This window comes from Saccharothrix sp. S26 (assembly GCF_021390395.1).
GTDB lineage: Bacteria > Actinomycetota > Actinomycetes > Mycobacteriales > Pseudonocardiaceae > Actinosynnema.
On sequence record NZ_JAJUWT010000012.1, the window covers coordinates 229499 to 286228 of the forward strand.

The 56730-nt window shown below is 71.7% G+C and carries 53 protein-coding genes and 1 pseudogene (2 of these 54 only partly in view); 34 read left to right on the plus strand and 20 right to left on the minus strand.

Annotated elements, in window-relative coordinates; all coding sequences use genetic code 11:
- Positions 1-278 carry the 5' end (the start) of a WXG100 family type VII secretion target gene (locus tag LZG04_RS21180; RefSeq protein ID WP_233819504.1) on the minus strand. Its footprint begins 868 nt before the window's first position, so 278 of the gene's 1146 nt are visible here — the first part of the coding sequence; it begins with the start codon at positions 276-278; its stop codon lies off the left edge, out of view.
- Positions 279-1067: 789 nt separating this feature from the next.
- Between LZG04_RS21180 and LZG04_RS21185 the strand changes: the two genes are divergently transcribed.
- From LZG04_RS21185 to LZG04_RS21215, 7 genes are all read left to right on the plus strand, one after another.
- Positions 1068-1367, plus strand: coding sequence for a WhiB family transcriptional regulator (locus LZG04_RS21185; protein ID WP_233819593.1), 300 nt, complete (start codon positions 1068-1070; stop codon positions 1365-1367).
- On the plus strand, positions 1364-1636 hold the full coding sequence (locus LZG04_RS21190) for a hypothetical protein (RefSeq protein WP_233819505.1): 273 nt from the start codon (positions 1364-1366) through the stop codon (positions 1634-1636). Before LZG04_RS21185 ends, LZG04_RS21190 begins: the two co-directional genes overlap by 4 nt.
- Before the next feature lie 62 nt (positions 1637-1698).
- Entirely contained in the window at positions 1699-2469 is a 771-nt protein-coding gene (locus tag LZG04_RS21195; protein ID WP_233819506.1) for a hypothetical protein, read from the plus strand.
- Positions 2466-2831 carry a GntR family transcriptional regulator gene (locus LZG04_RS21200; RefSeq protein WP_233819507.1) on the plus strand — a complete coding sequence of 122 codons (366 nt, stop codon included), beginning with the start codon at positions 2466-2468 and terminating at the stop codon, positions 2829-2831. Before LZG04_RS21195 ends, LZG04_RS21200 begins: the two co-directional genes overlap by 4 nt.
- Before the next feature lie 50 nt (positions 2832-2881).
- Positions 2882-5071: a hypothetical protein gene (locus LZG04_RS21205; protein ID WP_233819508.1), complete on the plus strand. Its 2190-nt coding sequence runs from the start codon at positions 2882-2884 to the stop codon at positions 5069-5071.
- Positions 5072-5207: 136 nt separating this feature from the next.
- Positions 5208-5537, plus strand: coding sequence for a DUF6204 family protein (locus LZG04_RS21210; RefSeq protein ID WP_267937151.1), 330 nt, complete (start codon positions 5208-5210; stop codon positions 5535-5537).
- Between the two features lie 168 nt (positions 5538-5705).
- Entirely contained in the window at positions 5706-6731 is a 1026-nt protein-coding gene (locus tag LZG04_RS21215; RefSeq protein WP_233819512.1) for a TIR domain-containing protein, read from the plus strand.
- 53 nt (positions 6732-6784) lie between these two features.
- Here LZG04_RS21215 and LZG04_RS21220 read toward each other — a convergent pair whose 3' ends face one another.
- Together LZG04_RS21220 and LZG04_RS21225 are read right to left on the minus strand one after the other, a co-directional pair.
- Positions 6785-7576: an ABC transporter permease gene (locus LZG04_RS21220; RefSeq protein ID WP_233819513.1), complete on the minus strand. Its 792-nt coding sequence runs from the start codon at positions 7574-7576 to the stop codon at positions 6785-6787.
- Positions 7573-8535: an ATP-binding cassette domain-containing protein gene (locus LZG04_RS21225; protein WP_233819514.1), complete on the minus strand. Its 963-nt coding sequence runs from the start codon at positions 8533-8535 to the stop codon at positions 7573-7575. The genes LZG04_RS21220 and LZG04_RS21225 overlap by 4 nt, the downstream gene beginning before the upstream one ends.
- A gap of 202 nt (positions 8536-8737) precedes the next feature.
- On the opposite strand from LZG04_RS21225, the gene LZG04_RS21230 reads away from it, so the two are divergent.
- The 7 genes and pseudogenes from LZG04_RS21230 to LZG04_RS21260 all read left to right on the plus strand — a co-directional run bounded on the left by LZG04_RS21230 (position 8738) and on the right by LZG04_RS21260 (position 12552).
- Positions 8738-9526, plus strand: a complete 789-nt coding sequence (locus LZG04_RS21230) for a helix-turn-helix domain-containing protein (RefSeq protein ID WP_233819515.1) — start codon at positions 8738-8740, stop codon at positions 9524-9526.
- A 254-nt stretch (positions 9527-9780) separates the two neighbouring features.
- Positions 9781-10026 (plus strand): hypothetical protein, encoded by a 246-nt coding sequence (locus LZG04_RS42625; RefSeq protein ID WP_233819517.1) that lies wholly within the window; start codon positions 9781-9783, stop codon positions 10024-10026.
- Between the two features lie 131 nt (positions 10027-10157).
- On the plus strand, positions 10158-10709 hold the full coding sequence (locus LZG04_RS42630) for an HD domain-containing protein (protein WP_233819518.1): 552 nt from the start codon (positions 10158-10160) through the stop codon (positions 10707-10709).
- A gap of 58 nt (positions 10710-10767) precedes the next feature.
- Positions 10768-11322: pseudogene (locus tag LZG04_RS21245) on the plus strand (HAD-IC family P-type ATPase); the annotation flags it as partial.
- 222 nt (positions 11323-11544) lie between these two features.
- Entirely contained in the window at positions 11545-11871 is a 327-nt protein-coding gene (locus LZG04_RS21250) for a PadR family transcriptional regulator (RefSeq protein WP_233819519.1), read from the plus strand.
- Entirely contained in the window at positions 11868-12224 is a 357-nt protein-coding gene (locus LZG04_RS21255; protein ID WP_233819520.1) for a DUF1048 domain-containing protein, read from the plus strand. The genes LZG04_RS21250 and LZG04_RS21255 overlap by 4 nt, the downstream gene beginning before the upstream one ends.
- Position 12225: 1 nt before the next feature.
- Positions 12226-12552 carry a DUF1048 domain-containing protein gene (locus LZG04_RS21260; protein ID WP_233819521.1) on the plus strand — a complete coding sequence of 109 codons (327 nt, stop codon included), beginning with the start codon at positions 12226-12228 and terminating at the stop codon, positions 12550-12552.
- 94 nt (positions 12553-12646) lie between these two features.
- Here LZG04_RS21260 and LZG04_RS21265 read toward each other — a convergent pair whose 3' ends face one another.
- Positions 12647-13393, minus strand: coding sequence for a phosphotransferase family protein (locus LZG04_RS21265; RefSeq protein WP_233819522.1), 747 nt, complete (start codon positions 13391-13393; stop codon positions 12647-12649).
- A 65-nt stretch (positions 13394-13458) separates the two neighbouring features.
- Positions 13459-15801: a tetratricopeptide repeat protein gene (locus LZG04_RS21270; RefSeq protein ID WP_233819523.1), complete on the minus strand. Its 2343-nt coding sequence runs from the start codon at positions 15799-15801 to the stop codon at positions 13459-13461.
- Positions 15802-16009: 208 nt separating this feature from the next.
- Here LZG04_RS21270 and LZG04_RS21275 point away from each other — a divergent pair, with 208 nt between their 5' ends.
- The 6 genes from LZG04_RS21275 (at position 16010) to LZG04_RS21300 (ending at position 23496) form a co-directional block, all read left to right on the plus strand.
- Positions 16010-16354, plus strand: a complete 345-nt coding sequence (locus LZG04_RS21275) for an SH3 domain-containing protein (RefSeq protein WP_233819524.1) — start codon at positions 16010-16012, stop codon at positions 16352-16354.
- Positions 16355-16558: 204 nt separating this feature from the next.
- On the plus strand, positions 16559-17875 hold the full coding sequence (locus LZG04_RS21280; RefSeq protein ID WP_233819525.1) for a cytochrome P450: 1317 nt from the start codon (positions 16559-16561) through the stop codon (positions 17873-17875).
- Between the two features lie 160 nt (positions 17876-18035).
- Positions 18036-20780 (plus strand): SpoIIE family protein phosphatase, encoded by a 2745-nt coding sequence (locus tag LZG04_RS21285; protein ID WP_233819526.1) that lies wholly within the window; start codon positions 18036-18038, stop codon positions 20778-20780.
- Between the two features lie 146 nt (positions 20781-20926).
- Positions 20927-21658 (plus strand): GAF and ANTAR domain-containing protein, encoded by a 732-nt coding sequence (locus tag LZG04_RS21290; protein ID WP_233819527.1) that lies wholly within the window; start codon positions 20927-20929, stop codon positions 21656-21658.
- 190 nt (positions 21659-21848) lie between these two features.
- Entirely contained in the window at positions 21849-22739 is an 891-nt protein-coding gene (locus tag LZG04_RS21295; RefSeq protein WP_233819528.1) for a serine/threonine-protein kinase, read from the plus strand.
- Between the two features lie 223 nt (positions 22740-22962).
- Positions 22963-23496, plus strand: a complete 534-nt coding sequence (locus LZG04_RS21300; protein ID WP_233819529.1) for a hypothetical protein — start codon at positions 22963-22965, stop codon at positions 23494-23496.
- 9 nt (positions 23497-23505) lie between these two features.
- Here the strand turns inward: LZG04_RS21300 and LZG04_RS21305 are convergent, their stop codons facing one another.
- The 3 genes from LZG04_RS21305 to LZG04_RS21315 all read right to left on the minus strand — a co-directional run bounded on the left by LZG04_RS21305 (position 23506) and on the right by LZG04_RS21315 (position 27324).
- Complete coding sequence (locus LZG04_RS21305) at positions 23506-25311, minus strand: glycoside hydrolase family 15 protein (RefSeq protein WP_233819530.1); 1806 nt, start codon at positions 25309-25311, stop codon at positions 23506-23508.
- 3 nt (positions 25312-25314) lie between these two features.
- Positions 25315-26373: a glucose 1-dehydrogenase gene (locus tag LZG04_RS21310; RefSeq protein ID WP_233819531.1), complete on the minus strand. Its 1059-nt coding sequence runs from the start codon at positions 26371-26373 to the stop codon at positions 25315-25317.
- A gap of 132 nt (positions 26374-26505) precedes the next feature.
- On the minus strand, positions 26506-27324 hold the full coding sequence (locus LZG04_RS21315) for an SAM-dependent methyltransferase (protein WP_233819532.1): 819 nt from the start codon (positions 27322-27324) through the stop codon (positions 26506-26508).
- A 325-nt stretch (positions 27325-27649) separates the two neighbouring features.
- Here LZG04_RS21315 and LZG04_RS21320 point away from each other — a divergent pair, with 325 nt between their 5' ends.
- Positions 27650-28051, plus strand: a complete 402-nt coding sequence (locus LZG04_RS21320; protein ID WP_233819533.1) for an STAS domain-containing protein — start codon at positions 27650-27652, stop codon at positions 28049-28051.
- A 326-nt stretch (positions 28052-28377) separates the two neighbouring features.
- Here LZG04_RS21320 and LZG04_RS21325 read toward each other — a convergent pair whose 3' ends face one another.
- Positions 28378-28764 (minus strand): MarR family winged helix-turn-helix transcriptional regulator, encoded by a 387-nt coding sequence (locus LZG04_RS21325; RefSeq protein WP_233819535.1) that lies wholly within the window; start codon positions 28762-28764, stop codon positions 28378-28380.
- A 161-nt stretch (positions 28765-28925) separates the two neighbouring features.
- Between LZG04_RS21325 and LZG04_RS21330 the strand changes: the two genes are divergently transcribed.
- Positions 28926-29447 carry an RNA polymerase sigma factor gene (locus LZG04_RS21330; RefSeq protein ID WP_233819537.1) on the plus strand — a complete coding sequence of 174 codons (522 nt, stop codon included), beginning with the start codon at positions 28926-28928 and terminating at the stop codon, positions 29445-29447.
- Entirely contained in the window at positions 29440-30447 is a 1008-nt protein-coding gene (locus LZG04_RS21335; RefSeq protein ID WP_233819539.1) for a CU044_5270 family protein, read from the plus strand. Before LZG04_RS21330 ends, LZG04_RS21335 begins: the two co-directional genes overlap by 8 nt.
- A 72-nt stretch (positions 30448-30519) precedes the next feature.
- Here the strand turns inward: LZG04_RS21335 and LZG04_RS21340 are convergent, their stop codons facing one another.
- Both LZG04_RS21340 and LZG04_RS21345 read right to left on the minus strand, forming a co-directional pair.
- Positions 30520-32052, minus strand: coding sequence for a cellulase family glycosylhydrolase (locus tag LZG04_RS21340; protein WP_233819540.1), 1533 nt, complete (start codon positions 32050-32052; stop codon positions 30520-30522).
- Between the two features lie 276 nt (positions 32053-32328).
- Positions 32329-34776, minus strand: coding sequence for a glycoside hydrolase family 2 protein (locus LZG04_RS21345; protein ID WP_233819541.1), 2448 nt, complete (start codon positions 34774-34776; stop codon positions 32329-32331).
- A 222-nt stretch (positions 34777-34998) separates the two neighbouring features.
- Here LZG04_RS21345 and LZG04_RS21350 point away from each other — a divergent pair, with 222 nt between their 5' ends.
- Positions 34999-36693, plus strand: a complete 1695-nt coding sequence (locus tag LZG04_RS21350) for an ABC transporter substrate-binding protein (protein WP_233819542.1) — start codon at positions 34999-35001, stop codon at positions 36691-36693.
- 12 nt (positions 36694-36705) lie between these two features.
- Here the strand turns inward: LZG04_RS21350 and LZG04_RS21355 are convergent, their stop codons facing one another.
- A complete protein-coding gene (locus LZG04_RS21355; protein WP_233819543.1) occupies positions 36706-37968 on the minus strand; it encodes an ROK family transcriptional regulator in 1263 nt (420 codons plus the stop codon).
- Between the two features lie 489 nt (positions 37969-38457).
- Between LZG04_RS21355 and LZG04_RS21360 the strand changes: the two genes are divergently transcribed.
- Positions 38458-38883, plus strand: a complete 426-nt coding sequence (locus tag LZG04_RS21360) for a MarR family winged helix-turn-helix transcriptional regulator (protein ID WP_233819544.1) — start codon at positions 38458-38460, stop codon at positions 38881-38883.
- On the opposite strand, the gene LZG04_RS21365 is transcribed toward LZG04_RS21360, so the two are convergent.
- Entirely contained in the window at positions 38884-39147 is a 264-nt protein-coding gene (locus tag LZG04_RS21365; RefSeq protein ID WP_308199215.1) for a helix-turn-helix transcriptional regulator, read from the minus strand.
- A 470-nt stretch (positions 39148-39617) separates the two neighbouring features.
- Between LZG04_RS21365 and LZG04_RS21370 the strand changes: the two genes are divergently transcribed.
- Together LZG04_RS21370 and LZG04_RS21375 are read left to right on the plus strand one after the other, a co-directional pair.
- Entirely contained in the window at positions 39618-40640 is a 1023-nt protein-coding gene (locus tag LZG04_RS21370) for an LLM class flavin-dependent oxidoreductase (protein WP_233819545.1), read from the plus strand.
- A 173-nt stretch (positions 40641-40813) separates the two neighbouring features.
- Positions 40814-41863 carry a hypothetical protein gene (locus LZG04_RS21375; protein WP_233819546.1) on the plus strand — a complete coding sequence of 350 codons (1050 nt, stop codon included), beginning with the start codon at positions 40814-40816 and terminating at the stop codon, positions 41861-41863.
- 17 nt (positions 41864-41880) lie between these two features.
- Here the strand turns inward: LZG04_RS21375 and LZG04_RS21380 are convergent, their stop codons facing one another.
- Complete coding sequence (locus tag LZG04_RS21380; protein ID WP_233819548.1) at positions 41881-42825, minus strand: GlxA family transcriptional regulator; 945 nt, start codon at positions 42823-42825, stop codon at positions 41881-41883.
- Between the two features lie 71 nt (positions 42826-42896).
- On the opposite strand from LZG04_RS21380, the gene LZG04_RS21385 reads away from it, so the two are divergent.
- From LZG04_RS21385 to LZG04_RS21395, 3 genes are all read left to right on the plus strand, one after another.
- A complete protein-coding gene (locus LZG04_RS21385; RefSeq protein WP_233819550.1) occupies positions 42897-43958 on the plus strand; it encodes a trans-acting enoyl reductase family protein in 1062 nt (353 codons plus the stop codon).
- A gap of 953 nt (positions 43959-44911) precedes the next feature.
- Complete coding sequence (locus LZG04_RS21390; protein WP_233819551.1) at positions 44912-46129, plus strand: cytochrome P450; 1218 nt, start codon at positions 44912-44914, stop codon at positions 46127-46129.
- Positions 46130-46242: 113 nt separating this feature from the next.
- Positions 46243-49611 (plus strand): S8 family serine peptidase, encoded by a 3369-nt coding sequence (locus tag LZG04_RS21395; protein ID WP_233819552.1) that lies wholly within the window; start codon positions 46243-46245, stop codon positions 49609-49611.
- Between the two features lie 61 nt (positions 49612-49672).
- On the opposite strand, the gene LZG04_RS21400 is transcribed toward LZG04_RS21395, so the two are convergent.
- Positions 49673-50140, minus strand: a complete 468-nt coding sequence (locus LZG04_RS21400; protein WP_233819553.1) for a M15 family metallopeptidase — start codon at positions 50138-50140, stop codon at positions 49673-49675.
- A gap of 137 nt (positions 50141-50277) precedes the next feature.
- Here LZG04_RS21400 and LZG04_RS21405 point away from each other — a divergent pair, with 137 nt between their 5' ends.
- Both LZG04_RS21405 and LZG04_RS21410 read left to right on the plus strand, forming a co-directional pair.
- A complete protein-coding gene (locus LZG04_RS21405) occupies positions 50278-50973 on the plus strand; it encodes a response regulator transcription factor (protein ID WP_233819554.1) in 696 nt (231 codons plus the stop codon).
- Positions 50966-52081 (plus strand): HAMP domain-containing sensor histidine kinase, encoded by a 1116-nt coding sequence (locus LZG04_RS21410; protein WP_233819555.1) that lies wholly within the window; start codon positions 50966-50968, stop codon positions 52079-52081. The genes LZG04_RS21405 and LZG04_RS21410 overlap by 8 nt, the downstream gene beginning before the upstream one ends.
- Before the next feature lie 16 nt (positions 52082-52097).
- On the opposite strand, the gene vanX is transcribed toward LZG04_RS21410, so the two are convergent.
- The 4 genes from vanX to LZG04_RS21430 form a co-directional block, all read right to left on the minus strand.
- Entirely contained in the window at positions 52098-52721 is a 624-nt protein-coding gene (gene vanX / locus LZG04_RS21415; RefSeq protein WP_233819556.1) for a D-Ala-D-Ala dipeptidase VanX, read from the minus strand.
- Positions 52718-53746 carry a D-alanine--(R)-lactate ligase gene (gene vanA, locus LZG04_RS21420; RefSeq protein ID WP_233819557.1) on the minus strand — a complete coding sequence of 343 codons (1029 nt, stop codon included), beginning with the start codon at positions 53744-53746 and terminating at the stop codon, positions 52718-52720. The genes vanX and vanA overlap by 4 nt, the downstream gene beginning before the upstream one ends.
- Positions 53743-54780: a D-lactate dehydrogenase VanH gene (gene vanH / locus LZG04_RS21425; protein WP_374202844.1), complete on the minus strand. Its 1038-nt coding sequence runs from the start codon at positions 54778-54780 to the stop codon at positions 53743-53745. The genes vanA and vanH overlap by 4 nt, the downstream gene beginning before the upstream one ends.
- 82 nt (positions 54781-54862) lie before the next feature.
- Entirely contained in the window at positions 54863-55300 is a 438-nt protein-coding gene (locus LZG04_RS21430; protein ID WP_233819559.1) for a nuclear transport factor 2 family protein, read from the minus strand.
- 115 nt (positions 55301-55415) lie between these two features.
- Here LZG04_RS21430 and LZG04_RS21435 point away from each other — a divergent pair, with 115 nt between their 5' ends.
- A complete protein-coding gene (locus LZG04_RS21435; protein WP_233819561.1) occupies positions 55416-56231 on the plus strand; it encodes a bifunctional 2-polyprenyl-6-hydroxyphenol methylase/3-demethylubiquinol 3-O-methyltransferase UbiG in 816 nt (271 codons plus the stop codon).
- Between the two features lie 12 nt (positions 56232-56243).
- On the opposite strand, the gene LZG04_RS21440 is transcribed toward LZG04_RS21435, so the two are convergent.
- Entirely contained in the window at positions 56244-56477 is a 234-nt protein-coding gene (locus tag LZG04_RS21440) for a hypothetical protein (RefSeq protein WP_233819562.1), read from the minus strand.
- A 204-nt stretch (positions 56478-56681) separates the two neighbouring features.
- On the opposite strand from LZG04_RS21440, the gene LZG04_RS21445 reads away from it, so the two are divergent.
- Positions 56682-56730: the beginning of a family 43 glycosylhydrolase gene (locus LZG04_RS21445; protein ID WP_233819563.1), read on the plus strand. Its footprint extends 4451 nt past the window's final position; only the first 49 of its 4500 coding nucleotides appear in the window; the start codon lies at positions 56682-56684; the stop codon falls past the right edge of the window.

A 56730-nucleotide genomic window follows, 5' to 3' on the forward strand; every position in this document is an offset into this window, starting at 1 on the left:
ATCTCGCTGACGTCGCCGACGTCCGCCTGCTCCCGCAGCATCCGGTACAGCTCGTCGTGGCTGTAGGCCGCCCAGTTGGTCGGCCCGCGTGAGGCCACCTCGTCCCCGCCGGTCGGGTCGCCCGGGTTCCAGGCGCCTGCCAGCGCGGCGTTCAACGCGTCGACGACGGCCTGCCCGGCCACGTCGATCTCCGTGAGCACCGCCGTGATGGCGTCGGCCATCTCCGCCACCCCCGCGGAGACCGCGCCCGCCATCGCCGCGACCGGGTCGTCGATCATTCGCGCGCTCCCACCAGTTCGTCAGGGCTTGTGGCCACCGATGCTCGGCCCACCGGGGCGGCCATCACCAGGCCATGACGGGGCCATCGACCGGCCATCCATGTCCGGTGCCCGTGACCTGCGAAAACCTGCCGTGGACCGGCCACGGGACCGTCGAGGCCCGGCTGCGACGAACGAGTGAAGTCGCGGGATCGCCTGGACGAACCGGGCCGGTGCGACGGCATCGGGGGTGAACGGTGGACGACAGCCGGTCGGCGCGGTGGTGGGGTGAGGTGGTCGTGACCAGCATGAGCACGTGTCGGCGTGCGAGTTGCGCGTGCACGCGCGACGCTCGGGCCTGGTCGTCAGCGAGGCCTTCCTCGCCCTGTACCGGGCGCGAGCACCGCTGCGGGCCGCCCGGTCACCGCAGGCGTTCGCGTTCAAGGTCCTGAGGGACTCGCTCGTCGACTTCCGGCGCAAGCGCAGCAGGCAACCGGTGCCGGTGGCGGAGGACGTCGAGGGGTGGACCGCGCCGGACGACGTCGCCGGCCTCGTGGCGCGGCTGGACTTCAGCGGACCTGCACGCGCGCTACGCCGACTACGACCTGGACGCGGCGCAGGAGGACCTGGAGAACCGCCTCATCGCCGCCGAGCCGCGGCAACGGACGGTCCCGCGCGCGTCCGCGGTCCGAGGCGGGGATGGCGCGCGCGGACATCACCGACCTTCTGGTGGCCGTCGCCGTCGACCTCACGGAGAACCCGTCCGCCGAGGTCGAGGGTTGGGGCCGCCGCCTGCCCACCACGACCGTCGTGCGCCCGCCGGCCCGGACGGACGACTGGATCGAGCGCGCGTCCTGTCGCGATGACGAGGACCTCTTCGGCCGCGGCGACGAGCAGCGCAAGGCGAAGGTCGTCTGCCTGGGGTGCCCGGTGCGGACCCGGTGCCTGGCGGAGGCGCTGGACAACCGGATCGAGCACGGCGTGTGGGGCGGCCTGATGGAGCGGGAGCGGCGAGCGCTGCTGCGCCACAGGCCGGATGTCACGTCGTGGCGCGAACTGCTCGACCTCGCCCGACGCGCACACGGTTCCGACGACCTGGCCGCGGGGTGAGGGCGACGTCCACCACACCCGCCCGGCGCCCGGAACCTCCCGCGCACGGTCTGATCGGTTACGTCCTGGCCGACGACCAGCGCACCCGCAACGCGTTGTTGCTGCTGCGCCCGACGCTCGGCGGTGCGGTGCTCGCCGCCGCGGTCGCGATCCTCGCCGTCCACTCCCCCGGTGAGGCGTGGGTGTACGGCGGGGCGTCGGGGCTCGCGGCGAGCGGGGTGGCCTGGTACGGCGGACGCCGTCGGGCCCGACGGCGGACCCGGGGTTGACATTGTCGCATGTTATGACTCATCTTGTTGAGACAAAGATTGTGACATTCGGAGGTGGTGTCATGCGGGAGGCAGACCGCGCGGAGGTCGAGCGGTGGTTGGCCCGGCACGGGCTGGTCGACGCTCGGCCGACCCCGTTGCTCGCCGCACGGCTGGCGGCGCGGTGGCGGGCCAACGTGGTCGGCAGTGCCCTGATCGCCGCGTTCATCATCGGTGCGGCGCTCACGCACGTGTCGGCACTTCCCGGCCCCGGCACGTCCCGGTTACCGCTGCTGACGACATTGGTGGTCGGGTTGTTGGCGGGGCAGTGGCTGCTCGGCTCGTGGGTGCGGCGCGTCGACCGGCGGGCCGGCGCGCGACTGTCCCGGCGGGTGGCCCACCCGGTCGAGCTGGGGTGGCGGGCGGTGCTGGGCCGGCCGTACGCCGTCTTCACGGTTGCCGGCTTCGCCTGCGCGGCACTGCTCGCGGTGAGCGTGTTGCCGGTTGCGGACCCGCTCCTGCGGTCCGGTGCGGTCGTCGTGCTGATCGGCCTGGCCGGTGCCGCCGTCGGCATCGTCATGCAGCTGCGCCAGGTGCTGGCGAGCCCGGCCGTGGCGGAGGACGAGGTGTCGCTCACGGCCGATGTCGTCATGCGGGTCGAGGACGCTCGCGCCCTCGTCACCCCAGGTCTGGTGTGGGTGCTGCCGGCGATCTTCCTGAACGGGGACTCACTCGGCTGGTGGAACGTGGCCTCGCTGGCGTTCGTGGTGGTGGGCGCGATCGCCTTCAGCCTGCTCCGGATCCGGACCACGGGTGACGGGACGGCGGCACGGCGGGCCATGGCCACCGGATGATCGTCATCGACGCGGCCTCGCCGACCCCGCCGTACGAACAACTCCGGGCCCAACTGGCGAGGCAGATCCAGGACCGCTCGCTCGCCGTCGGCACGAGGCTGCCGACGATCCGCCGGCTCGCCGCCGACCTGGGCCTGGCCGTGAACACCGTCGGTCGGGCCTACCGGGAACTGGAGGAAGCGGGCCTGATCGAGACGCGGGGCCGGGCGGGCTCCTACGTCTCCGCCGCCGGCGACCGAACCCTCGAACAAGCCCGCCGCGCCGCCCTCGACTACGCCACCGTCATCGCCCGCATCGGCATGGACCCCACCGAGGCCGTCCGGATCGTCGAGGCAGCCCTGGCCCGCCCCTCCGTCCCTTAGACCGCTCCGGCGACCTGATGCCTTGTGGCACGCTGGAGATAATCGACAGCGTGACGGACGACCGCCTTGGAGACCTGACCGCAATCGAACAGGAGGCGGTCGCGGCCTCGCGGTCCGGCGAGTGGTTCGAAGCCGAGGGACTCGACCTGCTTCGCCTCACGCACACCCACGACCCGCGTTATCAGATCCGCGCCGAGGTCGTCCGCGACCTGCTGCTGGGCAGGCACGGTCCGCTCGACCCGCGCGGGGTCCGCTTGGCGGGGGTGCAGATCACGGGCCCCTTGGACTTGGAGGACGTGGACGCCGAGGTCGGCCTCAAGCTGGTCGACTGCGCGTTACCCGAGGTCATGAACTTGACGGGCGCTCATCTCCCCCGTTTGACGCTCGACGGCAGCCGGTTGGTCGGCATCGCGGCGCACGGTGTCGAGATCGACAAGGACTGCAGCCTGGACGGTGTCGTAGTCCGATGCTCCGCTCCCGAACCGGCGCTCACCATGGTGACCGCCCGCATCGGCGGCATGTTGTTGATCCGCGACGCGGTGATCGTCAACGCGTCGGGACCGGCTTTTACCGGTGAGGCGATGAGCGTGGGTGAGATCCTGTCGATGGCGGGCAGCACGTTGCGAGGCACCGGATCGACCGCCTCGATCTATCTGGTCAAAGCCCACATCGGCTACGCCAACTTCGACGAGCTGACGGTCGCCAACGACCGCGGACCGGCCTTGCAGTGCTCCAACCTGCGCTCCGACTCCCACGTCTGGCTGCGGAGAGCAAAGGTGCGAGGGACCGGATCCGTCGCATTGTCCCTGACCGATGCTCACATCGGTGGTTCGTTGTCGCTCGACCTGTCGCAGGTCCAGAACCACGACGGCGCTGCGGTGACGTTGAACGACACGACGGTGCAGAACCACGTGCTCGTCAGGGCAGCGCACCTGCGTGGTGGTGGCTCGCGGGTGGCTCTCGACCTGTCCGGTGCGCGCGTGGACGGGCTGGCAAACCTCGACCGCGTAGACGTCGCGAACTACCAGGGCGGCTCAGCCCTGGGGGCCGAAGGTGCCAGTGTGGGCAAGTACCTCTTCGTCCGTGACGCGAGGTTGCTGGGCACCAGTCCGGCCGGAGCTGTTCGATTCCCCCGTGCGCGCATCGGCAGTTCCGTGGAGTTCAACGGCACGACCATCACGAACGGCGTGGGCCCTGGCCTGCACGCGGAGTCTGCGGACATCGGTCACTCTCTCTTCTTCCGTGACGCGACCGTCCACGCCTCCCACTCCAGAGGGTCGGTCTGGGTCTTCGGCGTTCACATCGGGGGCACGGCGGACTTCAGTCGCACCACTGTCACGAACATGGCCGGGCCCGCACTGGAAGCGGAGAGGATGCGGACCGACGGGCATCTCGTGTTCAGCGGCACCGAATTCCGCGGCAGAGGGACACGGGCGACGGTCCAACTCCCTGGAGCACACGTGCGAGGCAACGTGCACTGCCCGACCATGCGGGTGGAAAGTGAGTCCGGTCAGATCTTGGACCTCGTGGACGCAGTCGTCGATGGAGCGATCACGATCCCTACCGAATTGATCTGCCCCGAACCACGCGGCACGTCCTGCGTGCGCGCCAAATCGGTGAACGTCGATGGCATGACCTGCGGGTCCCTCGGCTCGCCTTGGCGCGAGTGGCTCCACGTGATCCGGCGTCACGGGTTCGCTTACCGACCTCAGCCCTATCAACACCTCGCCGCCATCGAACGGGCGGCCGGGCACGACAACAACGCCCGCGAAGTGCTCATCGCGCAGCAACACCACTTGAGCAGGGACTCCGCCGGGGTCGGTGGTCTGCTGGCGCGCGCCATTCACCTGCTCTGGGGAGTGCTGGCGGGCTACGGGTTCCGAGCACGTCGCACCGCCATCGCCCTGTTCCTGGCGGTGGCCGTCGCCGGCTGCCTCGGCTGGCTGGCCGGCCAGGTGGAGACCCGTCCCGGCCACCACGCGGCCGAACGGGTCCGGCCTGCCACGGTCCAACCCGACGCACCTGGCACGCCTTGCTCAACCGTCGAACTGGTGGGGTTGGGACTGGACAGAGGACTGCCCTTGGGCGTGACCGGCCTCCGAGCTCGCTGCGACCTCGACACCGCGAGCACCCCCGGACAGCGCTTCACCATCGCCATCTGGATCGTCCAGTTCTGCATCTTCGGACTGGCGACCCTGGCGATCGCGGGCTACACCAACCTGATCCGCAAGACCCCGTGACCGGCCGTCGGGTTGTCATCTCGTGCGATCAGCCGAGAACGGACAGAGTGAAGCGCAGGCTCCACTATCTCGATTGCGGTTCGTCCGGCTGGTGGCCCACGATGCAGCCCACAGCCAAGCGAGCGAGGGACAGCACATGGTGGAGCACACCTTTCGGGTCATGGTGCGCGGCAGGTTCACCGATCTCGACGACGCCGGACGCGAACGACTGCTGGCCGAGGTCGACCGGCACGGTGTGCTCACCAACGGCTTCTCCGAGCAGGGAGCGCTGTCCTACGACAGGTCGCTGGACTTCTTCAGCTTCCGCGTGCAACTGCGCGCCGAAGTGGGACCGACCAACCGCGCCGTGTGCGACCGCGCCCTGGCGCTGGCCTCCCGCGCGATCGAGGAGTTCGGCGTCGACTTCCGCGACATGCGCGCCTCCGCCACGGACATGGACCTGGTCAAGATCCGCCGTCCCCGCTGAGCCGGCCTGGCGCCTCACGAGACGCCCACCTCGGAACCGGCACCGGACCGATGCGCAGATCACCCCGGTGACCGCAGTCCTGCGGAGAGGCACTGGCGAAGTCGATGACAAAGTAGCGGCACCCGCCCGTTCGGCGCGCGGCAGCACGGGAGATCGGACCGCTGGACGTTGACCCACGTTTTCATCAGTTACAGCCGCGCGCAGCAGGCCTACGCCCAGGAACTGGCCCGCTACCTGCGGGTGGAGCACGACATCCCGACCTGGATCGACGATGAGCTGATCACCGGGGACCGCTGGGAGCGCGTGATCCGGACGAAGATCGACGAGTGCGCCGCGCTGGTCGTGGTGATGACCCCCGACGCCGAAGCGTCCGACTGGGTCGACCTCGAGATCACCAGGGCGCGCGACCGGGGGAAGCCCATCGTCCCGGTCCTGCTCGACGGCACCGTCTTCTTCCGCCTGGGCAACCTCCAGTACGAGGACGTCCGCGACCGCTCGATGCCGGGCGACCGGTTCCTCAGAGCGCTCCGCAAAGCCACCACGACCGAGTCCTCCCCCGACGCCCACGCCGACTCAAGCGCACCCGCCCCGAAGGATCACGGTTCCCCCTCCACGCGCAAAGCCGTGCGGTGGGCCGGGGCCGTCGTCACGTTGGTGGGTGCCGTCATCGTGGTGCTCGCGAACCTGCCCGCCGGATCCGGCGACACCGGCCTCAAGCCGTCATCGAACACGTCGAGCCCGACTACGACCGCGGAGCGCGTCGGCGCCGTGACCACGCCTTCAGCGTCCTGTGCCATCGAAGACATCCAGGTGGTCCAGGACGCCTACGCGTACCCGAACATCGCCCTGCCCTCGAACTGCGCACCGCCCGCGAGCCTCGGCATCCGCGACTTGACGCCCGGCAACGGCCCGCAGGTCGCCACCGGTGCCACGGTCCTCGTCCACTACGCGCTGTTGACGTGGTCGGACCGGAAGGCGCGCGACAGCAGCTTCGCGATCAACCAACCCTTCGAAGTGCAGAACGTCGGCAACGCGCAAGTGATCGACGGCTGGAACGAAGGCTTGATCGGTGCCAAGGAGGGCGGCCGTCGGCTGCTGGTGGTGCCCCCGGACAAGGGCTATCCGAGCGGACAGGGGGACATCCCGCCGAACGAGACGCTCGTGTTCGTGATCGACGTCCTCGACGTCTCCTGACCACCGGCTGCCGCCACGCCTCCCCGTCGTCGTGCCGACCTCGCCCAGGACGCTCACTTGGCGGGTTCGCGGTTGTAGAGCTTCCTGGACCACAGGTAGCCGCCTCCGGCGATCACGGCGCACCAGCCGATCGCGAGGGTCCCGTTGGTGCCGATCGGGGTGCCCATCAGCAGCCCGCGCAGGGTCTCGATGAACGGGGTGAACGGCTGGTAGTCGGCGAACCACCTGAGCCCCGCGGGCATCGAGTCGGTCGGGACGAAGCCGCTGCCCATCATCGGCAGGACCATCAGCGGTGTCAGCATGTTGCTCGCGGCCGCGATGCTCCTGGCCAGGATCGCCAGCGCGACCGACAGCCAGGTGAGCGCGAAGATGACCAGCACGAGCAGGCCGATCACACCGAGCCACTCGACGAAGTCCGCGGTGGGTTCGAAGCCGACCAGCAGCGCCACGCCGGTGACGGCGGTCATGCTCAGCAGGGTCTGGGTGAGGCTGCCGAGCACGTGGCCGGTGAGCACCGAGACCCGGGCGATGGCCATGGTGCGGAACCGGGCGACGATGCCCTCGTTCAGGTCGATCGCCACCGAGATCGCCGTGCCCTGGGCCGCGGTGGCGGCGGTCATGAGGATGATGCCGGGTACGACGTAGTCCACATAGGTGTCACGGCCGCCCGACGGTCCGCCGATGCCGCTGCCGAGGATGCCCCCGAGGACGTAGACGAACAGCAGCAGGAAGATCACCGGGACGCCGGCGGCGGTGAGGACGAGGGTCGGGTAGCGCAGCATGTGCCGCCACTGGCGGCGCAGCATGGTCATCGAGTCGGTGAAGGCGTGGGTGGCGGTGCTCATCGGGTGGGCTCCTGTTCCGCGACCGGGTTGCCCGTCAGCGCGAAGAAGACGTCGTCGAGATCGGGTGTGTGGACCCGGAGTTCGTCCACGTCGAGCGAGGCGTGGTCGAGCCGGTCCAGCAGGGCGCGCAACGACCGCACGTCCCCCTGACCGGGGATCTGCACGGTGAGGGCGTCGTCGTCGCGGGCCATCACGTCCAGCGTCCTGGCCGCGCGGTCGTGGCCGCGGGGGTCGGTGAACCGCAGGGTGATGTGCCCGCCGCCCACCTGCCGCTTCAGCTGCTCCGGTGTGCCTTGGGCGACGAGCTTCCCCCGGTGCAGCACCGCGATCCGGTCGGCGAGCCGGTCGGCTTCCTCGAGGTACTGCGTGGTGAGGAAGATCGTGACACCTTCGTCGGCCACCAACCCGCGGATGACCTCCCACATGGTCCGCCTGCTGCGCGGGTCCAGTCCGGTGGTCGGCTCGTCGAGGAAGATCACCCGGGGCCGGCCGACCAGCGTCATCGCGAGGTCCAGGCGGCGGCGCATCCCGCCGGAGTACGTCGCCGCGGGCTTGTGCGCCGCGTCCACCAGGTCGAACCGTTCCAGCAGGTCGGCGGCGCACCGCTTGCGCTCCCGGCGGGGCAGGTGGTGCAGGTCGGCCATCAGCAGCAGGTTCTCCTCGCCGGTGAGGAAGCCGTCGACCGCGGAGAACTGGCCGGTGACGCCGATGGCGGCACGGACCGCGTCCGACTCCCGCACCACGTCGTGGCCGGCGACCCGCAGCACTCCCCCGTCGGCACGGATGAGCGTGGACAGGATCTGCACGACGGTGGTCTTGCCCGCGCCGTTCGGGCCGAGCAGTGCGAAGACGGATCCGGCGGGGATGTCGAGGTCGATGCCGTCGAGCACGACGTGCTCGCCGTATGCCTTGCGCATCGCGGTCGCCGTGACCGCGGGTCGAGCGTGATCGGTGGTCATGGGCTTCGCCCCCATCGTTCATGAGCCTTCACGATGCGGCGAAAGTTACGTTGCATACACGGAGCGGTCAATCACGCAGACGTGAAGCAACGACATAGCGCCTGGTAAATCAGCCAGAACTGTTGCATGGTGCGTGCCGGGTAATGCAACTGCAACCCCGTTGCACTAAGTTGGACGGCACGCCGACCGTGGAGGACACCCGATGCCCGGTGACAGACTCACCCTCCAGGACCGACAGCAGATAGCCGCCGGACTGCGCGAAGACCTGACCTACGCCTCCATCGGCCGTCGCATCGGACGTCCGACCTCCACCGTGACCCGCGAGGTGATGCGCCACGGCGGCCCACGCGGCTACCGCGCCGAGGCGGCCAACCGCGCCGCCGAACGGCACGCGCGCCAACGCCGGACCACCGCGACCAGGTCACCGGGAACGGCCTCCGGTGGACGTGACCTGCGGGTCGTGGACGAGGTGGACGCGCAGAGCGTGGAGCTGATGATCCAGGCCGGGCTCCCCCGGATGATGGCCCGGGTCTTCGCCGCGCTCTTCACCACCGACAGCGGCAGCCTCACCGCCGCGGAACTGGTGCGCCGCCTGCACGTCAGCCCCGCCTCCGTCTCGAAGGCCATCGGCTACCTGGAAGGCCAGGCGCTCGTCACCCGCGAGCGCGACCCCCGCAGCCGCGCCGAGCGCTACGCCGTCAACGACGACGTCGCGTACCGGTCGATCATGGCCGGCGTGCGCGCCCAGACCCGGATCGCCGAGGCGTGCCGGGACGCGGCCGAGAAGCTCGGCCCCGCCACCCCCGCCGGCGCGAGGCTGGAGAACACGGGACAGTTCCTCCTCCACGTCCTCGACGACCTGGTCCGTTCGGTCGAGCACTGGCACGAGGTCTACTCCGCCCATCCCCCGACGCCGGGAAACGACCGGGACTCGACTCAGAAGTCCCCCGGGGCCCACCTCTCGACAGGGCTGAACGACCGTGCGACATGATCGCCATTGGGTACGGCTCCATTCACCATTGCGAGCGACAGGAGGGCATCCGCACGAGGGGGTGATCCCGCCACGTCACGGCGCGTCGCGAATTCCGTGCTGCCTGGCATGACCGACAGCCACCACCTGCGGCTTCGGTCGGTCCGAAGCGTTCTGCCGATCGGTGGTGCTGCGGTTCGCGGTCCGGCTGCCATCCTTGGACGCGATCTCGCACGGCGCAGTCGTTCCCGGCGCAAGTCGCAAGGAGGTCCACCGTGATCCGTCGTCTGCTGGTCGCCGTCGTCGCGGCACTCGGCGTCGCCGCCCTCGTGCCGGCCTCGGCCCAGGCCATCCCGGTGTGCAAGAGCGGCTACGCGTGCTTGTACCAGTGGTACGCCGACCCCGAGCACACGCAGTTCAACGGCTACCGGTCCGTCGACTGCTTCGGCAACGTCGAAACCTCCGGCGTGCAGCGCGGCTACCTGGAGTTCACCCAGGGGCGCTGCAACGTCCTGAGCTGACGCGGTCGTCGCGGGACCGGCCGGCTCACCCCGCGACCGGAAGGCCACGGGTCCACGACCGCGCCGGGGTGATTCGCCGACCGTCCGCCGGACGTTCACCCCGCGTTCAGGTGTTCGGGGAAACCGGATGCGTGATCACCGGGCACCACACCGAGCACGCGCGCGACCTGGCGGCGAACCTCCTCGGTCGCACCGGGGACCGGTGGAGGCACACCGTCGCCGTGGCGGACCGCGCCGCCGAGCTGTCCACCACGGTTCCCACGACCGACCGCGACCTGCTCGTCGCCGCCGCGTGGCTGCACGACATCGGCTATGCGAAACCCACGGTGGACACCGGCTTCCACCCGCTCGACGGCGCCCGTCACCTGGACCGGCTCGGCTGGCCCCGCCGCGTCGCCGCCCTCGTCGCGCACCACTCGGGTGCCCGGTTCGTGGCCGCGGTCCTGGGCCTGGACGGCCCGCTCGACACCTACCCGCGGGAGGCGGGCCCCGTCGCCGACGCCCTGACCTACGCCGACCAAACCGTCGACAGCCGCGGTCATCGGGTGTCGATCCGCGACCGGCTGGCCGACATGTTGCACCGACACGGGCCCGACTCGCCCAACGCACGGGCCCACCACGTGCGCGAACCGCACTTGCTCGCGGTCGCCCAGAGGGTCGAGGCACGGGCCGCGAGCGCGTGAGCCCCAGCGCTGAGCGGGCCGTCGCGACACCGCCCCCTTCCCGGTGTCAACGACGCGTGGGGACAACCCGTTGACCGCCAAGGCCATCGCCGACGAGGCCGGCGTGGACGACTTCCTCGCCGAGGCCGAACCGAGGACAAGCCGGCCCTGATCCGCGCGGAGCAGGAGGGCGGCAGGCTGGTCGCGATGACCGGCGACGGCACCAACGACGCCCCGGCCCTTGCGCGGTCGGACGTCGGCGTGGCCATGAACACCGGCACGTCGGCCGCCAAGGAGGCCGGGAACATGGTGGACCTGGACTCCGACCGACCAAGCTGATCGAGATCGTGTGGATCGGCAAGCAGTTGCCGATCACGCGTGGCGCGCTGACGACGTTCAGCGTGGCCAACGACCCGGCGAAGTACTTCGCGATCCTGTCCGCGGTGATCTTCAACGCGCTGATCATCGTCGCGCTGATCCCGCCGGCCCTGCGCGGCGTGCGCTGCAAGCCCGCCGACGCCGCGGCGCTGTTGCGGCGGAACTTGCTGGTCCACGGCTCGGCGGCATCGTCACGCCGTTCGCCGGGATCTGGCTCATCGACCTGCTCGTCCGCCTCATCCCCGGAATCGGGTGACCACCGTGCTCAAGCAAACCATCGCCGGCTGCGACGGTCGGGCCGCCGGGTTCCTCGGCGAACCCGGGTGTCAACGCCACCGCGCTCAACCGCGCGATCGAGGGTGCCGGGTGACGGAGGCTCGAACGCGGGTCGCCTCGGGCTTTGCCCGGCCACTACTCAGTGATACTGTCTAGCGGTAGTCAGCGTCACCGAGTACCGGGAGGGCGAAGAGGCCGTGCGATGGACGACCTGACGGAGATGCTGAAGGGCACGCTCGAGGGCTGCGTGCTGGAGATCATCGGCAGCGAGGAGACGTACGGGTACGCCATCACGCGTCGGCTGAACGACCTCGGCTTCACCGAGGTCGTCGTGGGCACGGTGTACGCGATCTTGCTGCGGTTGGAGCGGAAAGGGCTCGTCGGGATGGCGAAGCGGCCGTCCGAACAGGGCCCGCCGCGCAAGTTCTACGCGCTCAACGAGGCGGGGCGCGCGGAGCTCGCGGCGTTCTGGGTGAAGTGGGAGTACGTCTCGTCGCGGATCGACAAGCTCAGGGAGGGTGGGGGATGAGGTTCTGGGAGACCGTCACCGGCAGTGATCTCACCAGGCGGTGGAAGGCGTTCGAAGCCAGGGCGGGGGCCTTGCCGGCCGAACACCGGGCGGCCTGGGAGCAGGTCAAGGGTCACCTCTTCGCGTACGGGGACTTCACCGGCCGGAACCTGGTGCCGATCCTCGACGGCGTGCTCGGCCTGCTCGAGGAGACGGCGGCCGACGGGCAGGACGTGCACGAGGTGCTGGGTGACGACGTCAAGGGCTTCTGCGCCGCGCTCGCCGGCGAAGAAGGGGCCCGCACCTACCGCGACCGGTGGCGCGAGCAGGTGAACAGGAACGTGGCGAGGAAACTGGCCCGGCTGGGAGGCTGACGTGGGCATCCGAGGCATCATCGACGGCAAGAGGTACTGGCGGGCGCACGTGGCGAGGGTGAAGGCGCTCCCGCCCGACTACCGGATCGTCTACGAGGAGATGCAGAAGTACTTCTTCAAGGTCGGACCGGTCGACCTGGCCGACGGCACCCTGCTCTCGGGCATCGTCGACTTCTTCGAAGAGGGCGTCGCGACGGGCAAGGGTGTCCTGGAACTCATCGGCGACGACGTGGCCGCCTTCTGCGACGACCTGATCAAGGACTCGCGCACCTACACGGACATCCACCGGGAGTCGATCGACGGGAAACCCGGCACAGCCGGGACGTGATGCCTGGCGGCCTCGACCGCACAGGAGCGGCTTCACACGCTCAGCAGCTCACCAGCACCGCAGCGAGCAAGGCCGGATTTCGCTGCGCAGCGCTCTAGGGTTCCCGCATCCGGGATCTGAGCACGTCGAACTCGCACCCCGGCGCGTCCGGGTCGAAGCCGTGCTCGATCAGCCAGCGCGACGCCACCAGGCTGCGCAGCGACCACCAGGCGCGGATCACGGCGTGGTCCGCGCCGGTGCCGTAACCGGCGAGCAGGTCGTCCAGGCGTTCCTCGTGCCCGAGCGTCAAGGTGGCCAGGTCGAACATGGCGTCGCCGGGGGCCGCCTCGGACCAGTCGATGACGCCCGTGACCTCGTCACCGTCCACGAACACGTGGGTGATCTGGAGGTCGCCGTGGATGAACACCGGTTTCCACGGCCGCAGCGCGGCCGTGGCGATCTCGCGGTTGCGCCGGACCACCTCGGCGGGCAGGACGCCGTTGGCGAGCAGCCACGCGCACTCGCGGTCGAGTTCGGCGGCCACGTCGTCGAGCCCGCGCCCCGGCCACGGCGGCAACGGCGCGTCGTGCAACCTCCGGATCGCGGCACCGGCCGCGGCCCACGCCGCCGGGGACGCGGTCGACGGTGCGCCGAGGACACCGAGCGCTTCACCGGGCACGGCGGCGATCGCGAGCACGGGCGGTTCGCGCCAGAGCACCGCCGGGGTGGGCACCGGGGCCATCGCCATCGCCCGCACCTCGACGTCGGCGTGCGCCGGGTCGCCGTCGACCTTCAGGAACACGTCGCCGACGCGCAGCGTCGCGCGCTGCCGGTGGGCGACGACGACCTCGACCGCTTCCATGTCGGCCATCCTGGCGGGGACGGCCGCCGATATCGCCCGATTTTCCGGGCGGTGGCCGTGCCGGGTCACTCGCGTTCGTGACGGGACGCGACGCGCGCGGTGGTCGCGAGGCGGAGCGTGCGGAGGCGGCCGCGCACGCGGAGGGCGTCGCGGGTCCGGTGTTGTGCCTGGTACAGGTGCAGTGCTTCCTCCCAGGCGGTGCGTGCTCGGTCGGGTCGGCCGCCGGCGGCGTGCGCCTCGGCCAGGTTGTCCAGGGTGCGGGCGACCTGGAACCGGTGGTCCGCGTCGCGGTAGAGGTCCAGTGCCTCTTGGTAGAACGCGACGGCGCGCTCGTGGTCGCCGGCGTGGTGGTGGCTGTAGCCCAGGCTGTCCGCGGCCGCCGCTTGGCCGTTGCGGTTGTCGTGTTCGCGGTGCAGGTCCAGCGCTTCCCGGCAGTAGCGGCGGGCCAGGTCGTGGTCGCCGGTTCGTGCGGCGTACCAGCCGGCGTCGTTGAGCGCGTAGGCAAGCCACACCGGGTTGTCGAGGGAGCGGAACAGGTCCAGCGCACGGATCGCGTGGTCGAAGGCACGCTGGTCGTCCCCCTTCGCCTCCCACGCGCCCGCGAGGTCGTGCAGCGTGGTGCCCTGCGCGACCCGGTCACCCTGCCGCTCGGCCAGGTCGAGCGCGTGGTGGAGGTGCCCGATCGCGTCGTCCCACCGGGCCGTCGTCACGTAGGCGTTGCCGAGGTTGCGGTGGGCCGACGCGCGTTGGGCGTCGTCGAGGTGGTCGCCGACGGCCAGCGCCGCCTCCCACGACACGACTCGGTGCCGGAGGTGGCCCTGGCGGTAGTTGTAGGTGTTCAGCACCCAGGCCAGCTCCCAGACCGCGGAGTGCCAACCGCGCTCCGCGGCGGTGCGCTGGGCCGCGAGCAGGCACGGGTGCTCGTCGTCGAACCACGCCAGGGCGGCCGCGACGTCGGTCGGCGGGTCGACGTGGTGGGTGGTGCTCACCCGGTCGGCGGTGACCGGTGGGCGGTGCGGGGCGAGCAGGAGGTCGGCGGCACGGCCGGTGTCGACCAGGTAGTCGACCAGCCGCCGCAACGCCGCCCCGCTCGGCAGTCCCGCCGCGGTGTCCACCGCGTACTGCCGCACGAGGTCGTGCATCACGTACCGGCCGCGGGCGTCCCGGCCGATCAGGGAGGTCTCCACCAAGCCCTGGAGCACCCGGCTGGTCCGCGCCGGCGTCGTCGCCGTCAGGTTGACCGCGGCGGCCAGGCCGATGTCCGGTCCGGGCGCGAGGCCGACCAGCGCGAAGGCCGACCGCTGCTCGTCGGTCAACATCCGGTGCGACCACGAGAAGACGGCGGGCAGGCTCGCGGCCGGGTCGTCGTCGTCCAGCGCGCCGAGGCCGAGGGAGCGCAGCTCGGCGGCGAACGTGGCCAGCGGCACGCGCGGGTTGGCTCGGGCCCTGGCCCCGATCACGGTCAGCGCCAACGGGAAGCCGCCGCACGACCCGACCAGCTCGGTCACCGCGGCCGGTTCGGCGCGTGGCCGCACCTGACCCAGGTACCGGACCAGCAGCGCCCGGGACTGGTCCTCGTCGAACGCGTCCAACGGCAGGTGGTGCGCCCCGCACCCGGCGACCAGGCCGGTGAGCGCCCGGCGGCTGGTCACCAGCACCGCGCACCCGGCGCCACCGGGCAGCAGCGGCAGCACCTGGAGCGCGTCGGCGGCGTTGTCCAGCACGACCAGCACCCGGCGGTCGGCGAGCAGGCTGCGGTACAGGCCCTGTTGCGCCTGGAGGTCGGCCGGGACGTCACCGCCGGCCACGCCGAGCGCACCCAGGAAGCCGCGCAGCACGACGACCGGGTCCGCCGGCGGGCTGCCGGGGCTGAACCCCTGCAGGTCGGCGAACAACTGCCCGTCGGGGAAGCGGTCGGCTGCGCGGTGGGCCCAGTGCAGCGCGAGCCACGTCTTGCCGATGCCACCGCAACCGGACACCACGGCGACCGGCGTGCCACCCGCGCCCTCCCCCAGGACGGCGGTCAGCTCGGCCAGGTCGGTGGTGCGCCCGGTGAACCGCGTCGGCGCCGGTGGGAGCTGCCGCGGCACCGGCGTGGCCGACCGGGGCGGCTCCTCGTCGCGGACGGGGCCGGTCGCGCGGCGGAGGTTGACGAACCCCAGTTCGACGTCGGACGCGACGCCGAGGACCGCGCGGAACGCCTCCCGGTACTCGGCATTGGGCCAGCGGATGACACCTCGTTCGAGCTTGGCGACGTAGTGGGCGTCCAGCTCGGCCCGCCGGCCGTGCCGGTCCCACAGGTGGGCGTTCACCAGCTCGGCCAGCTCCTGCCGGGACAGGTGCTCACCGGCGTGCTCGCGGGACCGCGCGCGTTCGCGCGCGGCGCGCAACAGCCCGTCGCCCCCCACGTCGACCTCCCCCTGTGGTGGCTCCCCCGATCCAGCGTCACCACGCCCGGAACGGCTGTCAACCACGGGCCGCGAGGTCAAGGGACGGCACCGGGGAGGTTTCGGTGGACCTCGCCTCCCCCGAAACCTCCCTCCGCGACCGCGCGCCGCCGGTCCAGGGTGGGAGCACGGGCCCGGGAGGACCGGGCACGACGGGAAAGGGGGGAAGATGAGGGCTCACGCGATGGGGGCGTTGCGCAGGCTCACCTTGATCGCCGCGGCGGTGTTCCTGGCACTGGGGGTGGGCACCGCGAGCGCGCAGGCCACGCCGAGGCTCGCGGTCGCCGACGACGTGGCGATCGCGGCCGACTGCAACTACGTGGTCGTCGTGCCGGTCAGTCGCATCAGGAGCGGTCCGGGCACGCAGTACTCGGTCGTGCGGACGAAGTACCAGGGGGACCGCCTGACCGGCCCGGCGTACTGCGTGCCGACCAGCAACGGCTGGTGGGTGGTCTACCTGAGCACCGGCGGCCTGGGCTACGCGCCGAAGGCGGACCTGCGCTACACCGGCTGACCGCGCGGACCGCCGATCCGCGCCCCGACCACATCCGTTCAAGAGGAGGTGTTGACATGCGCAAGGCACTGCTCGCCGCGGCCGTCGTCCTCGGCTTCGCGCGCAAGGACCGCTTGGTCGCCCCGTACAACTACTACTGATCCGCCGTCCCGGTGGGCCGTCCCGCAGCGGGCGGCCCACCGGGCGTTCGAAGGAGCGTCGACCATGCGCGCAACGCCGTCCACACCGGACACCGCGGCCGCGGTGCCGGGGCCCCGGGGCGGGGCGGTCCTGGGGAACCTGGCCGAGTTCACCGAGAACCCGCTGGGTTTCGTGACCTCGGCGGTGCGCGAGCACGGCGACGTGGTGGCGCTCGGCACCGGCAACGTGCTGCTGGCCCACCCCGGAGACGTCGAACGCGTGCTGGTCGACCGCGACGGGGCGTTCACCAAGACCTCGACCCGCACCCTGACCCGCACCCGCCGGCGCGGCTTCCCGGACGCGATGATGAACAGCGACGGCGCGCGGTGGCGGGCCAAGCGCGACCGGGTCGGTCACGGGTTCAGCCGGTCGCTGGTCGCCACCGCGGCGGACGTCACGCTCGCCGGGGCGGCCCGCCTCGCCGCCGACCTGCCCACCGGGCGGCCGGTCGACCCCGCGCCCGCCGTGGCGCGGCACGCGCTGCGCGGGATCACCCGGCTGATGTTCGGCCGGGCGGTGGACGACGCGGACGCCGACGCGGTCGGCCGGCTCGTGGACTGCGTGATGCGGGCCTCGACGTCACCGGTCGCCCTGCCGGGTTGGCTGCCGACGCCGGCCAACGTGCGGATGCGCCGGGCCTTGGGTGAGGTCGACGACGTGGTGGCCCGCATCGCCGCCGGCACCTCCGGCGACGGGCCCGTCCTGGCCGCGCTGCTCGCCGACCGGCCGCCGCGCGCGGAGCTGCGCGACGAACTGGCCACGCTGGTGCTGTCCGGGTTCGAGACGACGAAGAACGCCGTGCTGTGGACCTGCGACCTGCTGGCCCGCCACCCCGACCACGCCGACCGGGTCGCCGCCGAGATGACCGCGGCGGTGTCGGCGCGACACGCCGGCGCGGGCCTGCTGGAGGCGCTGCCGTCCACGTCGGCGGTGGTCCGCGAGTCGCTCCGGCTGTTCCCGCCCGCGTGGCTGACCAGCCGCGAGTCGACGCGGGACGAGGAGTTCGGCGGCCACCGCGTCCCGGCGGGCACCACGGTGACGGTGAGCCAGTGGGTGACCCACCGGGATCCGCGGTGGTTCCCCGACCCCGACGGGTTCCGGCCGGCGCGCTGGTCCGGCACGGGGCCCGGCGCGCCGCGCGGCGCGTACTTCCCGTTCGGGCTCGGACCCCGCGCGTGCATCGGTGCGGCGGTGGCCCTGGCCGAGGTCGTCGTGACCGTGGCCGACCTGGCGCGCCGCTTCCACCTCACCCTGGCGACGCCGGCACGTCCCCGCCCCGCCCTGTCCCTTCAGCCGGACGGCCTGCGACTGTCGTTCACGGCTCGTGCGCGCGGGGGTTGAGCCGGCACACCCCGGACGACCGGTACCGAACGCGGTGGCCCTGGATCGGCATGATCCGGCGCCACGTGGGTACCCTGCCGCTCGGTCGTTCGCCTGGTCGTCTCCAGTTCCGGGCTGGACCGCCGGCGACCGGTTCGAGCGACGGGGATGGTTGACGCACGTGGATCCCAGATCAGAGGCCGTCGACCTGCGCGCTTTGGTCGACGGGTTGGCCGTGGTGCTCTGGCAGGCCGACGCGCGCACCCGCCGCTGCGCGTTCGTGTCCGCCCACGCCGAGAGGCTGCTGGGCCACCCGGCGAGCCGCTGGCTGGACGAGCCGGACTTCCTCGGCTCGCTGATCCACCCCGACGACCGGGCCGACGCCACCGGGCAGCGGTGGCGCGACGAGCCCGGCCGGGACGTGGTCGAGCTGGAGTACCGCGTGGTCACCGCGTCCGGCGACGTGCTGCGCTTGAAGGAGAAGGTGCACGTCGTGCGGGACGTGGACGGCACCGCGAAGACCGTGCTCGGCGCGGTGAACGACGTCACCGAACGTCACGCGGAGTTCGAGCGGCAGCGGTTCCTCGCCACCCTCGACCGCGAGTTGCAGCGGCTGGACGACGCGGAGCAGCTGATGGCGCTGGCGACCCGCCTGCTCGGCGAGCACCTGCGGGTGGACCGGTGCGCCTACGCGCGCACCGAGGCCGACGAGGACCACTTCGTGATGAGCGGCGACTACGCCACCGGGCTGCCCCCGTTGCCCGGTCGGTTCGCCATGGCGGAGTTCGGCGAGGGCGCGCTTCGGGCCATGCGCGCGGGCGAGCCGTGGGTGGTGGTGGACAGCGAGAACGACCCCCGGCTCGCTCCGGCGGACCTGGCCGCCTACCGGTTCACCGGCATCCGCGCGGTGATCTGCCTGCCGCTGCTGCGCGGCGGGCGGTTCGTCGCCGCCATGGCCGTGCACCAGGCGACCGTCCGGCACTGGACCCCCGACGAGGTGGAAGTGGTGTCGGTGGTGGTCAACCGGTGCTGGGAGTCGTTGCAGCGCGCGCACGCCGACCGGGCGTTGCGCGACAGCGAGCAGCGCCACCGGCTGCTGGTGGAACGGGCCACCGAGGCCATCTGGGTGCTGGACCACGACCTGCGGTTCGTCGAGGTCAACCAGGCCGCGTGCCGGCTGCTCGGCCACGACCGCGACCACCTGGTGGGCCGCCCGGTGGGCGACCTGGTCGTGCCCGACGCGCTGGGCCGGTTGGCCCGGCTCACCGCCGACCTGTCCGCCGCCAGGGTGGTCAACGAGGTGTGGGGCCTGCGCCGGGTCGACGGCACGGTGGTGGAGGTCGAGCTGAGCATCCAGGCCACGCCGACCGGCGTGCAGGCGATCGGGCGGGACGTCACCGAGCGGCAACGCGCCGAGGCCGAGCGGGAGCGGCTGCTGCGGCGCGAGCACGAGATCGCGGAGGCGTTGCAGCGCAGCCTGCTGCCCCGCGAGCTGCCCGTGCTGGCCCGACTGGCGACCTCCGCCCGTTACCTGCCCGCCTCCACCCACTCGCGGATCGGCGGCGACTGGTACGAGGTGCTGCCGCTGGAGGGCACCGCGGTCGCGTTGTCCGTGGGCGACGTCGTCGGCAAGGGGCCGAGCGCCGCCGCGGTGATGGGGCAGCTGCGCAGCGCGCTCGCGGGCTACCTGCTCGACGGCCACTCCCCCGCCGCCGCGCTGGAGCGGCTCGACGCGTTCACCGCCCGGGTCAACGGCGCGGTGGGCAGCACGTGCGCCTGCCTGACGTTCGACTGGAGCACGGGCGAGCTGTGCTGGGCCGTCGCCGGGCACCCGCCGCCGCTGGTGCTCGACGCGTCCGGCCGGGCCGCCCTGCTGCCCGGTGACGCCGGAGCGGTCCTGGGCGCACCGGGCCGTGCGCCGTACGTGGACCGCACGACCACCTTGGCACCGGGGGCGTCCGTGGTGCTTTACACCGACGGCCTGGTCGAACGCCGCGGCACGGTGGTCGACCAGGGCCTGCAACGGCTGCTGGACGCCGTCCGCGACGCGCACGACCTGCCGCCGCAGGCGCTCAGCGACGCCATCACCTCGTCACTGTTGGCCGACGGCCAGGACGACGACGTGGCCCTGGTGGTGGCCCGCCACCTGCCCCCGCCCCTGCGCGGCACCGTGCCGGCGGTCCCGGCCGAACTGGCGGTGATGCGCCGCAACGTCACCGCGTGGGCCGCCACCGCGGGCTTGTCCGCAGACCTGCTGGACGACCTGCAACTGGCCCTGGGCGAGGCCGCCGCCAACGCCGTGGACCACGCGTACCCGGCCGACGCCCCCGGTGACTTCACCTACGCCGTCGCCACCACCGGCACGGGCCTGCGCGTCACCGTCCGCGATCACGGCCGCTGGCGACCCGAGCCCGAGGACAAGGGTTACCGGGGTCGCGGCCTGCAGATCATCCGCACGATCGGCGAAGGCGCGGTGTTCCACCACGGCGAGGACGGCACGACCGTCGAGTTCCACCTCACCGACGAGTCCTCGCGCGCACCGGTCCCCGCGGCGGCGGAACCGGCCCACGGGCACGCGGCCGTGACCGACTCCGCCGACGACGCCCCGGTCCAGGTGGTGCGCCTGACCGGTGACGTGGACCTCAAGACCGTGGACGGCCTGCGCGCGGCCCTGACCGCCCGGATCGACTCGGCCGACCCGCGCCCGGTCGCGATCGACCTTGGCCAGGTCGCCTACCTCAGCAGTTCGGGCATCGCCCTGCTGCTGGAGGCCGCGGCGACCGCGACCCGCGCCCGCCGCGCCCTGACCGTGCACGCCGTGGACGGCACCCCTCCCGCGCGCGTGCTGTCGCTGTCCGGGCTGCGCGGCCTCACCACCGACGCGCTCGCCGTTCGAATAGGGGCGGGCCCGGCCGAGAACGGGTGATTACCCCCACGCCGCCACGAACCGCGGTTCACTCCGGCGCGAGGGTGTGCGTACGCTGCGCCCACGGTCCACCGGCGCTGTGGTTGTCTTTCGGTTCGGGACGTGGACGACCCGTCGTGCTCAGCGGTGCGGAATGAGGGACAGCGGTGGCGAACGACGTGGACGGTGTCCTCCGGCGGCTGGACGTGGTCACCTCGGCCTTGGCCGACTTGACGCAGGTCCTGGCCGACGAGGAGGACCTGTCGGCCATCATGGACCGCGTGTGCCGGCAGGTCGTCGGCGCGATCCCCGACGCCGACCTCGCGAGCGTGACGGTGCTGCGCGACGGCGCCGCCGAATCCCTCGCCTGGACCGACGAGCACACGCTGGCGGTGGACCGCGCCCAGTACGAGGCCGGTGAGGGACCCTGCCTGGAGGCCGCCGAGTCCCGGCAGTTCCAGCGCGTCGCCGTCGGCGAGGCGGCCGAACGGTGGCCGGCCTTCGCCGAAGCGGCCACCCGCCTGGGCATCGGCAGCTACCTGTCCGCGCCCCTGCTCCTGGACGAGCAGTACCACGGTTCCCTCAACCTCTACGGCAGGCAGACGCACGGCTTCCGCGAGCTGGACGCCGCCCTGCTCGGGCTCTACACCACCGCCGCCGAGGCCGCCCTGGGCAACGCCCGCCGCTACCTGCGGGCCCGCCGGCAGGTGGACCAGCTGCACGAGGCGATGGAATCGAGGGCCGTCATCGACCAGGCGAAGGGCATCGTGATGGCCGTGCACCGCGTCTCCGCCGACGAGGCGTTCACGATGCTCGTGGACCGGTCGCAGGAGGAGAACCGCAAGCTCCGGGACCTGGCGGAGCACTTCGTCGACGAGGCCACCAGACCCGAGTCCTGAACACCGCCCCGGTCGGTTCCGAAACGCTCTCGGAGCGGGTCGACAAACCGATGAACCCTCGAAAGCACGGCTCGCAATCGTGCGGTCGACGGTTCATTCGGACATCTTCGGCACGAACCGATCGGATTTGCTTTCGCGGAGTGCGACAATGGAGTATTGATGCGTTGTTCCGATTCTGCGAAGGATGCGCATGACGGGGGTGCCGCCGCCTGGCGGTGAGCTGGTGGCGGGCAGGTACGCGTTGGTCGGACCGCTGGGGGCCGGCGGCATGGCCGAGGTCCACCGGGCCTGGGACGTCGACCTGCGCCGCCCGGTCGCGGTCAAGGTGTTCCGGCTGGGTGACGACGTCGACGCCGTCCGCCGGTTCGAGCTGGAGGCCCGGACGCTGGCCGGGTTGTCGCATCCCGGCGTGGTGTCCCTGTACGACGTGGGCCGGCACGGCGGCAAGCCGTTCATGGTGCTGCAACTGGTCGAAGGACCGACGCTGCGAGCGCGGGTGGAACGGGGTGCCCTGACCGTCACGGAGGTCCGCCGAGTGGGTGCCGCGGTGGCCGAGTCGCTGGCGTACGTGCACCACCAGGGCGTGGTGCACCGGGATCTCAAGCCGTCGAACATCCTGCTCGACCGGGCCGGCGCGCCGTACTTGGTCGACTTCGGTCTGGCGCGCTCGGCGGTCGCCTCGGGGCTCACCCGCACCGGTCACGTGCCCGGCACGGCGGCCTACCTCGCCCCGGAGCAGGTCCGCGGTGAGGAGGTCGGCCCCGCCGCCGACGTCTACGCCCTGGGGCTGGTGCTGCTGGAGTGCCTGACCGGCCGGCGCGAGTACCGGGGCGGCCAGGTCGACGCCGCCATCGCGCGCCTGCACCGCCCACCCACCGTTCCCGAGGACCTGCCCGCCGACCTGGCCCGCCTGGTGCGGTTGATGACCTCCCTCACCGCCCGCCGCCGCCCGACCGCGCGGGAGTGCGCGGAGGCACTGCGGACCGGGGCGCGGAAGGTCACCGCGGCCAGGCCGGACGCCGCGGCGACGGTGCCGGTCAGCGAAGCCGAGCCGGGACCGCCGAACCGGCGCACGCCCTGAGCGGCACGGCGACCCGAAGGTTCGGGGACCGCTCGGAGGTCACGCCCGGCCTCACCCGCGCCGGCAGCGAGCTGCGGTGATCCCGCCCGACCGGCCGACACCCCCTCGTGCGGGCGCGACGGCGAGGCCGCGGCGAGCCCGGGCCGCCAGGGCATGATCAGGTGTGGCGTCGCGACCGCTGCCCGCGGTCTCCACGCGGCGCCCCCAGGAAAGGTCAGTTCACATGAAGAGCACTTTGGCCGTGTCGATCCTCGTCGCGCCCGTCCTCGTCGCCTGCACCGCCTCCCCTGCTCCGACCACTGCCTCGCAGCCCGGTCCGACCTCCGCCGTGAGCGTCGACCTGCTCGAAGGCCGTCACGAGGTCGGCACGCTGACCGGGCCCAAACCACGGCAGAGCAGTTGGCTGGCGGACGACTCGTACGCCTTCCACTGGGACTTCGCCGACGGCCCGCGGGTCGACTACTTATTCTCCCTGAGCCCCGCGGCCGGGACGACCGAGGTGAAGAGCACCGTCTGGCTCAGCAAGAGCTGCGGCGAGGTGGATTTCTCGGTGCAACCGCAGGGGAACGCGATCCGGCACGAACTGACCGAGTTCGCCACCGACCCGCAGTACACGTATGAGGTTCGAGCCGAACTCACCTTCGTCGTCGACGGCGCGCGGCCCGACGCCCGTGAGTCGTTCAGCCTGACCGCCGTTGCGGAGAAGCCCTCGAGCTGCGGTCTGTACTGGGGCATGTTCTTCCCCTCGAGGCGCTAGGCCGCGCCTTCACAGGGCTTGCTCCGCCTTGCCGGCGGACGTGCGCGTGGACGCGCCGGTCAGCCGGCGGGCGGTGTTGACCAGCGCTTCCATGCTGAACGCCTGGGGCGTGTTGCCCATGTGGCGGCTGGTGGCGGGGTCGCACTCCTCGCTGAGCAGGCCGACGTCGTTGCGCAGGTCGAGCAGCCGTTCGAACAGCTCGCGCGCCTGGCGGACGCGGCCGGTGCCGTGCAGGGCGTCGGCGAGCCAGAACGTGCACGCCAGGAACGCGCCCTCCGTGCCGGGCAGGCCGTCCACGCCGCCGTCGGCGTCGGGGCGGTAGCGCAGCACGAACCCCTCCTCGCACAGCTCACGGCGCACCGCGTCCACCGTTCCCCGCACGCGCGGGTCGTCCCACGGCAGGAAACCCACGCGCGGGATGAGCAGCAGCGCCGCGTCCAGCCCGTGCGAGCCGTAAAACTGGGTGAACGTGCCGCGTTCGGCGTCGTAGCCCCGCGCGCACACCTCGGCGTGGATGCGGTCGCGCACCTGCCTCCACCGGTCGACCGGGCCGTTCAACCCGTGGTTCTCCACGGTGTGCACCGCCCGGTCCAACCCGGCCCAGGCCATGACTTTGGAGTGCACGAAGTGCCGGCGCGGGCCGCGCACCTCCCACAGGCCGTTGTCCGGGTCGTCCCAGTGGCCCTCCAGGTAGTCCAGCAGCGCCCGTTGCAGGTCCCACGCGGTGTCGCTGGTGTGCAGCCCCGCCTCGCGGGCCAGGTGCAGGCCGTCGAGGACCTCGCCCCACACGTCGAGTTGGAACTGGTCCGCCGCCGCGTTGCCCACCCGCACGGGCGATGCGCCCTCGTAACCGGACAGCCACGGCAAGGTCTGCTCGGGCAGCCGCCTGCGGCCGTCGATGCCGTACATGATCTGCAGCTTCGCCGGGTCGCCCGCGACCGCGCGGACCAGCCACTCGCGCCAGGCGCGTGCCTCGGCCAGGAAACCGGTGCCCAGGAGGGCTTGGAGGGTGAACGTGGCGTCACGCAACCAGCAGTAGCGGTAGTCCCAGTTGCGCGGTCCGCCCCACTGCTCGGGCAACGACGTGGTGGCCGCCGCGACGATGCCGCCGGTGGGCGCGTAGGTCAGGGCCTTGAGCGTGACCAGGGCCCGCCGGACCGCCTCCGACCACGGGCCGTCGTAGGTGCAGCGGCCGATCCACCCCCGCCAGAAGTCCTCCGTGTCCAGGACGGCCTGCTCGGCGTCGACCGCGTGCGGGCGGTGCCGGTGCGAGGCGGTGTGGATGAGGACGAACGGCACGCGCTGCCCGGCGCGCACCTCGAACTCGGCGGTGGTGGTCAGGTCGTGCCCGTGCAGCGGCACGGTGGTTTCCAGCCACACCGCGTCCGGCCCGGCGATCGCGGCCAAGGCGCCGCCGTGGTGGCGCACCCACGGCACGACGTCGCCGTAGTCGAACCGCAGGCGCAGGTCCATCCGCATCGGCACGCGGCCCGACACGCCCTGCACGACGCGCACCACGTCGGCGGCCTCGCCGCGCGGGGGCATGCAGTCGATCACGCGCACGGTGCCGTCCGGTGTGTCCCACTCCGATTCGAGCACCAGCGCGTCACCGCGGTAGCGACGGCGGGTGGCCGGGCCGCCGGCGGCCGGGGCGAGCAGCCAGCGGCCCGCGTCCACGTCGTCCAGCAGCGCGGCGAAGCAGGCGGGCGAGTCGAACGCGGGCAGGCACAGCCAGTCGACGCTGCCGTCCTTGCCGACCAGGGCGGCGGTCTGCAGGTCGCCCAGCAGGGCGTAGTCCTCGATCTTCGACGGCACGGCTCAGTCACCGCCGTCCAGCGTGATCACGACCTTCACGTCGTCCGGGCCGGGTTCGAAGGCGTCCTCGAACGACTCGAGCGGCACCCGTCGGGTGATCAGACCGGCCAGCCAGTCCCGGTCGGCCTGGGCCAGCGCGTCGGCGGCCTGCCGGTAGTGGCGCAGGTTGGCGTTGACCGAGCCGACCACCACATCGTTCTCCAGCACCATCTCGCGGTTCACGCCCTCGGTGTCGACCTGGGTCTTGCGGACGCTGGACGAGACACCGGTCAGGCACACCACCCCGAAGGGAGCGGTGTTGCGGATGGCGGAGAACACCAGGCTGCCCGCACCGGTCGCCTCGATCACCACGTCGGGCTGGAGCTTCGACGCGACGTCGTCGACGTCGTCGTGGTGGTAGGTCGCGCCCAGGGCCTCGACCAGGCGGGGTTTCGGCCCGCTGGTCACCCGGTCGAGCACGTGCACCTCCAGGCCCTGCTGGACGCCGATCATCGCGGCGAGCATCCCGATCGGACCCGCGCCCGTGACCAGCGCCCGCTTCGGCTCGTACCAGGCGCGCCCGCCGATCCGCCACACCTGCTCCCACGCCTTGGCCACGACCGTGGTCGGCTCCATCAGCACCCCGACCTCCGCCAGCCCCGGGTCGAGGGCGACGGCGTAGTCCGCTTCGACGCACCACAGCTCGGACGCGTAGCCGTCCAGCTCCTTGATGCCGCGCTCGGTGTAGCGGCCGTTGCGGCAGTTGTCGAACTCCCCTCGCGCGCACGCCCCGCACGGCACGGGGTCCGGCCGCCGCACCACGCCGACCACGAGGTCACCGGCCGAGAAACCACTGCCGTCAGGCGCGGTCCTCACTCGACCGAGTGATTCATGCCCCAACACCAACCGCTCTCGGCCCGGTGGGGCCCAGCCGTACTCGGCCTGCACGATCTCCTTGTCGGTTCCGCAGACCCCGACCGCCAGCCCCTCCACCAACAACTCCCCCGACCGGGGCTCGGGATCCGCCAGCTCGGCCAGGTCCAACGACCCCGGGGTTCCGGGGACAACGGTGAGGGCGCGCATGCCCCCGGACTACCCGCGGACCTCCCGGTCATGCCGGTCCCGTGCCGCACTCACCCACCGGATCCGGTGACGACCCGCCCGTGCCGTCACGCGAGCGTCCGCCGAAGGGTTGTCGCCCGCCGTGCGAAGCGATCACGGACGCCGGCCGACACCGGCGTAGAGGGCGTCCTGTTGGACGTCACGCACCTCGTGGAACCCGTTCTCGGGCCGCCATTGCGAGGTCGTGACCAGGCCCGGCTCGACCAGCTCGAAGCCCGCGAACAGGTCGAGCACCTCCTGGCGGCCACGGGGGAAGACGTTGTTCTGGGTCGCCTTCATGGTTTCCACGATCCGCTCGCCGTCCACGGTGGCGAAGTCGTCGGTGAGGTGGGTCAGGGCGAGGTGGCTGCCGGGTGCCAACGCCTCGCGGTAGCGGGCGAACAACCCGGCGGGGTCCGCCTCGGGCGGGATGTAGTGGCCGATGGTGACCGCCAGGAGGCCGACGGGCTGGTCGAAGTCGAGCATCCGCCGGGTCGCCGGCGCGTCGAGCACGTCGTCGGGGCGGGTGATGTCGGCGTCCACGATCACCGCGTCCGGGTCGTCCGCCAGCAGCAGGCGGCTGTGCGCCACGGCCACCGGTTCGTAGTCGACGTAGACCACCCGCGTCCCCGGTGCCGCGTTCTGCGCGATCTCGTGCACGTTGCCGACGGTCGGGATGCCCGAGCCCAGGTCGAGGAACTGCCGCACCCCCGACTCGATCATGAACATCACCGCGCGGCGCAGGAACGCCCGGTTCAGCCGCGCGATCTCGCGCACGTTGGGCTGCGCGGCCAGCAGTCGCGCCGCCAGCTCCCGGTCACTGGCGAAGTTGTGGCCGCCGCCGAGCAGGTAGTCGTAGATCCTGGCCGCGCTGGGGCGGTCGATGTCGACCTCGGCGGGAACCCACTCCCCCGCGGCCCGGCTGCCGGTCATTCCTGCCCTCCCCACGACGCGGGGTGACGGGCTGCCGGGGACGGATCTGGGAGATCGAGCGCGCAATCCACGCGCAACAGGTAGTCAGTCGCGGTCCGCGGCTTCACCGGAATCGCACTCAATTCACTCGATCGGCGTAACGTCGGGACGGCGAAGACTCCGGCGCGGGGCGGGTTCGCTCAGCGGGACTCCAGTGCGGCGTGAGGCGGGAACCTGCCTGTCCCGGGCCCGGTGACCTGCACTGATCGGTGTCGCCCGATCGGTGTCCGCCGATGTGCGGACGGCGTGGCGCGGTTACTGTCTCGGCAGGCGAAAGGTTGCGCTGATGAGCGAGGACAGTGCGTCCGCGGTGGTCTCGGTGCGGGCCGTCTCGGTGGACGGCGTGCCCGTGCTGCGCGTCGCGGGCGAGGTCGACATGAGGACCGTGGACAGGCTGCGCCCGGAGCTGCTGGCCTGGTTGGACGGCGCGCCGGAACGGGTGGCGATCGACCTGACCGGCGTGACGTTCCTGGCGTCCAGCGGCTTGGCGCTGCTGATCGAGGCGGCCGCGCGGGCCGACCAGCACGGCGTTCGGATCGTCCTGGTGGCCGATCACCGCGCCGTGCTGCGCCCGATCCAGGCCACCAACCTGGACCAGGTGTTCGACGTGCACCCCGACGTGGACCACGCCGTGGCGGACGCCCGGCCCGCTCCGCCGTCGACCGAGGTCGAAGCGCAGGACGCTTGACCCGGGCGGTCAGGAGTCGGGGAACCAGCCCGTGCCGCAGCCTTACCGGAGGAGAACAGCTCGTTGGTTGCCTTGTTGCTATTCGCAGGTCCGGCGCGGTGAGGCGGGATCCCGTGCGGGACGTCGAGCACGCGGCTGTCGGGAACGCCATTTCCAGCGAGGGCGAGTAGCGGCCCGGCTCGATGGCGATGACCCCCTGGTGCGCGAGGTTCAGGCGGCGGGCCAGTTCGGGCGGGGTCATCTCGCCGTGCGCGAACCGGAGTGCGCGGGTCGAGCAGGTGATCCTGGGCGGCCGGCCCGACCAGAACCGCGCCGGTGGGCGACGACTACACCGGTGCCGCCGCGTTCTCCGCGATCCGCTCGAGCATCCTGATCAGTTCGACGTACTCGTCGTCGGAGATCCCGTCGAGGAGCCGCGCCCGCTGGGCGTGCACCTGTGCGGCGATCCGGTCGTGGGCCCGACGTCCCGCTTCGGTCAACTCGCACTCTCCCGTGAGCCAACCACGACCGGCGAAGTCCTCGACCAGCGGCCGGACGTCGTCGTGGAAGTGGGCGAGCGCCTGCTCGACCTCGGTCAGGGTGCCGGGCTCGGTCGCGATCGTGTTCAGCACCTGCCAGTGCCTGCGGGTCAGGCCGTCCGCTTCGAGCGCCCGGTGGAACCTGGTCTCGATCAGGTCGTGGAGGTGCACGAGCCAGTAGCCGAGGGGTTTCATCCGACCTCCATGTAATTCGACATGTATATGCACAATAGCATGCATGGGCGCCCTGGCTCGCGGTCGAGCGGGCCCGGCAGTGGGAACGCTCGCGGCGGCGAGCGGCAATCAGTTCCGTGCGAACCGACAGCGTCCCAGTGACGCGCAGGAGGAGTCCCCCGGTGGAGCGGCTCGACGGGCCGGAAGCGCTGGCCGCCTGGTACGACGCCCACGCCCGCCCGCTCCACCACTACCTGGCCCGACGGGCCGGGACGGCGGTGGCCGACGACCTCGTGGCCGACGTGTTCCTGGTCGCCTGGGAGCAGCGGTCGGGGTTCGACCCGACCCGCGCCGGGCCCAAGGCGTGGCTGTACGGGATAGCCACCAACCTGCTGCGGCGGCACCACCGCTCCGAGGAGACCCGGCTGCGGGCCTGGGCACGGGACGGTGGCCGCCGGTCCACCCAGGACGAGGTGGACCACCGGGTCGCGGAGAGCGTGGACGCGGACGTGCGCGCCCGGCGGATGGCCGAGGCCATCGCGGGGCTGCGCGCCGAGGAGCGCGACGTGCTGCTGCTCGTGGCGTGGGGCGGGCTGACCGCGGCGGAGATCGCGGAGGTGCTCGGGATCAAGGAGCAGACGGTGCGGACGCGCCTGCACCGGGCCAGGACGAAGCTGAGGACCGAGGAGGCGCGCGATGCGTGAGGACGAAGTGGACGACGTCGTGCGGGACGTGCGTGGCGACACGGCGCCGATGACCGGCGAGAGCTTCGCCGCCAACCGGGAGAAGGTGCTGGCGCTCGCCGCGGCCGGACGGCCGGTGGGCAGGCCGGCGCGGCGGTGGTGGGGTGTCGCCGCGGGCGTCGCCGCGCTGGCCGCGGGCGGGGTGCTGGCCCAGGTCGCGCTGGGTGGTCCGACGCCCGCGACCGCCGAGGCGGCGCAGGCGTTGACCGGCGCGGCGGACGCGATCACGACGACGGACCCGGTACCGGGCCCCGGCCAGTACCGGTACGCGATCAGCCGCCACCGGTCCGCGGTGCAGACCCACCAGGGCGGGCAGGACTTCCGGTGGCTGGGCGAGGAGGTCCTGGAGGTGTGGTTGCCCGCAAAGGAGGGCGAGGAGTACTTGGTCCGCCCTCGGGACACCGGTCGGCGGGACTGGTTGGTCGGCACCGAGGAGCAGGCGCGCAGCGCCGGGGTGGACCTGCGGCCCGCGTCGCAGGCCGAGGTCCGCGGCCGGTGCGACCGGCGATGCCAGGAGGACCCGGGAGCGTGGCAGCAGCCCAACGCCCGGTTCCTGGCGGGCCTCCCCCGCGCGCCGGAGGCGCTGCTGGAGCGCCTGCTCGCGGACGGTCGGGGACGGGGGTCCAGCGACCACCAGGAGGCACTGGTCCTCGCCTCCGACCTGCTGCGCAGCGGCAAGGTGCCCGCCGACCTGCGGGCGGCGCTGTTCCGGGCGCTGGCGCTGCTGCCCGGCCTGGAGGTGGTCGACCAGTCGGCCAACCTCGACGGCAGGCGGGGCGTCGCGCTGGCCGTGACCGACGGCGACGACCGCCAGGAGGTCATCATCGACCCGGCCACCGGCGAGTTCATCGGCGACCGCCGAGTGCTGACCGAGTCGGACGGCCCCCTGCCGGCCGGGACGGTCGTGGAGTCGAGTTCGGTGACGACGGCCCTGGTCGACGGGATCGGCGTCCGCCCCTGAGGTCCGGTGGGAACGCCGGGTGTGGCCGACCGGCCCGCCGGGGGTAGTCGGCGGGCCGGTCGGGTCGCGGGGTTACGGCGTGACGGAGAGCAGGTGGGCCTTGAGGCCCTCGCCGATGCCGGGTTCCGGTGTGCCGTTCCAGTCCTTGATGAGCACGGCGCCCGTGGTGCAGCCCCACGGGTTCCAGGTCCACGCGAGGTAGCCGATGTGGTGCGCGTCGGCCCAGTCGACCAGCCGCTGCATGTACTCGAAGCCGCAGTCCTCCTGGCCGAACTCGCCCAGCACGACCGGGACCTGTTGCGCGAACGGGGCGATCTGGGTGTCCCAGCAGGACTCGGTGGCGCACGCGTTGAAGCTGTAGGCGTGCCAGGAGGCGGCGAGGTTGTCCAGCGGGTCGGACGGCTTGTGCGCCAACCACTCGCGCAGGTCGTTGGCCCACTCCAGGCCGCCCAGCATCAGCACGTTGGTCGCGCCGGTGGACCGGACCGCGTCGACCAGGTCCTGCATGCCGGCCACCTCGTAGGGCAGCCCGGTGCAGGTGCCGCCGTCGCGCCAGCACTGCCAGCCCAGGGTCTTGTTCCAGTCCGCGGCCATCTCCGGGTACGGCTCGTTGAACAGGTCGAAGACGACGGCGTCGTTGCCCTTGAAGGTGGTGGCGACGCCGGTCCAGAACTGCGGCGAGTACTTCGCGTCCGGCATCGGCTTCTGGCACACCGCGTGCTCGTCCTTGCAGTGCCAGTCCGGGCTGTCGGTGTACGCGCCCCAGGTCCAGTGCAGGTCGAGGATCACGTTGATGCCGTTGGCCACCAGCAGGTCCACGTAGTCCTTGACGTGCTTCTGGTAGGTGGCCCCGCCGGGCGAGCCGTACACGCCCAGCCAGCACTCCTCGTTCAACGGCACCCGCACCGCGCGGATGTTCCAGGTCTTCATCGCGTCCACCGACGCCTGGTCCACCGGACCGCCGTCCCACATGCCCTTGCCCTGGACGCAGGCGAACTCACTGCTGGAGCGGTCCACCCCCAGCAGCCGGTACGGCCTGCCGTCGGCGGTGACCAGCTTGTTGCCCGACACGCGCAGCTCCGGCGCCGGCCCGTCGACCGGCGGAGTGGTCGTGGTGGTGGTCGTGGTGGTGGTGGTCGTGGTGGTGGTGGTGGTCGGGTCCACGCCGGTGCACGGGGCACCGTTGACCGCGAAGTCCGTCGGCTTGGCGTTGCTGCCGCTGTAGGAGAAGTTCGCCCCCGCGCTGACGCTGCCCTTCGCCGGGATGGTGGCGTTCCAGCTCAGGTTGGCCACCGTGACCTTCTTGCCCGACTGCGACCACGTGCCGCTCCAGCCGTGCTGGAGGGTCTGGTTGCCGCTGTAGCTGTAGGTCAGCGTCCAGCCGTTGACCGCCGACGGACCGAGGTTGGCGACCGTCACGTTGGCCCCGAACCCGCTGCCCCAGTCGTTGGTCGAGTAGTCGACCCGGCACGCGAACGCCGCCGCCGCGCTCGCGTCGCCGACCCACGACCCGCCGACCGTCGCCAACAAAGCCGTGCCGGCGATGGACACCGCCGCGCCCATCGCGGCGAACGCGCTACGACGTTTTCTGACTCTTCCCAACATCAGCACTCCCTTGTGCGAATGACGTCCGGTCCGCTGCCGTGCCCACGACTCGGTTCCGCAGCCGAAAGGACCGGCGAGGTGGAGACGGGCCGCTCCGAATGGCGACCCATTTTGATCTGGGAGCGTTCCCAGGCCAACCGTAGCGAAGATGTTGCGGAACTTGAAGACCTGTAAGTCGCAGATACCACGAGAGTTCGGTGCCGAGCATTCCTGACGATCGGTCGCCGAATTCCGGGCGCGGCTCCCATGGTCCGCCCCGTCATGTTTGCGCGTGGTTCACGAGCCTTCCGAGGTCACCGTGTTGGCGCAGTTGAGCACCCGTGGGTGCAGCAGAACGGTCGGATCGGGCAATTCCTCCGAAGTGCGGACGAGGAAGTGGTGCTTTTCCCCGGCGGTGAGCGAGATGAGCATGTCGTCGACGACCGCGTCGGCGGCCACCTTGTCGACCAGCAGGCCGAGGTCGCGGACGAAGGAGGTGGCCCGCACGTCGACGCGGTAGCCACCGGGCACGGGCGTGACGGCGGCGGTGAAGGGTTCCGGGTGGTAGCGGAGGTCGAGGTCTTCGGCGAACAGGTGGTGGGCGTGGACGTCGCCCGCGGTCGCGACCAGCACTTCCCCGCCCGGGTCGGCGGGTTCCAGGAGGTTGTCGGCCAGGTCCAGCCGGGCGGTGGACCGGGGCGGCACGGCGAGCTCCAGTTCGGTGGTGGCCATCACCTCGCCGGTGAAGCTCTGCCGGGCCAACCGCACGGCGCCCGTCCAGGGCTGGTCGTGGTCGTTGACCGCGACCAGGGTCGGCTTTCCTCCGCGCGGCTGGATGGTCAGCAGGCGCGCGGCGAAGGCGTGCTTGAGCGCGTAGTAGAGGGGTTTGGGGCGTTCGTCGTTGTCGATGGCGGCCCAGGAGATGGCGGGCCAGCAGTCGTTGAGCTGCCAGACCAGGGCTCCGGCGGTGCGGGGCCACCAGGAGCGGTAGTGCTCGATGCCGAACGCCACCGCGCGGGCCTGGTTGAGCTGGGTCGCCCAGTGCCACTGCTCGAAGTCGGTCGGGACGGGCAGGTGGCGGGCCAGGCCGCGGTCGAGGTTGACGTTGCCGTTGACGGCTTTCTGGTGTGCCAGGAACGCCGGCGAGGAGGGCGTCGACGGCTGGTCGTGGACCCAGCGGGTGAGGGTGGTCCAGGTGGGTGGCCCCTGGAAGCCGAACTCGGCGCAGAACCGCGGGACGTGGTCGCGGTAGTGGGTGTAGTCGAGGAAGTTCCAGACGTCCCAGTCGTGGCGGGTGCCGTGGTGGGCGTCGTTGGGTGGCAGGTCACCGGGGCTGTACGGGCTGCCCGGCGCGTACGGGCGGGTGGGGTCGAGTTCCGCGACGATCCCGGGCAGCAGGTCGGTGTAGTAGCCGCCGCCCCAGGTGCGTCCTTCCAGGCCGTCCCGCCAGCCCTCCCAGTCCGTGTAGGCGGGGAGGTTCTCGTTGTTGCCGTTCCACAGCACGAGCGACGGGTGGGAGACCAGGCGGGTGACGTTCTCCCGGGCCTCGGCCTCGACCTCACCGCGCAGCGGCTCCTCCTCGGCGTAGAAGGCGCACGCGAAGGGGAAGTCCTGCCACACCATCACACCGCGTTCGTCGCAGGCGTCGTAGAAGTCGTCGGTCTCGTAGATGCCGCCGCCCCAGACCCGGAGCATGTTCATGTTCGCCCCGACGGCCTGGTCGAGCCGGCGGTCGAGCCGCTCGCGGGTGACCCGGGTGAGGAAGTGGTCGTCCGGGATCCAGTTGGCGCCCTTGGCGAAGACGCGCCGGCCGTTGACGACGAAGGCGAACGGCGTGCCGAACTCGTCCGGTTCGGTGTCGACGGTGACGGTGCGGAACCCGACCTTGCGCCGGACGGCGTCCACCTGCTCGCCGTCGGCCAGCAGCTCGACGGTCAGGTCGTAGAGCGGCTGGTCGCCGTAGCCCACCGGCCACCACAACCGGGCGTCCGGCACGAACGCGGTGACGTGGGCGGTGTCGCCGGTGATCGTGACCCGTTCCGCGCGGCCGCCGATGGTGACCCGCGCGGTGCAGTCGCGTTCCGCGGCGCGGTCGAGTTCCAGGTGCACGTCGACGCGGCCCGTGCCGTCGGCGTCCACGGTGACCAGTGGGCGCACCGCGGCCAGGCGGGCGGTGTCCCAGCGTTCCAGCCGCACGGGTTTCCACAGACCGGCGGTCTGCAGGTCGGGTCCCCAGTCCCAGCCGAACGAGCAGGCCATCTTGCGGATCGCGTTGTACGGGTGCGGGTAGGCCCGCTGTCGCCACCCGAGTTCGGCCTCGACCTTCTCGGCGTGGGCGAGCGCGGACCACAGCGTCACGGTGAGGACGTTGTCGCCGCCGCGCAGTGACCGACCGACGTCGAAGCGGTGGCCGCGGTGCATGTTCGCGGTGCGGCCGAGCACAGTGCCGTTGAGCTCGACGGTCGCGACGGTGTCGATGCCGTCGAAGACCAGGTCCACCCGTTCGCCGGGACGCGGCGCCGCCGCCTGGAACGTCGTGGAGTACTGCCAGTCGACGCGGTGCATCCACGTCAGGGCCGCCTCGTTCCGGTCCCGGTACGGGTCCGGGACCAGGTTCGCGGCCATCAGGTCGAGGTGGGTGCTGCCGGGCACCCGGGCGGGCACGTCCCGGTCGGCCAAGACCGCCGGCACCGGGCCTGCGACGGCGCGCAGGTTCCACCCGTCGTGGAGGTTCGAGCGCGTCATGACAGCTCACTCCCAGGGCGGTCGACACGGGGACCAAGACAACGGAATGGTTACTCAGGCATCTTAAGTAAGTCAATGGCCTGCGTAGATGAGGATGAGCTCCCCGACCGGCGGTCTCCACCGACAGGCGTCCATCTGCCCTATTGACTGCTTAGTTCGGCAACTTAATCTGGGGCGGGCGGCTGCGGCGGCAGGCCCGCGCAACGCGTCAAGGAGGACGTCGTGAGGGTGTCAAGGGTTCTCGGCGCCGGGGCGCGCCACGCAACCGCCCTGCTCGCGGCGGCCGTCGTGCTCGCGGGCTGCGGACCGTCGAACACCTCGACCGGGGCCGAGAGCTCCACCCTGGTCGCCTACACCGGCCAGTCCGGCGACTACCAGATCAACTTCAACCCCTACGCGCCGGCCAACATCGGTGGCACCGGGACGATCTTCCAGACCCTGTTCTTCTACAACGTCGTCCGGGACGCCGACCCGGTGCCGCGGCTGGGAGCCGGGTTCGACTGGAACGCGGACGGCACGCAGCTGTCCATCACCCTCCGCGATGGCGTGACCTGGTCCGACGGCGAGAAGTTCACCGCCGACGACGTCGTGTTCACCCTCGGCATGATCAGCGAGCACAAGGGCATGAACAGCACCGGCTACGCCGGACGCGCCGCGGCGGTCGACGACGCGCACGTGGTCGTCACGTTCGACCGGCCGTCGTTCGCGGACGGCCCGTCACTGCTGGGCAGGACGTACATCGTGCCCGAGCACGAGTGGAAGGACATCGCCGACCCGGCGGTCGCCGTGGTGGAGCACCCGGTCGGCACCGGCCCGTACGTGCTGGAGGAGTTCAAGCCGCAGGCGTACACGCTCAAGGCGAACCCGACCTACTGGGGTGGTGAGCCCGCCGTCAAGAAGGTCCGCTACCTCGCGCTGTCCGGCAACCAGGCGGGCGCCGCCGCGCTCAAGGCAGGACAGGTCGACTGGCAGACCGGACCCGTGCCCGACGTCGGGGACGTCGGCAAGAACTACCCCGGCTACCGGGCCGTCATCACCCCGGTGAACCAGATCGCGCTGGTCACGTGCAGCAACGCGGCCCTGGGCTGCCGAGGGCCCCAGACCGACCCGGCCGTGCGGCAGGCGATCCACCACGCCATCGACCGCACCCAGACCAACGCGCTGGCGTTCGAGAACACCGGCAGCCACATCTCACCGGGCTTCCTGCTGCCGGACCGGGACGGCGACCTCATCTCCGCCCGGCTGCGGGACCGGACCGCCCCGATGCGGCCGGACCCGGCCAAGGCGCAGCAGATCCTGGAGAGCGCCGGCTACGCCAAAGGCCCGGACGGCGTCTACGCCAAGGACGGCGCGCCGGTGTCCCTGACGCTGAGCACCGTCGCCGGCTGGACCGACTACATCACCGCGGTCGACACGATGAGCCAGCAGCTGCAACGGATCGGCATCAAGCTCACCGCGCAGCAGGTCTCCTGGAACGAGTTCGTCGACGCCAGGGACCGCGGCAACTACCAGATGATCATCGACTCGCTCTACCAGGGCCCGGCGCCGGACCCGTACTACCTCTACAACTACTTCTTCAGCACCGCGCAGACCGCCGCGGTCGGCGCCAAGCCCGGCCCGAACGTCAGCCGGTTCTCCGACCCGCAGGTCGACCAGGCCCTCGACGCGCTCAAGCTCCTCGACCCCGCCGACACCACCGCTCGGCAGCCCCACCTGGAGACGATCCAGACCCGCGTCGAACAAGCGATGCCGTACATCCCGGTGCTCACCCAGGGCACGATCAGCATCTACCACGACGCCAAGTTCACCGGCTGGCCGACCGACGACGACCTGTACGCCTTCCCCGCGGTCTGGTCGCACCCCGACAACGCCGAGGTGCTCGTGCGCCTCAAGCCCACCGGCAAGCGAGGCGGGTGACACCTCCCCCGGTCAGGACGCCTCGTCCGCGCCGGCGACGGCCGGCGCCGGGCGTGCCCCGTCCTCGGGGAGGCTGCGGCCGAGCGTCAGCTCGCTCTGCAGGACGAGCACCGCCCCGCCCATCGCCGCCGCGTCCGACCCGTTGACCGACGGCACCACCCGCACCGGGTGAGCCCGCCGGGCGAACAACCGGCGGTCCAGCTCCTGTTGGATCACCGACTGGTAGATCGACCCCGCCACCACGAAGCTCGGTCCGGCCAGCACGACCACGTCCAGGTCGAACAGGACCGCCACGGTGACCGCGGCATGACCGAGGTAGCGCGCCGACCGCTCGATGAGCTCACGGGCCTCCGGGTCACCGGTGTTCGCCGCCGCCGCGATCCGCGCGAACTCGGTCAGGAAGTCGTCGGCGGCCGGGTCGAGCGCCAGCCGTCGGGCCAGTCCTGGTGTCGCCAACGCCTGCCGGACCACGGTGGACGGTCCGGCGTAGTTCTCCAGGCACCCGACGTTGCCGCACGAGCACTCCTCGCCGTGGACGTCGATCGAGATGTGGCCGATCTCCGCGCTGTTCGAGGAACTGCCCCGGTACACCTCACCGGCGACCACCACTCCGCCGCCGATCCCGGTGGCCATGTAGATGCAGCCGTAGGTGCTGTGCGGCTCCACCGCACCCATCCAGTACTCGCCGATGGCCGCCGCCGCGGCGTCGTTGTCGAGCAGCACCGGCAGGCCGAGCTGCTCCGCGAGGCGAGGTGCGACGGGGTAGTCGTACCACTCCTCGGTGGGCTGGGGCGTCAACAGCACGCCGGCGTGCCGGTCCTGCGGCCCGTAGCTGACCAAGCCGACCCCCAGCACCTTGTCCCGGTCGACGGCCGCCGTCGTCAGCAGCGCCTCCACCTGCGCCGCGACCAGCGGCAGCGCCTGGTCCGGCGGCAGCGACGCCACGCCCCGGAATGAAGTGCGGGCCACCTGGCGACCGGCCAGGTCGACGACCACGATGACGCACGCGTTGCGCTCGAGCTGGACGCCCACGCTGTAGCGGGCCACCGGGTTGAGCTGGACCAGCGTGCGCGGCTTGCCGCCCGTCGACGCACCCCTGCCGGCCTCGACGACCAGGCCGTCGCCGATCAGCTCGCGCACGACCTCGGAGATCGTCGCACCCGTGAGACCGGTCGCCGCCGCGAGCTCCACCCGGCTGATCGAGCGCGCCGCCCTGATCACGTCCAGGACCAGGCCGCGCGTCTTCGGCCGACCTGCCCAGACCGGGCTTCTCACCACGGCTCCTCCTTGGTTCCACTTTTCGGCAGTCTACTTTCCGGGCCAATCACCGATCCCCGTGCACCATCGCGATCCCCGTGCACCATCGCGATTGCCGACCACCTGACCCGGTGCGAAATGAGGTGAACCCCGAAATGCGGCCGGCTCGGCCAGTTTCAGGACGGTGTTCCAGTTGCGCGCGGTGTTGGGGCACGCCGATGCCTGTCGAACTTCGCCGCCAGTTTTGAGCCGTCGAAGCCGCCGGGTGCGTGGACGTAAGCGACCCTGTCGATGACGGCGAAGCCCTCGGCGGATTGGCCTCGATCAGCGCCTCGCAATCGGCGAGCGAGACGGCTGCGTGCTGCCGCCGAACCCGCGGAACAGGATGATCCAGACCGTCCGTTCGTTCACGGCTGCACGCCGGCGAGGGCAGCTCCGGTCCTCATTCGCGGCAGAGGCTCCACCACACCTCCATGTGAACCGACATGTAAATGTACGATGGCATGCATGGACGATCCCGTGGTGGCAGTGGAGCGGGCCATGGTGGCGATTCGGCGCAGTCAGAGCCGGCGGGCGCTGTCGCGGCACATGGCCGTCGATCCCGCGCTGTTCCCCCTGCTCGACGCGGTCGAGGAGCGCGGCCCGTCGTCGGTGACCGAGCTGACGACCGCGCTCGGCGTGGACCAACCCCGGGCGAGCCGGCTCGTGGCCAAGGCGGTGGACGAGGGCCTCCTCACCCGGCAGGCGGACCAGCACGACGGTCGGCGCACGCCGGTCTCGCTCACCTCGTCCGGTCGGGCGCAGCTCGACGCCGCCCACACCGTCCGTCGGCAGGTCTTCGCGCGGGCGATGGCGGACTGGTCGGACGAGGAGCGGGCGACGTTCGCCCGGCTGCTCACCGCGTTCGTGTCCGGGATGGACGCGACCCGCTGATCAGGCGTGCACGTCCGGCCGGCGTCTCGCGGCGGCCCAGGCGGCGACCTGGGCGCGGTTGGTGAAGCCGAGCTTGGCGAGGATGTGCTGGACGTGGCTTTCCGCCGTGCGCTCGGAGATGTGCAGCAGCGCGGCGAGCTGCTTGTTGGTCAGGCCGTCGGCGAGGTGTGCGGCGACTTCGCGCTCGCGGTGCGTCAACGCGCCAGGCGTGCCCCCGCGCAGTACCGCCGCCAGCGCGTCGGCGTCCCGTCGCAGCGGGGCCATCCCGAGCCGATCCGCCGCCGCTGACGCCGAGGCGACCAGGGCGTGCGTTTCGTCGGCGTCACCTGGCCGGCGGCGACAAGCCAGGACGCCGGCCAGCTCGCCAACGGGCTGCAATTACCGCCCGGTGGCACGCGATCTCGGACACCCGCGTCGGATCCCGCCGCTCCAGCCACGCCGCCATCCGGGCGTGCGCGGTGAGCCTGGCCGCGGTGGGCGGGGTCAGCCGCGCGGACTCGCGGATCAGGTCGTGCCGGAACCGGCCCGGCCCTCTCCGGCACGGTCCCGTCGAGCTCCACCCCCACGATCGAACCGCCGTCGAGCACCACGACCGGGTCCGCCACCAGAGGCGAACCCGCGCCCTCGAACAGCCCCCGAACCGTCCGCGACGCACATCGGGTCAGGACGGTCACAGTTCATCCGCCGCCTCCGGCGCAGGGGAATGCATCGTCCCCTTGAGACGTTCCCTCGGCGTGAAGAAAATCGGATTCCTGTCCTTCGGGCACTGGTCGGACGGGCCGCACTCGCAGACGAGGTCTGCCGCTGACGCGCTGGTGCAGGCCGTCGACCTCGCCGTCGCCGCGGAGGAGCTCGGCGTGGACGGCGCGTACTTCCGGGTGCACCACTTCGCCCGGCAGTTGGCCTCGCCGTTCCCGCTGCTGTCCGCGATCGGGGCCAGGACCGAGCGCATCGAGATCGGCACCGGCGTGATCGACATGCGGTACGAGAACCCGATGTACATGGCCGAGGACGCGGGCGCCGCGGACCTCATCGCCGGCGGCAGGCTCCAACTCGGCCTCTCCCGCGGATCGCCGGAGCAGGTGATCGACGGGTGGCGGTACTTCGGCTACCGGCCCGCCGAGGGCGACACGGACGCCGACATGGCACGCAAGCACACCGAGGTGCTGCTGTCCGTGCTGGACGGCAAGGGTTTCGCGCAGCCCAACCCGCGCCCGATGTTCCCCAACCCGCCGGGGCTGCTGCGCGTGGAGCCCCACTCGCCGGGCCTGCGGGACCGGATCTGGTGGGGCGCGGGCTCCAACGCCACCGCGGTCTGGGCCGCGCGGCAGGGCATGCACCTGATGAGCTCGACGCTGAAGAACGACGAGGGCGGCGCGCCGTTCCACGTCCAGCAGGCCGAGCAGATCCGCGCGTTCCGCAAGGCGTGGTCGGAAGCCGGGTGGCAGCGCGAGCCGCGCGTCTCGGTCTCGCGCAGCATCTTCGCGCTCACCTCGGACCTCGATCACGCCTACTTCGGCCAGGACGGCGACAGCACCGACAAGATCGGCTACATCGACGCCGACACCAGGGCCGTCTTCGGCCGCAGCTACGCCGCCGAACCCGACGTCCTGGTCGGGCAACTGGCCGAGGACGAGGCGATCGCCGAAGCCGACACGCTGCTGCTGACCGTGCCGAACCAGCTCGGCGTCGACTACAACGCCCACCTGCTCGACAACGTCCTGACCCACGTCGCCCCCGCCCTCGGCTGGCGCTGACCCGCTCATGCCCCGTCACGTGGACTCGTGGCGTCGGCGGGGCGATCCGCACACGTGACACAACCTCGGAAAGCCGCGGAGAAGTGCGCTTTCCTTTCGCCGCACCACAATCGCCCACCGAGGTTTTCACCATGCCCTGTCGCGGTCACCGCGTCAGACCCTAGCATCGCCGAATGGCCGATCAAGCAGGCGACGCTGCCCGGTTGGTGCTCACGACCGCCGACGGCGTGCACCTGGTGACGACGAACTCCATCGGGATGGACCTGGTGCAGGAGGTCGCCCGCCTCCTCGGTTCGGAGAACATCCGGTCCACCAGGCTCGGCGGCGACCTCACCCTGTGGCACGCGGAAGACGGTCCCGGACGGCCGCGAGCCGGCCGGCTTAATGCGGTGGCGAGCGGCCTGGCCGCCGAGTACGGCTCGCCACCCGTCGTCGGTCCGGCGGTCATCTCCGGGCCGATCGCGCACAACACGATCTTCCCCCTCGACGCCGCCGAGGCCGACCGGCTGGTGAACCGCCTGCGCGGCGATGGTGTCGAGCGGGCCCTGGACGACGACTGCGCCAACCACAGCCCGTGCCGCGAACTGCTCGCCATCCCCGCCGCGCAGCGCGAGTCGTTGTTCCGCCTGGTTCCCGCGAATACCTCGGACCTCGGCCCGGACGGGATCTACATCCACCTCAACGACGACCTGGTCGCGCTCCTGGTGGCGATGGGGCCGGGTGAGTCCGGCAGCTTCCAGCAGGCGTACCCGGTCCTCGGGCACCTGGCGGAGCGCTGGCACACCAAGCCGACCGACCTGCTCATGCGTGCGATCGAGAACATGCGGTCCGACGACGTGACGGTCCAGACCTTCGACCAGTACGACCACTCACCGATGCACGTCGTCGTCGACCAGGGCGTCTCGGGTGTGGCCCAGGTGGTCCGGCTGGAGCAGCTGCTGGGCACCGACCTCCCGCACGGCGCGATCGTCGGCCTGCCGCGCGAGCACCAGATCATCGCCGTCCCGATCCGCAAGGCCCGCGACCTCGCGACCATCGCGCCCGTGCTGCAACTGGTGCAGGACATCGGGTCGAAGGCCCTCGACCGGGTCAGCCTCGACGTGTTCTGGCTCCACCGGGGCCGGCTGCACCCGCTGCGCGCGGAGACCCGGAACGGGCAGTTGGAGCAGATCTACCCGCCGGACGAGTTCCGGCAGCTCATGGAACGCCTGCCGCGCGACTGACGCGGTGTTCGCGAACGTCACTCCAGGCGGAACGTCGCCCGGTACGCGGTGGGCGTGACGCCGAGGACGCGGTGGAACTGCCGGCGCAGGGTGGTGGAGGTGCCCAGGCCGCAACTGGTCGCGACCTGGTCGATCGAGGCGTCGGTGCGTTCGAGGAGTTCCTGGGCGCGGGCGATCCGCTGGTGGTGGAGCCAGTCGAGCGGTCCGACCCGCAGTTCCGCCCGCATCCGGCGGGCGAGCTGGCGGGTGCTGAGGTTCGCGTGCCCGGCGAGGTCGCGCACGGTCAAGGGCTGGTCGAGGCGGGCACGTGCCCACTCGAGGGTGGGCGCGAGCCCGTCGGGGTTGCGCGGCGCGGCGGGTGGGGTGATGAACTGCGCTTGACCGCCGGTGCGGTGGGCGGGCACGACGAGCCGCCTCGCGATCGCGTTGGCGGCGGCCGCGCCGAGGTCGCGGCGGACCAGGTGCAGGCAGAGGTCGAGCGCCGCCGTCTTGCCGGCCGAGGTGAGCACGTCGCCCTCGTCGACGTAGAGCACGTCCGGGCGGACGTCGACGTGCGGGTAGCGGCGGGCGAGGTCGTCGGCGTGCATCCAGTGCGTCGTGGCGACCCGGCCGTCGAGCACGCCGGCGGCGGCCAGGACGAACGCGCCGGTGCACAGGGAGGCGATGCGCGTGCCGCGGTCGTGGGCGGCGCGCAGGGCGTCGAGGAGCCGCGGGTCGGGGTTGTCGTCGAGGTCTTCGGACGACGGCACGACGACGGAGTCGACGTGGGCGATCTCGGCGTACGAGGCGGTCGGCAGGTGCGGCAGCCAGGGGTGCGGCGTTCCGTCGGCGGTGCAGACCACGAGGTCGTACCACGTCCCGGTGGGCGACAGCTCCGAGCGGTCGACGCCGAAGACCTCGGACGCGATCGCGATCTCGTACAGCATCGCGGAGCCGTGCAGCACGAGGGCGATCCTGAGCATGTCTCAAATTGTACGGTCGGCGTCGTTTCAGACACTCGTCCCGGGCCCGGGTCGCGTCCGACGATGGTCCCGTGAACGCAACTGATCGAGTTCTCGTCTACGGCGCCACTGGTCACACGGGGCGCTTCGTCGTTGACGAGCTGCTGCGGCGCGGCCTCGCCCCGGTGCTCGCCGGCCGCAGCGCCGAGCGCCTGGCCGCCGTCCCGCCCCGGCACGCGGCCCTCGAACGCCGGGTCGTGGGCATCGACGATCCCGACCGGCTCCGGCGGGCGGTGGCGGGTGTCGGCGCGGTCGTCAACTGCGCCGGGCCGTTCCTCGACACCGCGCTCCCGCTGGCCCGCGCCGCGGTCGAGGTCGGCGCCCACTACCTCGACGTCACCGCCGAGCAGCCGGTCGTGCGGGCGCTCTACCGCTCCCTCGACGCCCCCGCCCGTGCCGCCGGCGTCGCCGTCGTCCCCGCCATGGCGTTCTACGGCGGCCTCGCCGACCTGCTGGTCACGGCCGCGCTGAATGGCGGCACGCGAGCCGACGAGGTGGAGGTGGCGATCGGCCTGGACCGCTGGTGGCCGACCGCGGGCACGCGCATCACCGGCACGCGCAACACCGCGACCCGACTGGTGATCCGCGGCAACGCGCTGACACCGGTGGACAGCGCCGCACCGTCGCAGACCTGGTCCTACCCGCAGCCGTTGGGCGACCAGGCCGTCGTGCAGGTGCCGTTCTCCGAGGTCATCACGATCGACCGCCACCTGGACGTGACCGAGCTGCGCTCCTACCTCAACACCGCCGCGCTCGGGGACCTCCGTGACGCCGCCACACCCGCCCCCACCCCGACCGACGAGCAGGGACGATCGGCACAGCGGTTCGTCGTGGACGTCGTCGTGCGCCGGGGTGAGGACGTCCACCGGATCAGCGCGACCGGCCGCGACATCTACGCCGTCACCGCCCCGATCGTCGTGGAGGGCGTCGTCCGACTGCTCGACGGTCGCCACCGGGGCCCGGGCGCGGTGGCACCGGGCGAAACCTTCGACGCCCCCGACGTCCTCACCGCCCTGGAGCGTGACGCCGGCGCCCTCTCGGTGCGATCCGACCGGCGAGCCCCGTCAGCCGCCGCGACACCGCGGAACGCGTGAACCGGCGGACCTGCGCACGGCCGCACTCGCCCCGGCGGCGCCGAGCGCCCTACCAGGGCACGGTCCCGGTGTCGTCGAACAGCCCGCCGGCGGGTCCGTCATCCGGCAGCGTCACGAGCCGGACAGCGATCCGGGCACTTCCGCGGGCGCGCTGGTGCCGTGGAACCCGTTGAGGTCGGTGGCGATGTAGCCGGGCGCGCATCGTTGATCTCGATGGCGGTGCCGCCCAGCTCCTTGGCGTACTGGGCGGTGACCGCGTTGAGGATCGTCTTGGACGGCGAGGATGCCCCGCTGACCCCGCCCAGGTTGACCTCCGGCGTGGTCTGCGAGGCCAGGGACGCGACGTGGCTGGACCGGGTGACGATGCGCGGGTGCTCGGAGCGCCGCGGCAACGGCAGCATCGCAGTCCGGCTGGCGGAGGTCAGCGCACTGCCGGACCTCCCGCGGGCCCGCAGTCGTCAATCGGCACGCTCATCCGGCGCGCGGCCTCGGCGGAGGTGGTTGTCGCTGACGCGACCGCCTCGCGGAGCGCTGTGTCCCACTGGTCCATGCCGACGCCCTCTCACGAAGCGCTGAGGTGAGTGTCGGGTCTTTCGCGGACCTGCTGCACCGCGTTACCCGATCACCGGAGATGGTGCGAAGACGAGATCCGAGCGGGCCGGACACCGCCTCAGGGTCCGCATTCTTCGGGTTCCACCGCTGAGTCGCGAAATGCCCCATGGGACCGGTGATTGGGCCATGCGAATGACGGTATCGCCGGACAGGCGAATGCCAGGCATCCCGGGTGTGACGCAGAGTCGGGCGAGTCTCGGCCTTCCGTGTCGCACCGGCGGTCCCGGGCGAGTCGCGCGAAAGGTCGACCGGCAAGTCAATCTTGCCGTCCCGGGGTGGCCGGGCAATACTCGGCTGGGTCCGATGCCGGACTTGTTCTGCGTCGAAAGGGCATTCACCCGATGACGACCGGCCTGCCCTCGTTCCCCGCCGCCGATGAGAGCCCGCTCGACACCTGTCTCCGGCTCCGCGCGATCGCGCCCGTGGTCGAGGTGGAGTTCCCCGGTGGCGTACCCGCCTACCTCGCGCTGACGACCGCGGCGGTGCGGGAGATCCTCGCCGGTGACAACAAGACCTTCGCCCGGGATCCGCGGCACTGGCCCGCGCTGCACGACGGGTCGATCCCGAAGGACTGGCCGTTGCGCGGCATCGTCGAGGGCGACCACCTGTCGACGAAGGACGGCGCGGACCACCGGCGGCTGCGCGGGCTCGTCGGCAAGGGGTTCACCCCGGCACGGGTCCAGGGCATGCAGGCGCGGATCCAGTGGCTCGTCGACCGGTTGCTGGACGACGTGGTGGCCGCGGGCGACGGGGTCGACTTGGTGCCCTCGTTCACCGAGGCGCTCCCGATGGCGGTGATCTGCGAGCTGTTCGGCGTGCCGGAGCCGGAGCGGGCACGGTTGCGCAGCTGGACGTCCGCGCTGTTGGCGCACACGACGACGCCTGAAGTGGCGTTCGCGACCCAGAACAGCCTCATGGCGTACTTGCGGGAACTGGTGGAGCGCAAGCACCGGCAACCCGGCGACGACCTGACATCCGACCTGGTCCAGGCCCGGGACGAGGGCGACAGGCTCACCACCGACGAACTCGTCGGCGTCCTGTGGCTGATGCTGGTCGCCGGCCACGAGACCACGGTTCACCTGATCGGGCACGCGATCGTGGCGCTGTCCCGGAATCACGACCAACTGCAACTCGCGAAGGCCGGGGACCGGTGGGCGGACGTGGTGGAGGAAACCGTGCGCTACCGCCACTCCGTGATGATGACCAGCTTCCGGTTCGCCCTCCAGGACGTCACCGTCGCGGGCGTGCCGATCCCCGAAGGCAGCGCGGTCGGCGTGTCCTTCCAGGCCGCCGGGGTCGACCCCGCCCAGCACGGCGAGAGCGCGGACCGGTTCGACATCACCCGCGCGCAGACCGGCAACCTCGGGTTCGGGCACGGCCCGCGGTACTGCATCGGCGCGCCGCTGGCCCGGCTGGAGAGCCGACTCGCGCTGGCCTCGCTGTACCGGCGGTTGCCGGACCTCCGGCTCGCGATCGACCCGGACGACATCCCGTACTCGCCGTCGTTCTTCACCATCGGGCCGACGTCGATACCGGTCACCCTCGGCTTGACCCCCTGACCCGGACCACTGGCCGGCATCGTCGGCGAGGGCGTGGCGCCGCCGCGCCGTGAACCCGATCCGCGCGAAGGACGGATAACACTCAGGAAGATCGTCTCCTCCTGGGAGTTGTCTTGAGGTTGAGAATGCTGGGGGCCGGGTTCGGCGTGCTGCTGGGCCTGGTGGTCGCACCGTCGGCGGTGGCGCAGTCGGCGGTGGCGCAGTGGCCGCGGGGCGAGCCGGTTCGGCACGTCACGCTGGTGACCGGTGACCGGGTCGGCGTCGTGGGTGATCAGGTGCGGGAGATCGAGCCCGCGCCGCGGGAACAGCCGTTCGGGTACCGGCGGTTCGTGGACCGCGCCGGTGACCTGCACGTGGTGCCGGACGATGTCGGGCCGATGATCAGCGACGGGCGGTTGGACCCGCGGCTGTTCAACGTCACCGAGCTGCTGCGGGCCGGTTACGACGACGCGACCCGGGCGGATGTGCCGGTGCTCGCGGACGGGCCGTCGGCGCTGCCCAAGGACCGGACCGGGCGGGCGTTGCGAACCATGACCCGGCGGGCCGGGAAGGTGTGGCTGGACGGGTCGGTCCGCGCGGTCCTGGACCGGACGGTGCCCGCCACGGGCGCGCCGCGCGCCTGGGAAGCCGGGCTGACCGGCAAGGGGGTCGAGGTCGCCGTGCTGGACACCGGCTACGACGCCACGCACCCCGACCTGGCGGGCAAGGTGGTGGCCGCGCGGGACTTCACCGACAGCGGCGGCCCCGCCGACGACCACGGGCACGGCACGCACGTCGCCGCCACGATCGCGGGCTCCGGCGGCGAGTTCACGGGTGTGGCTCCCGACGCCCGGCTGCTGGTCGGCAAGGTGCTCGACCGCACCGGGCGCGGGCGCGAGTCACAGCTCATCGCCGGCCTGCGGTGGGCCGTGGAGCAGGGCGCGGACGTGGTCAACGTCAGCATCGGCGGCTACGCCTCCGACGGCACCGACCCGGTCTCGCAGACCGTGGACGAGCTGACCCGGCAGCACGGCACGCTGTTCGTCGTCGCAGCCGGCAACTCCGGGCCGCTCGACCGCACCGTCACCTCGCCGGCGGTGGCTGCCGAGGCGCTGGCGGTGGCGGCGGTGGACGACGCCGGGGCCGTGCCCCCGTTCTCCTCGCGCGGACCGGTGGCCGGGACCGGCGCGACCAAGCCGGACCTCGCCGCGCCGGGCGTGGACGTCGTCGCGGCACGCGCGGCGGGCACGTCGATGGGGCAGCCGCTGGACGCTCGCCACACCCAGTCCTCGGGCACGTCGATGGCCGCGCCGCACGTCGCCGGCGGTGCGGCGCTACTGGCGCAGCAGCACCCCGACTGGCAGGCACGGCAGCTCAAAGCCGCGTTGATGGCGTCGGCGAACCCCACCGCGGCCACACCGGTCACCGCCCAGGGCGCGGGCAAGCTCGACCTGGCCCGGGCGACCGCGACGGCGGTGACGGCCGACCGGGCGAACGTCGGGTTCGGCGACGTGGCGCAGGGCGCGACGGCCGAGCAGACCGTCACCTACCGCAACACCGGCCCGGCGGTGCGGCTGCGGCTGCGCACGGACCTGGGCTCGGTGTCGCCGGACACCCTGACCGTCCCGGCGGGCGGCACGGCGTCGGCGACCGTCTCGTTCCGCGCGGAGGGCACTGGCCCGCGCTCGGGCCGTCTGGTCGCCGAAGGTGGTGACGTGCGGGTGCAGACCTTGCTCGGCGCGAACACACCCCCGCCCGAGCACGACATCACCGTGCGCGCTGTGGACGAGACCGGCCCGGTGCCCGCCACACTCACCTACACCGACCTGGACACGGGCGAGACCGGCTGGGCGACGACGGGCGTCACCGGCCGGTTGCCGAGCGGGCGTTACGCGATCGTCGTCGGCGGCATGGCGGCCCGCGGCCGGTTCATGATCGGCCGGCCGGAGGTGGTGCTGGACAAGGACGTCGAACTGACCGCGGACGTCCGGACGACCACGCCGGTCACCGCCCGCTTCGACCAGCCGGTGCCCGCCGACGGGAACACCACTTCCGGCATGGGCCTGGACCCGATGCCGCAGCTGCCGTCCGGCTTCTTCGGCCTGGCGCTGGGCCGCGCGGGCACGCCGATCCACATGGCCATCGACCCGGTGAAGCCGGAGTACTTCCGGTTCGTCCACGCCGAGTCGCGCTTCGACCTCCCGCTGACCACGACCGTCGCGGGCCGGCCCGTGCAGGCGAACCCGGAGCTGAACGGCCGGTGGCCGGCCGACCCGCGCATCGACACCGAGGCCGTGCACGTCGGGCCCGACTTGTCGGGGCTGGACCTGCGCGGCAAGGTCGCGGTGCTGTCCGCGTCGGCCGACGACCTGCTGCCCCGGCTGGAGGCGCTGGCGCGCGCGGGAGCGGTGATGGCGCTGCACGCCGGGTACGTGCGCGGCGTCGACACCTCCCGGGCGGCGCTCCCCCTGGCCTTCACCCCGACCACCGACGTGATCGACCTGGTGGACGACGGCCCGGTGCCGATCACGGCCCGGTGGGTGGCCGCCGGTCCGCACCAGTACTTCGCCACCCTGCACGGAACCGGCGTGCCGGCCGTGGCGGACCAGGTGGTGCGGCTCGGCGAGATGGCGCATGTGCGCACGAAGGTGCACACGCTGCGGCCCGACCAGGTGGTGTCCACGTCCGCGGCAGCCACTGCGGGTGGCCGGGAAGTCGGCGTGAGCGGCGGGCTCGTCCGGGGCGCGGCGGAGCAGGTTGTCCACCACACACCCGGCGCCTGGCGGCTGTCGCACGTGCCGGTCGGCGCCGAGCAGGCAGTCGGGCCGGTGGTCGACCTGTCCGCCGGGCAGCACGCCGCCGTGGACGTGCTGCGCGCCGCGATCGGGCCTTCGCTGGCGGGCCTGACCGTTCGGGCGCACCGCGAGCGCGACACCGTGACGGTGGACGTGCCGATGCTGTCCGACGCGCGGGGTCAGCACCTGTTCGACTCGCGGGGTGACATCGGCACGACGGTCCACCGGGACGGGCAGGAGGTGCTGCGCGTCCCGGAGCGGACGTTCGCGGAGTTCGCGGCCGTCCCCGATCCGGCCCGCTACCGCGTCGAGTCGTGGCAGCGCGGCGGTGCGGCGGGCGAGTTCTCCACCGACGTGCGTGCGGTGTGGGACTTCCGGTCCCGCCACACCGACGCGCCGACCGCGTTGCCGCTCATGGTGGTCCGGTTCGCGCCGGAGGTCGACCTGGCCAACCGCGCGGCGGGCGGGCCGCTGGGCGTGCCGTTCACCGTCCAGCGCGCCGAGGGCGCCACGCCGTGGCCGGTGTTCCCGCCGACCGCGGAGGTGTCCTACGACGACGGCGCGACGTGGCGGAACGCGGTAGTGCGCGGCGGGCAAGTGCTGCTGGACGCGCCGCGCGCCGGGTACGTGTCGCTGCGGGTCAAGGTGAAGGACTTCAACGGCGCGAGCGTGGAGCAGACGGTCGTGCGGGCGTTCGGACTGCGCTGACCCTGTCGGTCGCCGCCGGCACCCGGCCAGGGTGTCGGCGGCGAGCCGCCCGGGGTGCCGGTCAGCGCCGCATCCGCGGATCGTGAGTGGGGTCGGGGTACATCGGTGGGCAGCCGGCGGTGACGGCTTCCGGGCGCAGCTCGTAGTGCCACGGTTCGTTGCGGTAGATCTGGCACAGGCCGTAGTCGGCACCGTGCTCGGACAGCCACCTCCTGGCCGCGGACCCCCCGATGTCGACGGCTCGCCCCGACACGTGCGCGGACGTGTCGGGAGTCGCCACCCATCGGGCGGCCTCCGCTTCCGATCCGTGCTTCGAGACGGCCTCGTCGAATAGTTGTTCCTGGTATTCCGGGGAACGCCATCCGCCATTCACCAAGAATTCGACCCCGTCCCGCGCGGCGTCGGTCGCGGCTCGCCGCAGGGCGGCCAGGAGATCGGGATCGAGGTTGACCACGGCCGGCGCCCCCTCGTCGAAGACCGTCACCGGGTCGGGGACCGCACCGTGTGCGCGCCGGACGGTCGAGGACATCGGCAATCGGCGACGACGGGTCGCCGTACCTGCGGGTTCGCGGTGACTCATGCCGACAATGAACGCGCTGCGGTGTTGCCGGCGCGTTGACATTTTTCGATATGCCGACGATATGCACCCGCCCGTAGCATCGGAGCATGCGTGTGTTGATCGTCGAAGACGAGCCCTATCTGGCAGAGGCGATCCGCGACGGGCTGCGCTTGGCCGCGATAGCCGCCGACATCGCCGGTGACGGTGACATCGCGCTGGAGCTGTTGGGCATCAACTCCTACGACATCGCCGTCCTCGACCGCGACATTCCGGGGCCTTCCGGTGACGAGGTCGCCGAGACCATCGTCGCATCCGGCAGCGGTATGCCGATCCTGATGCTCACGGCCGCCGACCGGCTCGACGACAAGACCTCGGGGTTCGAGCTCGGGGCCGACGACTACCTCACCAAGCCGTTCGAGCTGCAGGAACTCGTGCTCAGGCTGCGGGCGCTGGACCGCAGGCGCGCGCACAACCGGCCGCCCGTGCGCGAGATCGCGGGGCTGCGGCTGGACCCGTTCCGCCGCGAGGTCTACCGCGACGGCCGGTACGTGGCGCTGACCAGGAAGCAGTTCGCCGTGCTCGAAGTCCTCGTGGCCGCCGAAGGCGGTGTCGTCAGCGCCGAGGAGCTGCTGGAACGGGCATGGGACGTCAACGCCGACCCCTTCACCAACGCCGTGCGCATCACGGTCTCGGCGCTGCGCAAACGCCTCGGCGAACCGTGGGTCATCGCCACCGTGCCCGGCGTGGGCTACCGCATCGACGCCGCGCCCGCCGCCGACCGCGAGGGACGTGGCCGTGGATAGGGAACCGGGTTTGAGCGTCCGCCTCAAACTCACCCTCAGCTACGCCGGGTTCCTGATGCTCGCGGGTGGCTTGCTGCTCGCGGTGGTGTGGGTGTTCCTGCTGCGTTACGTGCCCGAGGTCATCCACCAGCCGGAGCCGCCGGGGACGTGGCGCCCGGGCCCGTCGGTGCCCGACCGCGCCGCCCTGGAGGAAGCCTTCGTCCCGAAGGCGGGCCTGGCGATGGCATGCCTGCTGGTCTTCGGCCTCGCGGGAGGGTGGCTCCTCGCGGGCAGCATGCTCGCGCCCCTGACCCGCATCACCCACGCGACCCGCCTGGCCGCGGAGGGGTCGCTCTCCCACCGCATCCGGTTGGAAGGTCGCGCGGACGAGTTCCGCGAGCTCGCCGACGCCTTCGACACCATGCTGGCGCGGCTGGAAGCGCACGACGCCGAACAGCAGAGGTTCGCCGCCAACGCGTCCCACGAGCTGCGCACCCCGCTGGCGATCACCCAGACGCTCCTCGACGTCGCCCGCAACGACGCCGACCGCGATGCCGACGAACTCGTCGAACGCCTCCACTTCGTCAACTCCCGGGCGATCGACCTGACCGAGGCGCTGCTCGTGCTCAGCCGCGCCAACCAGCGGACGTTCAGCCGGGAACCCGTCGACCTGTCGCTCGCAGCGGAGGAAGCCGCCGAAACGCTCCTGCCGCTCGCGGAGAAGCACGGCCTCACCATCGAGACGTCCGGCGACGTGAGCCCCACCACCGGATCGCACGCGCTGCTGCTGCAGATGACGACGAACCTCGTGCACAACGCGATCGTCCACAACCTGCCCGATCAGGGCACGGTGTGGGTCACGACCGGTGTCGACGCCCGGAAAGCGGTGCTCACCGTCGAGAACACCGGCGCGAAGCTCACGCCGAAGCTGGTGTCGACGTTCACCGAACCGTTCCAGCGCGGCACCCGGCGCGTGCGCACCGACCACGCGGGTGTCGGGCTCGGCCTGGCCATCGTCAAGAGCATCGTCCAAGCCCACGACGGCACCCTCACCCTCACGCCCCGGGCCGACGGGGGGCTCCGCATCACCGTGCGGCTGCCGCTCGCACCACCGCACCCCGGCAAGTGACGCCGCCCGCCGGCGCTCACCACGACCTCGGCCCGCAGACGGGGAAGTCGAAGTAGTCGTCGGGGTACGGTTCGTCGTTCAACGTGTAGTGCCACCACTCGTACTCGTACGCGCGGAAGCCGCAGGACTCCATGATCGACCGCAGGAGCCTGCGGTTCCGCGCCTCGACCCGCCTGATGCCGGACGCACCGTGGTGCGAGACCGGGTCCATCAAGTCGTGGTCGCCACCCATGGCGGCCAGCTCACCGGTGGCCAGGTGGTAGAGCGTCAAGTCGACCGTGCTGCCCCGGCTGTGCCCCGACCTGGCGGCCACGTACCCCTTCTCGAACATCTCGGCGCGGTCGATGTTCGGGTAGTGGCGCAGCTTCCTCCGACCGTCCTCGGGCTGTCGCGACCAGCGCAGGAAGCAGTCCACGGCGCGTTGCGGGCGGTAGCCGTCCCAGACGAGCAAGCCGAAGCCGACGGCCGCGGCCTTGTCCCGCGCGCTCTCCAACGCCTCGCACAACGCCCTCGTGCCGACGATCCGGTTCACCGCGTAGCCGTCCACCGGCTTGCCGGTGAAGTTGTCCCAGGTGGCGTACTTGGCGTCCCACCGGATGCCGGGCGCGGCCTCGTCCAGGAAAACGAAGTCCTCGATCATCGGGCCTTCCCGGTCACGGCCAAGGAGACCACCCGGTCGATCACGTCGCCGAGCGACAACCCGGCGGCGGCCATCATCCGCGGGTACCGGCTGTACGAGGTCAGGCCGGGCAGGGTGTTGACCTCGTTGAGGACGACCGAGCCGTCATCGGTCAAGAACATGTCGACGCGCGCCAGCCCTCGGCAGCCCAGTGCCCGGTACACGGCCTTCGCGGTCTCCTGGACGAGCGAGCGCGACTCGGCCGGGATGTCGGCGGGGACGATCGCGATCGAGTTCTCGGACCCGCTCTCCGGCTCGCTCTCCTGGTGGATCCGGAAGAAGCCGTGCGTCAGCGCGATGTGGTCCACCTCCCCGACGACCAGCTCCCCGTCGTCGCCCAGGATCGCGCAGCCGATCTCGCGGCCGACGACGGCCTGTTCGATCAACACCTTCGAGTCGTACCGCGACGCCGTTTCCACCGCGTTCGCCAGGTCTTGCGCCCGGTTCACCTTGCCGACCCCGAACGACGACCCCGAACGGGCCGGTTTCACGAAGACGGGATAGGTCAGGTCCTCGGGTTCGACGTGCTCGTCCGCCGTCACGACCCGGAAGTCCGGCGTGGCGATCCCGGCGTTGCGCGCGACGAGGTAGGTGAGGGACTTGTCCATGCACAGGGCGGAGCTCTGGACGTCGCAGCCGGCGTAGGGGATGCCGGACAGCTCCAGCAGGCCCTGGATCGCACCGTCCTCGCCGAGCTTGCCGTGCAGCACGGGCAGGACCACGTCCAGGTCGATCGTCTTGTACTGCCCCTCGTCCAGCACGAGCAGTCCGCGGGCGCCGCGGTCGGGCGACAGCACGACCGGGTGGCCGCGGTCCTCCCACTCCCCGTCCGGACCGTCGCAGAGCCGCCAGGCGCCGTTCTGCGTGATCCCGATGTAGTACGGTTGGTACTTCTCGGTGTCGAGGTGCTTCGCCACCTCGCGGGCGGACTTGACGGAAACGGGGTGCTCCTCGGAGCGGCCGCCGAACACAATGCCGATTCTCATATCCAGTGCTGCTTTCTGCGGTCGAAGTCGCGACAGTTGGCGATGGAGTTCTCGACGGTGTCGCGCAGGGCGTGGTCGGTGTAGTAGGCGGTGTGCGGGCTGATGATCACGTTCGGCATCTGCTGCAACCGCACGAGCTGCGCGCTGGGCACGGACCGGTTGCGGCAGTCGGCGTAGAAGATCCCTTCCTCGCCTTCGAGGACGTCGAGCGCCGCACCGCCCACCCTGCCCCGCTCCAACGCCGAGATGAGGGCCTCGGTGTCGATGAGCGCACCCCGTCCGGTGTTGATGATGATCGCGCCGGGCTTCAGCTGCTCGATGCGTCGACGGTCCAACAGGTGGTGGGTGGTCGCGTCGAGTGGCGTGTGGAGCGTGACGATGTCGCTCTGCTGCAACAGCTCGTCGAGGGGGACGTAGTCGGCGGAGCTCCTGGGGCGGATGTCGTAGGCCAGCTTCTGGCAGCCGAAACCCCACAGCCGATCGATGACCGCGGAACCGATGCGGCCGGTGCCGACCACCCCGACGGTCAGGTCGCGCAGCTCTTTCCCGCGCACGTCGTTCAGCCGGTAGTCGTGGGCGTCCGCGCGCCTGATGGTGGACTTCACGTCCCGGATCGCCATCAGCATCAGCATCACCGCGTAGTCGGCCACGCTGTCGGGCGAGTAGGCGACGTTCTCCACGGAGATGCCGAGGCTCTTCGCGTAGTCCACGTCGATGTGGTTGTAGCCGATGCTCCTCGTGGAGATGTACGAGACGCCGGCCCGGCTCAGCGCGCGAAGGGTGGAGTTCGTGATGCGTGCTTTGTGGCCGACGCTGACGCAGCGGTGCCCGGAGGCCAGTTCGACGGTGGCCTCGGACACCGCGGCCTCGGTGATGGTCGGCACGACGCCGAAACGGGGTGCGATCTCCCGGAACAGGACGGCCTCGTCCGGCTCGCACCCGTACACCGTGATCCCCGTTGTCGGTCCGGCCGACGGGGGTACCGGCGATCGGGTGCGGCGGACCGAGGTCCGTGCCGCTTCGCTGTCGAACATGCGACCAGTCAAGACGGCGCGGTGTTGCCGGCACGTATGCGGTTCTCGATATGCCGGCGATATGTTACCGACCAGTAGGCCGTCAGCGGGGCGCGCAGGCGTCGGCGATCGCCGCGGTGTCCCAGTAGAACGGGCGCACTTCGGTGATGCGGCCGTCCTCGACGGTGATCGTCTGCAGGATCGGGAAGTCGATCGCGCGGCCGGTGGCGCGAGCACGAGCGCGTACCCGGGTCAGCACGACGAGCGGGCTGGTGTCGGTCAGGAAGGTCTGGTCGACCATCTCGAAGACGTCCCACGTGCGGTGCATGGCCAAGAAGAACCTCTCGATGCCTTCATGCCCCTGCCAGATCCCGCCGTACGGCAGGGCCGCGGCCTGGTGCAGCACCACGTCCGGGGAGAAGAACGGTGCCAGAGGGGTGAACGACGCGCCGCCCGGCCCGCCTGCGGCGAGGTACTCCGCTTCCGCCTCGTACATGCCTTCGAGCACGGAGACAGCAGCTGTCGTCGATGACTCGGTCATGACGACCACTGTTGATCGTGACACCGGGGTGTGCCGGCGGGAATCCGTCGCCGCTGCCACGGATGGCCGGAAAATCGCCTGCGACGCGAGGTGCCCGTCGGTACGGTCGGGTCCCGTGACCGAGGAATGGCTGGACGTCAACCGCGCGAACTGGGACGACCGGGCGCGCGTGCACGCCGTCAGCGAGTTCTACGACCTGGCGGGGTTCCGGGCGGGTTCGTCGTCACTGCGGCCGTTCGAGGTGGCGGAGGTCGGTGACGTCACCGGCCGGACCTTGCTGCACCTGCAGTGCCACATGGGTGACGACACCCTGTCGTGGGCGCGGCGGGGCGCGCGGGTGACCGGGCTGGACTTCTCCCCCACCGCCGTCGAGACCGCGCGGGAGCTGGCCGCGGACACCGGCCTGGCCGACCGCGCCCGGTTCGTCGTGTCGGACGTCTACTCCGCGCGCGAAGCGCTGTCCGGTGAGCGCTTCGACGTCGTCTACACCGGCATCGGCGCGCTCGTGTGGCTGCCCGACCTCACCCGGTGGGCGCGGGTCGTGGCCGACCTGCTCGTGGACGGCGGGTTCCTCTACCTCGCCGAGTTCCACCCGCTGGCCGAACTGCTGGGCGAGGACGGGCGCACGCTGCGGCACGACTACTTCCACACCGACGCGCAGACCTGGGACGAGCCGCACACCTACACCGACGGCCCTCAGCTGACCAGCACCCGTTCCGTGCAGTGGCAGCACCCGCTGGGCGAGGTCGTCACCGCGCTGGCCGCGGCGGGCCTGCACCTGGACTTCCTGCGCGAGCACGAGCACACGCTGTTCCGCCGCTACCCGGTGCTGGAGTCGACCGGCACCGGCGAGTACCGGTTCCCGCCCGGTCACCCGCGCCTGCCGCAGATGTACTCCCTGCGCGCGACGAAGCCCGGCGGGCCGGGCTGACCACCGGGCTCGTCAGTCGACCGGCCAGGCGTGGAAGTAGTAGCCGTCCTGCCACGAGTGGGCGAGGTCGCGGTAGACGCACCCGCCGGTCAGGTGGCCGGCGGCCTGGAACCCCGCCTCGGAGGTCTCGCACTGCGCCAACGTCGGGTACGGACCGATCCACGCCGGCTCGGTGGCGTCGGCCGCACCGGCGGCACCCGTCATCAGCGCGGCGGAAATCCCGAGAACACCCACAAGTCTCCGCATCCGACCAGCACACCGCCCGTCGGCCGGAGGCACAAGCCGCCGTTGTGGGCAGCCCCGGCGGGACGAACGGTGGCGCGCTCGTCGGCGCCGGCCGTGCTTGTTAGCGGTCACTGTTGCGGTTCGAGGTAGTCGTTGACATTGGGAGCGACGCACATCACACTCCGGATGTTAGCGCTAACACAGTCGCGACGTAGCGAGGACCGCATGCTGCGCTTTGCCCGTCAGAGACCGAAGTTCCGACGACTGGCCGCGG

Bases quoted from the DNA above. Each gene is read 5' to 3' on its own strand.
- LZG04_RS21195 (WP_233819506.1), top strand. From the start codon at position 1,699: ATGCGGGAGGCAGACCGCGCGGAGGTCGAGCGGTGGTTGGCCCGGCAC.
- LZG04_RS21200 (WP_233819507.1), top strand. From the start codon at position 2,466: ATGATCGTCATCGACGCGGCCTCGCCGACCCCGCCGTACGAACAACTC.
- LZG04_RS21210 (WP_267937151.1), top strand. From the start codon at position 5,208: ATGGTGGAGCACACCTTTCGGGTCATGGTGCGCGGCAGGTTCACCGAT.
- LZG04_RS21220 (WP_233819513.1), bottom strand. From the start codon at position 7,576: ATGAGCACCGCCACCCACGCCTTCACCGACTCGATGACCATGCTGCGC.
- LZG04_RS21225 (WP_233819514.1), bottom strand. From the start codon at position 8,535: ATGACCACCGATCACGCTCGACCCGCGGTCACGGCGACCGCGATGCGC.
- LZG04_RS21230 (WP_233819515.1), top strand. From the start codon at position 8,738: ATGCCCGGTGACAGACTCACCCTCCAGGACCGACAGCAGATAGCCGCC.
- LZG04_RS21250 (WP_233819519.1), top strand. From the start codon at position 11,545: ATGGACGACCTGACGGAGATGCTGAAGGGCACGCTCGAGGGCTGCGTG.
- LZG04_RS21255 (WP_233819520.1), top strand. From the start codon at position 11,868: ATGAGGTTCTGGGAGACCGTCACCGGCAGTGATCTCACCAGGCGGTGG.
- LZG04_RS21265 (WP_233819522.1), bottom strand. From the start codon at position 13,393: ATGGAAGCGGTCGAGGTCGTCGTCGCCCACCGGCAGCGCGCGACGCTG.
- LZG04_RS21275 (WP_233819524.1), top strand. From the start codon at position 16,010: ATGAGGGCTCACGCGATGGGGGCGTTGCGCAGGCTCACCTTGATCGCC.
- LZG04_RS21280 (WP_233819525.1), top strand. From the start codon at position 16,559: ATGCGCGCAACGCCGTCCACACCGGACACCGCGGCCGCGGTGCCGGGG.
- LZG04_RS21295 (WP_233819528.1), top strand. From the start codon at position 21,849: ATGACGGGGGTGCCGCCGCCTGGCGGTGAGCTGGTGGCGGGCAGGTAC.
- LZG04_RS21300 (WP_233819529.1), top strand. From the start codon at position 22,963: ATGAAGAGCACTTTGGCCGTGTCGATCCTCGTCGCGCCCGTCCTCGTC.
- LZG04_RS21310 (WP_233819531.1), bottom strand. From the start codon at position 26,373: ATGCGCGCCCTCACCGTTGTCCCCGGAACCCCGGGGTCGTTGGACCTG.
- LZG04_RS21315 (WP_233819532.1), bottom strand. From the start codon at position 27,324: ATGACCGGCAGCCGGGCCGCGGGGGAGTGGGTTCCCGCCGAGGTCGAC.
- LZG04_RS21320 (WP_233819533.1), top strand. From the start codon at position 27,650: ATGAGCGAGGACAGTGCGTCCGCGGTGGTCTCGGTGCGGGCCGTCTCG.
- LZG04_RS21325 (WP_233819535.1), bottom strand. From the start codon at position 28,764: ATGAAACCCCTCGGCTACTGGCTCGTGCACCTCCACGACCTGATCGAG.
- LZG04_RS21335 (WP_233819539.1), top strand. From the start codon at position 29,440: ATGCGTGAGGACGAAGTGGACGACGTCGTGCGGGACGTGCGTGGCGAC.
- LZG04_RS21340 (WP_233819540.1), bottom strand. From the start codon at position 32,052: ATGTTGGGAAGAGTCAGAAAACGTCGTAGCGCGTTCGCCGCGATGGGC.
- LZG04_RS21345 (WP_233819541.1), bottom strand. From the start codon at position 34,776: ATGACGCGCTCGAACCTCCACGACGGGTGGAACCTGCGCGCCGTCGCA.
- LZG04_RS21360 (WP_233819544.1), top strand. From the start codon at position 38,458: ATGGACGATCCCGTGGTGGCAGTGGAGCGGGCCATGGTGGCGATTCGG.
- LZG04_RS21365 (WP_308199215.1), bottom strand. From the start codon at position 39,147: ATGGCCCCGCTGCGACGGGACGCCGACGCGCTGGCGGCGGTACTGCGC.
- LZG04_RS21375 (WP_233819546.1), top strand. From the start codon at position 40,814: ATGGCCGATCAAGCAGGCGACGCTGCCCGGTTGGTGCTCACGACCGCC.
- LZG04_RS21380 (WP_233819548.1), bottom strand. From the start codon at position 42,825: ATGCTCAGGATCGCCCTCGTGCTGCACGGCTCCGCGATGCTGTACGAG.
- LZG04_RS21390 (WP_233819551.1), top strand. From the start codon at position 44,912: ATGACGACCGGCCTGCCCTCGTTCCCCGCCGCCGATGAGAGCCCGCTC.
- LZG04_RS21400 (WP_233819553.1), bottom strand. From the start codon at position 50,140: ATGTCCTCGACCGTCCGGCGCGCACACGGTGCGGTCCCCGACCCGGTG.
- LZG04_RS21405 (WP_233819554.1), top strand. From the start codon at position 50,278: ATGCGTGTGTTGATCGTCGAAGACGAGCCCTATCTGGCAGAGGCGATC.
- vanX (WP_233819556.1), bottom strand. From the start codon at position 52,721: ATGATCGAGGACTTCGTTTTCCTGGACGAGGCCGCGCCCGGCATCCGG.
- vanA (WP_233819557.1), bottom strand. From the start codon at position 53,746: ATGAGAATCGGCATTGTGTTCGGCGGCCGCTCCGAGGAGCACCCCGTT.
- vanH (WP_374202844.1), bottom strand. From the start codon at position 54,780: ATGTTCGACAGCGAAGCGGCACGGACCTCGGTCCGCCGCACCCGATCG.
- LZG04_RS21430 (WP_233819559.1), bottom strand. From the start codon at position 55,300: ATGACCGAGTCATCGACGACAGCTGCTGTCTCCGTGCTCGAAGGCATG.
- LZG04_RS21440 (WP_233819562.1), bottom strand. From the start codon at position 56,477: ATGCGGAGACTTGTGGGTGTTCTCGGGATTTCCGCCGCGCTGATGACG.